The organism is Roseovarius sp. E0-M6 (assembly GCF_037083845.1).
Taxonomy (GTDB): Bacteria; Pseudomonadota; Alphaproteobacteria; order Rhodobacterales; family Rhodobacteraceae; genus Roseovarius.
Map to the genome: position 1 here is coordinate 113,129 of NZ_JBAPLA010000002.1, position 56,708 is coordinate 169,836.

At 60.9% G+C, this 56,708-nt stretch carries 55 protein-coding genes, 1 tRNA gene, 1 pseudogene and 1 riboswitch (2 of these 58 running past the window's edge); of the genes and pseudogenes, 25 read left to right on the forward strand and 32 right to left on the reverse strand.

Features of this window, described 5'->3' with window-relative positions:
• The 7 genes and pseudogenes from V8359_RS06935 to V8359_RS06960 all read left to right on the forward strand — a co-directional run.
• Window positions 1-1,178 carry the 3' portion of a nitric oxide reductase activation protein NorD gene (locus V8359_RS06935; RefSeq protein WP_336428042.1) on the forward strand. Its footprint begins 709 nt before the window's first position, so only the last 1,178 of its 1,887 coding nucleotides appear in the window; its start codon lies off the left edge, out of view; it ends in the stop codon at window positions 1,176-1,178.
• Window position 1,179: 1 nt separating this feature from the next.
• Window positions 1,180-1,359, forward strand: a complete 180-nt coding sequence (locus V8359_RS06940) for a protein NnrT (RefSeq protein ID WP_336428043.1) — start codon at window positions 1,180-1,182, stop codon at window positions 1,357-1,359.
• Window positions 1,356-1,604: an NnrT protein gene (locus V8359_RS06945; RefSeq protein ID WP_336428044.1), complete on the forward strand. Its 249-nt coding sequence runs from the start codon at window positions 1,356-1,358 to the stop codon at window positions 1,602-1,604. Before V8359_RS06940 ends, V8359_RS06945 begins: the two co-directional genes overlap by 4 nt.
• Window position 1,605: 1 nt before the next feature.
• Complete coding sequence (locus V8359_RS06950) at window positions 1,606-2,793, forward strand: NnrS family protein (RefSeq protein WP_336428045.1); 1,188 nt, start codon at window positions 1,606-1,608, stop codon at window positions 2,791-2,793.
• 4 nt (window positions 2,794-2,797) lie between these two features.
• Window positions 2,798-3,466, forward strand: coding sequence for an NnrU family protein (locus V8359_RS06955; protein WP_336428046.1), 669 nt, complete (start codon window positions 2,798-2,800; stop codon window positions 3,464-3,466).
• Window positions 3,467-3,508: 42 nt separating this feature from the next.
• Window positions 3,509-3,586, forward strand: a pseudogene (locus tag V8359_RS19320) (hypothetical protein); the annotation flags it as partial.
• 30 nt (window positions 3,587-3,616) lie between these two features.
• A complete protein-coding gene (locus tag V8359_RS06960; RefSeq protein ID WP_336428047.1) occupies window positions 3,617-3,850 on the forward strand; it encodes a hypothetical protein in 234 nt (77 codons plus the stop codon).
• Between the two features lie 49 nt (window positions 3,851-3,899).
• Here V8359_RS06960 and V8359_RS06965 read toward each other — a convergent pair whose 3' ends face one another.
• The 9 genes from V8359_RS06965 to V8359_RS07005 form a co-directional block, all read right to left on the reverse strand.
• Window positions 3,900-4,910 carry a calcium-binding protein gene (locus V8359_RS06965; RefSeq protein ID WP_336428048.1) on the reverse strand — a complete coding sequence of 337 codons (1,011 nt, stop codon included), beginning with the start codon at window positions 4,908-4,910 and terminating at the stop codon, window positions 3,900-3,902.
• Window positions 4,911-5,342: 432 nt separating this feature from the next.
• Window positions 5,343-5,744 (reverse strand): (R)-mandelonitrile lyase, encoded by a 402-nt coding sequence (locus tag V8359_RS06970; protein WP_336428049.1) that lies wholly within the window; start codon window positions 5,742-5,744, stop codon window positions 5,343-5,345.
• A gap of 202 nt (window positions 5,745-5,946) precedes the next feature.
• Complete coding sequence (locus V8359_RS06975) at window positions 5,947-7,389, reverse strand: aldehyde dehydrogenase (NADP(+)) (protein ID WP_336428597.1); 1,443 nt, start codon at window positions 7,387-7,389, stop codon at window positions 5,947-5,949.
• A gap of 129 nt (window positions 7,390-7,518) precedes the next feature.
• A complete protein-coding gene (locus V8359_RS06980; RefSeq protein ID WP_336428050.1) occupies window positions 7,519-8,544 on the reverse strand; it encodes a trans-3-hydroxy-L-proline dehydratase in 1,026 nt (341 codons plus the stop codon).
• Window positions 8,545-8,649: 105 nt separating this feature from the next.
• Window positions 8,650-9,594, reverse strand: a complete 945-nt coding sequence (locus V8359_RS06985) for a dihydrodipicolinate synthase family protein (RefSeq protein WP_336428051.1) — start codon at window positions 9,592-9,594, stop codon at window positions 8,650-8,652.
• 90 nt (window positions 9,595-9,684) lie between these two features.
• Complete coding sequence (locus tag V8359_RS06990; protein ID WP_336428052.1) at window positions 9,685-10,407, reverse strand: amino acid ABC transporter ATP-binding protein; 723 nt, start codon at window positions 10,405-10,407, stop codon at window positions 9,685-9,687.
• On the reverse strand, window positions 10,404-11,066 hold the full coding sequence (locus V8359_RS06995; protein ID WP_336428053.1) for an amino acid ABC transporter permease: 663 nt from the start codon (window positions 11,064-11,066) through the stop codon (window positions 10,404-10,406). The genes V8359_RS06990 and V8359_RS06995 overlap by 4 nt, the downstream gene beginning before the upstream one ends.
• 10 nt (window positions 11,067-11,076) lie before the next feature.
• Complete coding sequence (locus tag V8359_RS07000) at window positions 11,077-11,739, reverse strand: amino acid ABC transporter permease (protein WP_336428054.1); 663 nt, start codon at window positions 11,737-11,739, stop codon at window positions 11,077-11,079.
• 65 nt (window positions 11,740-11,804) lie between these two features.
• Window positions 11,805-12,605, reverse strand: coding sequence for a transporter substrate-binding domain-containing protein (locus tag V8359_RS07005; protein WP_336428055.1), 801 nt, complete (start codon window positions 12,603-12,605; stop codon window positions 11,805-11,807).
• 152 nt (window positions 12,606-12,757) lie between these two features.
• On the opposite strand from V8359_RS07005, the gene V8359_RS07010 reads away from it, so the two are divergent.
• The gene (locus tag V8359_RS07010) at window positions 12,758-13,426 is read left to right on the forward strand and encodes a GntR family transcriptional regulator (protein WP_336428056.1); all 669 of its coding nucleotides are present in this window, start codon (window positions 12,758-12,760) and stop codon (window positions 13,424-13,426) included.
• A gap of 62 nt (window positions 13,427-13,488) precedes the next feature.
• On the forward strand, window positions 13,489-15,198 hold the full coding sequence (gene lhpI, locus V8359_RS07015) for a cis-3-hydroxy-L-proline dehydratase (RefSeq protein ID WP_336428057.1): 1,710 nt from the start codon (window positions 13,489-13,491) through the stop codon (window positions 15,196-15,198).
• A gap of 177 nt (window positions 15,199-15,375) precedes the next feature.
• On the opposite strand, the gene V8359_RS07020 is transcribed toward lhpI, so the two are convergent.
• The 3 genes from V8359_RS07020 to V8359_RS07030 form a co-directional block, all read right to left on the reverse strand.
• Window positions 15,376-15,449: transfer RNA gene (locus V8359_RS07020), tRNA-Cys, on the reverse strand.
• A 63-nt stretch (window positions 15,450-15,512) separates the two neighbouring features.
• Window positions 15,513-17,003, reverse strand: a complete 1,491-nt coding sequence (dacB, locus tag V8359_RS07025) for a D-alanyl-D-alanine carboxypeptidase/D-alanyl-D-alanine endopeptidase (RefSeq protein ID WP_442970346.1) — start codon at window positions 17,001-17,003, stop codon at window positions 15,513-15,515.
• Window positions 17,004-17,089: 86 nt separating this feature from the next.
• A complete protein-coding gene (locus V8359_RS07030; protein ID WP_336428059.1) occupies window positions 17,090-17,710 on the reverse strand; it encodes a nicotinate-nucleotide adenylyltransferase in 621 nt (206 codons plus the stop codon).
• A 129-nt stretch (window positions 17,711-17,839) separates the two neighbouring features.
• Here V8359_RS07030 and V8359_RS07035 point away from each other — a divergent pair, with 129 nt between their 5' ends.
• A complete protein-coding gene (locus tag V8359_RS07035; protein ID WP_336428060.1) occupies window positions 17,840-19,666 on the forward strand; it encodes a putative bifunctional diguanylate cyclase/phosphodiesterase in 1,827 nt (608 codons plus the stop codon).
• An 80-nt stretch (window positions 19,667-19,746) separates the two neighbouring features.
• The gene (gene ettA / locus V8359_RS07040) at window positions 19,747-21,402 is read left to right on the forward strand and encodes an energy-dependent translational throttle protein EttA (RefSeq protein WP_336428061.1); all 1,656 of its coding nucleotides are present in this window, start codon (window positions 19,747-19,749) and stop codon (window positions 21,400-21,402) included.
• Between the two features lie 169 nt (window positions 21,403-21,571).
• On the opposite strand, the gene V8359_RS07045 is transcribed toward ettA, so the two are convergent.
• A complete protein-coding gene (locus V8359_RS07045; protein ID WP_336428062.1) occupies window positions 21,572-22,147 on the reverse strand; it encodes an REP-associated tyrosine transposase in 576 nt (191 codons plus the stop codon).
• Window positions 22,148-22,256: 109 nt separating this feature from the next.
• Window positions 22,257-22,604, reverse strand: a complete 348-nt coding sequence (locus tag V8359_RS07050; protein WP_336428063.1) for a BrnA antitoxin family protein — start codon at window positions 22,602-22,604, stop codon at window positions 22,257-22,259.
• 163 nt (window positions 22,605-22,767) lie between these two features.
• On the opposite strand from V8359_RS07050, the gene V8359_RS07055 reads away from it, so the two are divergent.
• Together V8359_RS07055 and V8359_RS07060 are read left to right on the forward strand one after the other, a co-directional pair.
• Window positions 22,768-24,003, forward strand: coding sequence for a geranylgeranyl reductase family protein (locus tag V8359_RS07055; RefSeq protein ID WP_336428064.1), 1,236 nt, complete (start codon window positions 22,768-22,770; stop codon window positions 24,001-24,003).
• Window positions 24,004-24,170: 167 nt separating this feature from the next.
• Window positions 24,171-24,377, forward strand: coding sequence for a cold-shock protein (locus V8359_RS07060; protein WP_336428065.1), 207 nt, complete (start codon window positions 24,171-24,173; stop codon window positions 24,375-24,377).
• A gap of 45 nt (window positions 24,378-24,422) precedes the next feature.
• On the opposite strand, the gene V8359_RS07065 is transcribed toward V8359_RS07060, so the two are convergent.
• Complete coding sequence (locus tag V8359_RS07065) at window positions 24,423-25,106, reverse strand: arylesterase (protein ID WP_442970336.1); 684 nt, start codon at window positions 25,104-25,106, stop codon at window positions 24,423-24,425.
• Here V8359_RS07065 and V8359_RS07070 point away from each other — a divergent pair.
• Both V8359_RS07070 and V8359_RS07075 read left to right on the forward strand, forming a co-directional pair.
• Window positions 25,105-25,788, forward strand: a complete 684-nt coding sequence (locus V8359_RS07070; RefSeq protein ID WP_336428066.1) for an ABC transporter ATP-binding protein — start codon at window positions 25,105-25,107, stop codon at window positions 25,786-25,788. The genes V8359_RS07065 and V8359_RS07070 overlap by 2 nt on opposite strands.
• A complete protein-coding gene (locus V8359_RS07075; RefSeq protein ID WP_336428067.1) occupies window positions 25,785-28,301 on the forward strand; it encodes an ABC transporter permease in 2,517 nt (838 codons plus the stop codon). Before V8359_RS07070 ends, V8359_RS07075 begins: the two co-directional genes overlap by 4 nt.
• A gap of 53 nt (window positions 28,302-28,354) precedes the next feature.
• Here V8359_RS07075 and gcvP read toward each other — a convergent pair whose 3' ends face one another.
• The 4 genes from gcvP to V8359_RS07095 form a co-directional block, all read right to left on the reverse strand.
• On the reverse strand, window positions 28,355-31,204 hold the full coding sequence (gene gcvP, locus V8359_RS07080; protein ID WP_336428068.1) for an aminomethyl-transferring glycine dehydrogenase: 2,850 nt from the start codon (window positions 31,202-31,204) through the stop codon (window positions 28,355-28,357).
• A 117-nt stretch (window positions 31,205-31,321) separates the two neighbouring features.
• Entirely contained in the window at window positions 31,322-31,681 is a 360-nt protein-coding gene (gene gcvH, locus V8359_RS07085) for a glycine cleavage system protein GcvH (RefSeq protein ID WP_336428069.1), read from the reverse strand.
• Between the two features lie 20 nt (window positions 31,682-31,701).
• The gene (gene gcvT, locus V8359_RS07090; protein ID WP_336428600.1) at window positions 31,702-32,826 is read right to left on the reverse strand and encodes a glycine cleavage system aminomethyltransferase GcvT; all 1,125 of its coding nucleotides are present in this window, start codon (window positions 32,824-32,826) and stop codon (window positions 31,702-31,704) included.
• A 160-nt stretch (window positions 32,827-32,986) separates the two neighbouring features.
• Window positions 32,987-33,074: riboswitch (glycine riboswitch) on the reverse strand.
• Window positions 33,075-33,173: 99 nt separating this feature from the next.
• Entirely contained in the window at window positions 33,174-33,656 is a 483-nt protein-coding gene (locus tag V8359_RS07095) for an RrF2 family transcriptional regulator (RefSeq protein ID WP_336428070.1), read from the reverse strand.
• 88 nt (window positions 33,657-33,744) lie between these two features.
• Here V8359_RS07095 and V8359_RS07100 point away from each other — a divergent pair, with 88 nt between their 5' ends.
• Window positions 33,745-34,320: a gamma-glutamylcyclotransferase family protein gene (locus tag V8359_RS07100; RefSeq protein ID WP_336428071.1), complete on the forward strand. Its 576-nt coding sequence runs from the start codon at window positions 33,745-33,747 to the stop codon at window positions 34,318-34,320.
• A gap of 54 nt (window positions 34,321-34,374) precedes the next feature.
• Here the strand turns inward: V8359_RS07100 and gltX are convergent, their stop codons facing one another.
• From gltX to mutM, 10 genes are all read right to left on the reverse strand, one after another.
• The gene (gene gltX, locus V8359_RS07105; protein WP_336428072.1) at window positions 34,375-35,700 is read right to left on the reverse strand and encodes a glutamate--tRNA ligase; all 1,326 of its coding nucleotides are present in this window, start codon (window positions 35,698-35,700) and stop codon (window positions 34,375-34,377) included.
• A 196-nt stretch (window positions 35,701-35,896) separates the two neighbouring features.
• Window positions 35,897-37,543 (reverse strand): chaperonin GroEL, encoded by a 1,647-nt coding sequence (groL, locus tag V8359_RS07110; RefSeq protein WP_336428073.1) that lies wholly within the window; start codon window positions 37,541-37,543, stop codon window positions 35,897-35,899.
• A 66-nt stretch (window positions 37,544-37,609) separates the two neighbouring features.
• Window positions 37,610-37,897 (reverse strand): co-chaperone GroES, encoded by a 288-nt coding sequence (gene groES / locus V8359_RS07115; protein ID WP_336428074.1) that lies wholly within the window; start codon window positions 37,895-37,897, stop codon window positions 37,610-37,612.
• A gap of 188 nt (window positions 37,898-38,085) precedes the next feature.
• Complete coding sequence (gyrB, locus tag V8359_RS07120; protein ID WP_336428075.1) at window positions 38,086-40,503, reverse strand: DNA topoisomerase (ATP-hydrolyzing) subunit B; 2,418 nt, start codon at window positions 40,501-40,503, stop codon at window positions 38,086-38,088.
• A 95-nt stretch (window positions 40,504-40,598) separates the two neighbouring features.
• The gene (gene recF, locus V8359_RS07125; RefSeq protein WP_336428076.1) at window positions 40,599-41,708 is read right to left on the reverse strand and encodes a DNA replication/repair protein RecF; all 1,110 of its coding nucleotides are present in this window, start codon (window positions 41,706-41,708) and stop codon (window positions 40,599-40,601) included.
• 44 nt (window positions 41,709-41,752) lie between these two features.
• Window positions 41,753-42,871, reverse strand: a complete 1,119-nt coding sequence (dnaN, locus tag V8359_RS07130; RefSeq protein WP_336428077.1) for a DNA polymerase III subunit beta — start codon at window positions 42,869-42,871, stop codon at window positions 41,753-41,755.
• 133 nt (window positions 42,872-43,004) lie between these two features.
• Entirely contained in the window at window positions 43,005-44,378 is a 1,374-nt protein-coding gene (gene dnaA, locus V8359_RS07135) for a chromosomal replication initiator protein DnaA (RefSeq protein WP_336428078.1), read from the reverse strand.
• Window positions 44,379-44,858: 480 nt separating this feature from the next.
• A complete protein-coding gene (gene rpsT / locus V8359_RS07140) occupies window positions 44,859-45,122 on the reverse strand; it encodes a 30S ribosomal protein S20 (protein ID WP_336428079.1) in 264 nt (87 codons plus the stop codon).
• A 314-nt stretch (window positions 45,123-45,436) separates the two neighbouring features.
• Window positions 45,437-46,213 carry an enoyl-CoA hydratase gene (locus tag V8359_RS07145; protein WP_336428080.1) on the reverse strand — a complete coding sequence of 259 codons (777 nt, stop codon included), beginning with the start codon at window positions 46,211-46,213 and terminating at the stop codon, window positions 45,437-45,439.
• A 65-nt stretch (window positions 46,214-46,278) separates the two neighbouring features.
• Window positions 46,279-47,130 (reverse strand): bifunctional DNA-formamidopyrimidine glycosylase/DNA-(apurinic or apyrimidinic site) lyase, encoded by an 852-nt coding sequence (mutM, locus tag V8359_RS07150; protein ID WP_336428081.1) that lies wholly within the window; start codon window positions 47,128-47,130, stop codon window positions 46,279-46,281.
• A gap of 142 nt (window positions 47,131-47,272) precedes the next feature.
• Between mutM and V8359_RS07155 the strand changes: the two genes are divergently transcribed.
• The 3 genes from V8359_RS07155 (at window position 47,273) to ubiB (ending at window position 50,478) form a co-directional block, all read left to right on the forward strand.
• Entirely contained in the window at window positions 47,273-48,127 is an 855-nt protein-coding gene (locus tag V8359_RS07155) for an alpha/beta hydrolase (RefSeq protein WP_336428082.1), read from the forward strand.
• Between the two features lie 68 nt (window positions 48,128-48,195).
• Entirely contained in the window at window positions 48,196-48,939 is a 744-nt protein-coding gene (gene ubiE, locus V8359_RS07160; RefSeq protein WP_336428083.1) for a bifunctional demethylmenaquinone methyltransferase/2-methoxy-6-polyprenyl-1,4-benzoquinol methylase UbiE, read from the forward strand.
• 3 nt (window positions 48,940-48,942) lie between these two features.
• Entirely contained in the window at window positions 48,943-50,478 is a 1,536-nt protein-coding gene (ubiB, locus tag V8359_RS07165; protein ID WP_336428084.1) for a 2-polyprenylphenol 6-hydroxylase, read from the forward strand.
• An 85-nt stretch (window positions 50,479-50,563) separates the two neighbouring features.
• Here the strand turns inward: ubiB and V8359_RS07170 are convergent, their stop codons facing one another.
• The 3 genes from V8359_RS07170 to V8359_RS07180 all read right to left on the reverse strand — a co-directional run bounded on the left by V8359_RS07170 (window position 50,564) and on the right by V8359_RS07180 (window position 53,467).
• Window positions 50,564-50,767: a hypothetical protein gene (locus V8359_RS07170; protein ID WP_336428085.1), complete on the reverse strand. Its 204-nt coding sequence runs from the start codon at window positions 50,765-50,767 to the stop codon at window positions 50,564-50,566.
• 168 nt (window positions 50,768-50,935) lie between these two features.
• Window positions 50,936-51,610 carry a flagellar hook capping FlgD N-terminal domain-containing protein gene (locus V8359_RS07175; RefSeq protein WP_336428086.1) on the reverse strand — a complete coding sequence of 225 codons (675 nt, stop codon included), beginning with the start codon at window positions 51,608-51,610 and terminating at the stop codon, window positions 50,936-50,938.
• A 48-nt stretch (window positions 51,611-51,658) separates the two neighbouring features.
• A complete protein-coding gene (locus V8359_RS07180; RefSeq protein ID WP_336428087.1) occupies window positions 51,659-53,467 on the reverse strand; it encodes a flagellar hook-length control protein FliK in 1,809 nt (602 codons plus the stop codon).
• Window positions 53,468-53,580: 113 nt separating this feature from the next.
• Here V8359_RS07180 and V8359_RS07185 point away from each other — a divergent pair, with 113 nt between their 5' ends.
• From V8359_RS07185 to V8359_RS07210, 6 genes are all read left to right on the forward strand, one after another.
• On the forward strand, window positions 53,581-53,868 hold the full coding sequence (locus V8359_RS07185; protein ID WP_336428088.1) for a rod-binding protein: 288 nt from the start codon (window positions 53,581-53,583) through the stop codon (window positions 53,866-53,868).
• The gene (locus tag V8359_RS07190) at window positions 53,858-54,214 is read left to right on the forward strand and encodes a flagellar protein FlgN (RefSeq protein ID WP_336428089.1); all 357 of its coding nucleotides are present in this window, start codon (window positions 53,858-53,860) and stop codon (window positions 54,212-54,214) included. The genes V8359_RS07185 and V8359_RS07190 overlap by 11 nt, the downstream gene beginning before the upstream one ends.
• Window positions 54,215-54,421: 207 nt before the next feature.
• Complete coding sequence (locus V8359_RS07195; protein ID WP_336428090.1) at window positions 54,422-55,249, forward strand: flagellin N-terminal helical domain-containing protein; 828 nt, start codon at window positions 54,422-54,424, stop codon at window positions 55,247-55,249.
• An 80-nt stretch (window positions 55,250-55,329) separates the two neighbouring features.
• Window positions 55,330-55,707: a flagellar biosynthesis regulator FlaF gene (flaF, locus tag V8359_RS07200; RefSeq protein WP_336428091.1), complete on the forward strand. Its 378-nt coding sequence runs from the start codon at window positions 55,330-55,332 to the stop codon at window positions 55,705-55,707.
• The gene (flbT, locus tag V8359_RS07205; protein ID WP_336428092.1) at window positions 55,704-56,108 is read left to right on the forward strand and encodes a flagellar biosynthesis repressor FlbT; all 405 of its coding nucleotides are present in this window, start codon (window positions 55,704-55,706) and stop codon (window positions 56,106-56,108) included. Before flaF ends, flbT begins: the two co-directional genes overlap by 4 nt.
• 59 nt (window positions 56,109-56,167) lie before the next feature.
• Window positions 56,168-56,708 carry the 5' portion of a DUF1217 domain-containing protein gene (locus tag V8359_RS07210; RefSeq protein ID WP_336428093.1) on the forward strand. It continues 200 nt past the right edge of the window, so the window shows 541 of its 741 coding nt (coding positions 1-541); its start codon is at window positions 56,168-56,170; its stop codon lies off the right edge, out of view.

Genomic DNA, 56,708 nt, shown 5'->3' on the forward strand with positions numbered 1-56,708 from the left:
ATCACACGGCCCCGCCGCCGACCGCCGCCCGCACCGACAGAAAGCTCGGCGAACGCAAGGATCAGGATCAGCAAACCCGCAAGGACAGCTTCATCATCCACCGCTTCGAGGCCATCCTCTCGTGGGTCGAGTCGATGAACATCAACCGCAGCGTCGACGACGACGATGACGAGAACGCCCAGAAGGCCGCGGACGATCAGGATCGCATCACCCTGTCCAAACATGATCGCAAGACCGCGACACGCCTGCGCCTGCACCTTGATCTCTCACCCGCCGACGCCGATCACGAGGCGCTGTCCGGGGTGCAGACTTATCCTGAATGGAACCACCGGGCCCGCTGTTACATGGACGATCATTGCCGGGTTTTGGAAGCGCCCGCCAGAACCGACTCCGGCACGGCTTACATCCCCGATCCACGTCGCGTGCGCGAAGTGCGCCGTCAGTTCGAAGCCCTGCGCCCGCGCCGCATCTTGCATCCGCGTCAGATCGACGGGGCCGAGCTTGACCTCGACGCGCTTCTGACCGCGCAGGCCGACATGCTGGCCACCGGGCGCGGCTCCGACCGAATCTGGCAATCCGCCCGTCAGGCCGAACGCGATCTTTCGGTGGCCTTCCTCATTGACACCTCACGCTCAACCGAGGCCGCGATCGGCGAAACATCGGTGATCGAGGTCGCCCGCGAGGCCATGGCGGCCCTTTCGGCTGGCATCGACGCGGCAGGCGATCGGCTGGGTATCTGGGGCTTTTCCTCGCTGCGTCGCGACCGGGTCTTTCTCACCCGCTGCAAGGGGTTCGACACCCCGATGAGCCCCGAGATCACAGCCAATATCGGCGCGCTGAAACCCGGGCATTACACGCGCCTCGGCGCCGCGATCCGCCATGTCAGCGCACAATTGGCGTCACAGCCCAGCGCGCGCAAGCTGCTGATCGTGCTGACCGACGGCAAACCCAATGACCTTGATCATTACGAGGGCCAGCATGGGATCGAGGACAGTCACATGGCCGTCCGCGAGGCCCGCATGGCCGGCCACAGCCTGCACGGCGTCATCATCGACGAGGACGGGCAAGATTGGTTCGCCCGCATCTTCGGGCGCGGCGGCTTTACCCTGCTGCCGCAACCGGCCCGGCTCACGCGCGCGCTGCCCGACATATACCGCACCCTGACACAGGAGACCTGATATGCGATGCCTTTTGCTTCTCTTCGTTTTCATGAGCGCGCCGACGCTCGCGCTTGCCAAGGGCTTTGATCGACCGATCCCGCAAGCGCAATCCGCCACAGCCGAGCTCTGGTTCGCGCTCAGCAGCCTCGCCCTGATCGCCGCGCTTTACGTGGTGCATCGCATGGTGTCGCGCAAATGACCGGCGGTGGCTGGTCAACCCGGCGCATCGCGCTGGCGCTCTACCCGTTCGGTGCGGGCGCAGCGGCGGTTAACGTCTTCTTTGCGTCCCTGATCTTTAGCTGGGTGGGCGGTCCGATTCTCTCAGCTGGTTGGTCGATCCTACTGGGCTGCCTGATCGGCGCCCCGGCGACATGGGCATTCGCCCGTCACATCCGCCGCCTGATGACGGTGGCGGAGACGCGGGCCACACAGCAGGAGGTATGACATGACCCAATCCTCGGCCGAACAGATGCGCGCTTGGACGGGACCGGCGGTCCTGAGTTTCGGCTTCAGGCCCTTCTTTCTTTTTGGTGCGCTCTGGGTCACGCTCGCCATGGTGCTCTGGATCGTGACGCTGTCGGGAGGCTTCGACCTCCCGTCGCGGCTTGATCCCGTATCATGGCACGCGCATGCCTTTCTTTTTGGCTATCTCGGCGCGGTGTTGGCGGGGTTTCTTCTGACCGCCGTTCCGAACTGGACCGGGCGGTTGCCGTTGGTGGGATGGCGCCTCGCGGCACTTTTCTCGCTCTGGTGCGCCGGGCGCGTCGCGGTGCTGATCTCTGCGGCCATTCCCGGCTGGCTCGCCCCTGCGATAGATCTGGCCTTTCCCCTCGTGCTCGGCGCGGTGATCCTGCGCGAGATCGTGGCAGGCCGGAACTGGCGCAACCTCATGGTGCTGGGATTGCTCGGGGTCTTTACCGTGGCGAACCTGATCTTTCATGTCGAGGCCGCACGCGGAGGGTACGCCGCTCAGGGCCTCGGACTGCGCCTTGGCGTGGCCAGCGCGGTGATGATGATCGCGGTGATCGGCGGGCGTATCGTGCCGTCCTTCACCCGGAACTGGCTGGCGCGGAGCGGCGATGACGCCCGCCCCGCGCCGCCGATGCAGCGGCTTGACAAGGCTGTTCTGCTGATCAGCATCGCCTGCCTGTCGCTTTGGATCGCCGCCCCCGAGCGGCCTCTGTCGGGGCTTAGCCTGATCATTCTCGGTCTGCTTCACCTTTTGCGCCTGACACGCTGGCAGGGGCACCGCACCGGGGCGGAGCCTTTGGTCTGGGTGCTGCATGTGTCCTATGGGTTCATCCCGCTCGGGGCGCTGGCACTCGGGGCGTCCATCCTCACCGGTGGTCTGGCCGCTCCCGCGGCCCAGCATTTGTGGATGACCGGCGCGATCGGGGCGATGACCCTCGCGGTGATGACACGGGCGACGCTGGGCCATACGGGGGCCCCACTGCACGCCGACCGGTCCACGCTGGCGATCTATCTTGCGATTTTCGGCGCGGCGGTCGCGCGGCTTGGCACAGAGGTCGCGCCGCTGCTGACACAAGTGTCGGGGCTGCTATGGCTTGCGGCCTTCGGCGGTTTCGTGATGGTCTACGGCCCGCGGCTCCTGCGCCCGTCAAGGAAAGGATAGGTCAATGTCATGGGCCGGTTTCGCCGCGATCTTCGCGGCATTTTTCCTCACCCATTCGGTTCCCGTGCGCCCGGCGGTCAAATCGCGCGTTACCGCGATCATCGGCACGCGCGGCTTTACCCTTGGGTATTCCGCACTCTCGGTGGGCATGCTTGCCTTGTTGATCTGGTCGGCGGGCCGGGCCCCGTATGTTCAGCTCTGGGTCCAGATGCCATGGCACCGTCATGCCGCGCATCTGGGCATGCTGGCCGTCTGCATGATCCTCGCGCTTGCCATCGCGCGGCCCAATCCGCTCTCGTTCGGTGGGGCGCGGAATGATCGCTTCGATCCCTCTCGGCCGGGTCTCGCCCGATGGTGCCGTCATCCGGTGCTTCTGGCGCTGGCGCTTTGGGCGGGCGTTCACCTGTTGCCGAACGGCGATCTCGCGCATGTGATCCTGTTTGGCGTTCTGGGCGCTTTCGCGCTCGCCGGGGGATGGCTCATCGACCGCCGCAAACAGCGCGAGATGGGGCACGCGAACTGGGCCGCCCTGAAAAACGCGGTGCATCAGGCCCCGCTTGCGCACGCGCCCGCATCATGGCCGGGCCTATTCCTGAGACTTGCCGCCGGCGGAGCCGCCTACGCGGCCCTCATCTGGGCGCACCCCATGATCATCGGCGTCCCCGCCACGTGACCCGCCGAAGCCGTCAGCCCGGGGGGACGGCGTCTGAGGCCCATCGAGCTCGTTGGGCGCGGTGATGATGGTACGTTGTTCGGGGGCGATGGACGAGACCGGCTATATGGCGGAGAGGGTGCTGACACCTTAATATTCAGGCAATCAGAGATGGTGGCCAACGAGCTGATCACAGATTTCGACCCCGGCACAGATTTGATAAAACTCGATGTCGATGGTGTTGCCAGCCGAAGCGACTTGAAAATTTACCGCGTATGCGGGGATGTCGATGGCTATAAAACCTCGTTCAGCAAGGTTGGGCAGAGCTTCTCAATCTTACCGGAAGATACCAGCGAATATTCATACAACGCGATCTCAAACAACGACAATTTTATCTTCGTGTGAGGGTGAAGCATCCCCGCCAAACAACGGGGATGCCAACACCATCACCAAGTTAAAGGGGGTCCAACTCATCAAGACGGAAGTTGGCAATCCACGCACTGTTACTCAAGAGCCTGCCAAGCGTGGTATCCTGCAGAAAGACCACGGGCTGATTGTTGACCAGAACCATGGTTCCGTCACTCTGCTCAGAGAAGTTAATGCCGTTGGACCCGCTCAACGCATCGGCCGATAGGAAATCGCCGTTCGCATCAGAAAAAATGACCCGCCCATTCTCAGGGAAAGTGGTTTCACCTTCCGGCCGCGTCCCGAAAAGATCGGTGATCACCACGGGCTCGCTTACCGCCGGATCAACGATCACCTCGAAAACATCAAAGCCCTCGTCGCCGCTGAGCGTGTCACCCGCGTCGCCGCGCAACCTGTCTTCGCCCAAACCGCCAAAGAGTGTATCAGGTGCATCCGTCACGCCATCAATGGCATCGAGCGTATCATTGCCATCCCCACCGGACAGCAAATCCGCGCCCTCATCGTCACGAATGAAATCATCGCCTTCCTGCCCGAACAAGATATCCGCGCCCAGCCCACCGGTCAGCGTATCATCATCATCGCCACCAAAGATTAGGTCGTCTCCGGCGCCGCCATCGAGATCGTCCGCACCGCGCCAACCCATAAGGCTGTCATCGCCCGGGCCGGCTTGCACTGTATCTTCACCGATGCCGGCGCGTAGCGTGTCATCGCCGTCATTTCCCTCGATCAAATCGTTTCCGCCAAGGGCGTCGATACTGTCATTCCCTTCACCGCCCCGGATGCCGTCGTCACCAGCAGCCGTCACGATCGTGTCGTCGCCACCCCGCCCCTCGATTGTATCATTGCCACCTTGGCCATCAATCGACTGATCGCTCGGCCCACCGAAAATGATCTCGTTCAAAGAGGTGCCGTCAATCTCGTTTCCGTCGTCAGGTCCAACTTGGTTTACTTGCGCATCTTCCGAGTCCCCGTCGTCATCGAAAATCTCATAGAGGCTAAGCCCAACCAACGCGGTCGCCATCAGCGAAATCATAAGCATCACACTTGTCCCATAACCCCACACGCAAAACGTCACGGTAATAGTATATGAATATCGCTCAGATTGAGCCAGTCCCGAAATCTTCGCTGACAAGCAGGATAGTCTAGGCACGCGCAAAAGACTGCGCTGGTCTCTTGAATTATGAGAGACGGCCAACGCGATAAGCATCATAACCGTGTACCCGTCGCTGCTCCGCAGCATTGGTGCTTGGGCCGTCCGCGACCTCTTCTATAGGGAGGGCGGCACGGTTGACCGAGAGCAGGAAATGTCGCGCGTCTGCCCGGCCTCGCTCCCACACGATATCCGCGAACGGCGACACGCTTTGATGGCCGATGTCCAGTGTCAGACTGTGAATGGAATATCCGACTTGGGCCGACTCTGCTGAAAACAGTTCTATGCCAACCGACCGGTCAGGGCTTGCCTTCGTCAGGGCTATTGCGATGCCGGGTACTGCTCATCTGAAACGTATTCGAGCCAAGTCACCGCCGAACCGTTCAAGGCTTCTTGAATTGCCAAATGCGTCATGGCGACATTTGGCGAGGCTCCGTGCCAGTGCTTCTCGTCAGGTTCAAACCAAACGGTATCGCCGGGGTGGATTTCCTGAACCGGGCCGTTCCAAGATTGCGCCAGCCCGACTCCTGACAGAACGATGAGTGTTTGACCAAGTGGATGCGTATGCCATGCGGTTCGCGCCGCAGGCTCAAAGGTTACTACGACAGACCGGACGCGGGACGGATCAGGTGCTTCGATTACAGGGTCCATGCGGACTGTTCCGGTAAAGTAATCTGCCGACGCCACGGACGACGGCCGTGAGCCATTTTTCTTGATGTCCATTAAATTTCCTCCCGTCGCTCCCATCCTATTCCTGAGAGTGAGCGACTTGCAAATGCGGGGTCGTTTTTCGCGATATTCCCCGAACCGGTGCAATGTAGCTGCCGCACTCGTGGCAATGCCCACTGCCTGTGGATGACCATCCTTGGCCCTTGGGGAAGCGACAGCAGCGGATGGCCGTTCAGGCGGGCAACCCACACGCCGATCACCTCAGATCGTCGGGAAGAAGCGCGTCGGGAATGCCTTGGTAACAGACCGGGCGAAGGAAACGGCGGATGGACAATGTGCCAACCGAGGTATGTCCGAAATTCGTGCTCGCTGGATACGGCCCCCCATGAACCATGCTATCGCACACCTCGACACCGGTTGGGAAACCGTTGGCCAACACGCGGCCCGCCTTGCGCTCGAGAATGGGCAAAAGGCCGCGCGCCATTTCGAGATCGGCATCGTCCATATGCAACGTTGTGGTGAGCTGCCCTTGCAGCGATTGCGCAACCTGCCGCATTTCGCTTGCATCTGTCACATGCACGATAAGGCCAAGAGGCCCGAACACTTCCTCACCCAGATATTCGTTCGCCAACCACGCCTTGCCTGTGGTTGTGAAAAGATAGGGCGTGGCATTCCGAGTATCACAGGTCGATGTCAAAACCTCCTGCACACCTTTGCTGGCGGCGACACGGTCACGACCGGCGCGATAAGCCTGCGCAATGCCATCCGTGAGCATCACCTGTGCCGCCTCCGGATCGAGGGCCGCCACCGCCGCTTTGGTGAAGGTATCGGCGTCTTCGCCCGCAAGTAAGATCGCGATGCCAGGGTTGGTGCAGAACTGTCCGGCCCCCATCGTCAGGGACGCGGCCCAACCGCTTGCGATATCGTTTCCGCGCGCTTTTACGGCCTCAGGCAAAAGGAACATCGGGTTGACCGAACCCAGTTCGCCGAAAAACGGGATGGGGTCCGGCCGGGCCGCGCAAAGATCATAAAGCGCACGCCCGCCGGCAAGGCTACCGGTGAAGCCCACCGCCCGAACAAGCGGATGCTGCACAAGCGTTCGCCCCACATCGCGGGTTCCGCCCTGAACCAGTGAGAAGACGCCCTGATGTATATCATGCGCCTTGATCGCGGCCAGAATGGCCTCTGCCACGATCTCGGCGGTGCCGGGATGCGCGCCGTGGCCCTTGACGACAACAGGGCAACCGGCGGCCAATGCGCTGGCCGTGTCGCCACCAGCCGTGGAAAAGGCCAGCGGAAAGTTCGATGCCCCGAACACCGCCACCGGACCGATGGGGCGCTGCATCATCCGCAGTTCGGGGCGCGGTGCCGGCTGACGGTCGGGCAGGGCCGGATCATGACGGCGGTCCAGATAGTCGCCCTTTTCGATGTGATCGGCAAAGAGCCGGAGTTGTCCGGTGGTGCGGCCACGTTCCCCTTCAAGACGGGCAGCGGGCAACCCTGTCTCTTTTGTCCCAATCGAAGTGATCCGCTCTCCCCGTGCGTCGATCTCCTCGGCGATGGTGCGAAGAAACGCCGCGCGAGCCGTGCGGGAAAGGCCCGCATAAGATGCGAAAGCAGCTTCCGCAGCGCGCGCGGCCTGATCGACATGCGCAGGGGTGCCAACGGCAAACCGGGCGGGGGCGCCCTCTACCGGCATGTTCGAAAACGTTTCGTCGCCTCCGGTCCAGTCGCCTGCGATAAGGTGTTTTCCAATCACGGTGATCTTCCTTCCTCTATGTCCTTTTTGACCCGATCCATGAACCGGGCTTTGGCATCAGCCCAACGGTCAGACGCCCCAGGTATCTTTCAGCCTGTAACCCTCCGGCCACGGGTCATCGGGATCGAGCAAGTGTTGGTGGATGCCAGTAATCCAGCCGCGTCCGGTGATTTCGGGGATGATCGCCGGCCGCCCGGCCATTTGCGTTTCGCTGAGGATCTTTCCGGTGAAAGTCGAGCCTATGATCGAGATCGCCTCGAACGTCTGGCCAAGCGTCAAGTGGTTTTTGGCGGCCATCAACGCCATGCGCGCGGATACCGCCGTTCCTGTTGGCGATCGGTCGATTTTTCCGGGGCGGATCGCCACCGCGGATCGTCCGCTGATACCCGTCTCCGTCGGCGTCAATGGCCCGCAGAATGCGCAGAAGGAAATGTGATCCCAATCGGGATTCTCCGGATGGCTGAATCCGAGTTGTGCATTCGCCGCCTGCGTTATCTTGACCCCCAATCTGGCCAGATCGGCGGCTTCATCCTCCACAAGGTCGAATCCGAGCGCGGCGGCGTCCACGACAACGAAGCTGTCACCGCCATAGGCTGTGTCGACGGTGAGCGCGCCAAGCCCTTCGATCTCAAGATGCGCATCGAGCTTGTCGGCGAAGCTCGGAACATTCTGGACGCTGATCTGTTCGGCCTTGCCGTTTCGGCAAGCTGCGCGCACGCGAACAAGGCCGCCGGGTGCTTCGAGTAGCATTTCGGTGACGGGCTCCGTCATCGGCACGATCCCGGAGTCGAGCAGCACCGTGGCCACACAGATCGAATTCGATCCGGACATTGGCGGGGTGTCTTCCGGCTCCATGATGATGAAGGCGGCATCTGCCTCGACACTTACCGGCGGAACAAGAAGGTTTACGTGCCGAAACACGCCGCCGCGGGGCTCGTTCAGAACGAAATTGCGCAGGGTCTGATCCTCGGCGATAAAGCTCCTCTGCTCCCAGAGCGTCTGCCCCGGAGGAGGGGCGACGCCCCCGACGATGACATCGCCCACCTCGCCTTCGGCGTGGCATGAAATGACGTGGATGGTTTTCGTGCTTCGCATGGCCGATCTCTTCCTTAACGTTCCAACTCTAGGTGTGGTGCCGCGCGCGTGGTGATCGGTCCGGGCCCAGGTCCGAACCGTTGTCGAATATCACGCGCATGATGGTCAGAGCCCTTCCCGGCTGATCCAATCATCGAACCATGTGCGAAACAGGCTATACTGCGCCTCGATGTAATGGCGCTGCGCGTCCGAAAGGGCATCCGTTTCGTTGAAATGCAGGCGGTATTCTTCTTCTCCGTTCAAAACCATGAGATGCTTGTAATACAGCACAAGGTCGGGCCCCTCGTCGAAACTCGACAGCACACCCAACGCCTCTTCTAGCTCCTGCGCGCGGCGACGCGCCAGCGCATCGCCCTTCGCGGCCATCTCGCTAAGCTCGGTGAGAAGCAGCACCTCCTTGGGAAGGGCATTTCCAATGCCCGTAATTGCACCGGTGGCCCCGCAATTCACGAACCCATGATAAACCGCCGTATCGACTCCGATCATCAGGGTGACGTTTTCGTCCCGCGACGTGATGTATTCGGCCGCGTAACGCAGATCGTCGATACCACCGAACTCCTTGAAGCCGACAAGGTTGGAGTGCTCGGCGCGAAGCGCGAAGAACAGGTCCGCCCGGGTGGCAAAGCCGTAATAGGGACTGTTGTAAATCACGGACGGAAGATCAGGGGCCGCCGCGAGGACTGCCTTGAAATGGTTGCGCTGCGCCTCGGCGGAGGAGCCGCGCGACAAAACCCGCGGGATCACCATCAACCCAAGCGCACCGACGCGCGCGGCATGGGCGGCATGGGCCACCGCCTGACGGGTGTTGACGGCCCCTGTGCCAACAACCACCGGAACACCCGCCTTCACCAGACGAGAGACACCTTCCATGCGCTCATCATCGGTTAGCAACGGCCAGTCGCCCATCGAGCCACAATAAATGACGGCTGACATGCCTTCGCCGATCAATTCTTGCGCCTTGCGAACAAGCGCGTCGTAATCGGGTTTCCGATCATCGGAACATGGGGTCATCAGGGCAGGCATGCAGCCCGTGAACACTTCGCACGACATGGTGATCTCCTCTCTCACTGTCGATGGCGTTCGGCCCCGACTTTTATCAGGCTGTTTCATTTGGCCAGAGCCGGGACGCTTGATCGGGGTTCAGCGCACCTTGGCCAGAAACTTGCGGGTTTTTTCAGAATGAGCGTCCCCGAAAATCTGTTCGGGAGGACCGATTTCTTCGATGACGCCGTCGTGGAAATAGGCGACCCGGTCGGAGACGTCCCTTGAGAACCCCATCTCGTGGGTGACACAGATCATCGTCATGCCCTCCTCGGCCAAGACCCGCATCGTGTCGAGGACTTCTCCAACAAGCTCCGGGTCCAGCGCAGAGGTCGCTTCATCAAAAAGCATATACTGTGGGTCCATTGCCAAAGCCCTGGCAATGGCAAGGCGCTGCTGCTGCCCTCCGGACAGGGCGCTGGGATAGGCGTCGATTTTATCCCCCAGACCGACATGCTCTAGTTGCTTCAACGCGATCTCGCGGGCTTCCGTCTTGGACTTCTTCTTCACCAAACGAGGCGCCAGAGACACGTTCTCCAACGCGGTCAAATGAGGGAAACTGTTCCATTGCTGAAACACCATGCCCATCCTCTGACGCAAGGTGTTGAGGTCGGTCTGCTTGGCATGAACATCCGTGTCATCAACAAGGACCTTTCCTTTCTGGATCGGTTCAAGCCCATTGATGCAGTAAAGCAATGTGGACTTGCCCGATCCTGATGCGCCAATCACCGACAGCACTTCACCCTTCTGCACCGTGAGGTCGATGCCCTTCAGAACGTGCAACGCACCGAAATACTTGTGCAAACCCGTGATTTCGATCATTGGGACCACCTCTTCTCAAGTTTGGCCGAGTAGCGCGAGATTGGATACGAAAGCGCAAAGTAGAACGCGCCCGCGATCGAGATTATCAGGAGCGGTTCTTGCGTGCGTGTCATCAGTATCTGGCTCGCACGAAGCAGTTCGACGTAGCCTAGAACCGAGACAAGCGCGCTATCCTTGAGCACACCAAGAGCCACCCCCACCCAAGATGGGAAAACCGCCCGGGCCCCTATGGGGAAGACGACATAAATCAAATCCTGCCAGTAACTCATGCCAAGCGACCGCGCGGCCCGCCGCATAGGCGTGCCAACCGCCTCGATTCCCCCGCGTGCCACATTCGCCACGAGCGAGGCCGTGTATAGCGTCAGAACCACCAGACCCGACTGAAATGCATCAAGGTTCAGACCTATGATTGGCACAAAATTATAGAAAAGAACCAATTGGATGATCAGAGGCACCGAGCGAAAAGCATCGAGGATCGGTGCAAGGAACAGTGTCGCCCAGATGCGCCCCTCGTATAGCATCCACCCAAAGAGCGTCCCCAAAAGCGTGCCTAGAGAGATCGAAATCAACGAAATGAGCAGGGTGCGCCAAGCGGCCTCGGCCATGAAAAGCACGTCCTGTAGTCCGAAACCGCTGAAGAAGCTGATGGGTGTGTCCATGATCCGCCCCTCAGTATCTAAAAAGACGCATGGCAAGCAGCCGCGACGCCAGGAGGATCAGCTTCACCAGCACATAATAGATCACGGCGGTCACTGCAAAATATTCAAATATCCGGTAAGTCCGACTGGCGAAGAACTGCGTTTCTCCCGACAGCTCACGGAACCCGACCAGCATACCCAGCGACGACATCAGCACCGCCCAGACCAGTTGGTTGGTCATCGGATAATAAACAATCCGCAGAACTTGCGGCACCAATATGCGTGTGTAGGTCTGCCAGAGGCTCATGCCCAGACTACGCGCCGCGCGCATCTGTGTCTCTGGGACGGCCTGAAAGCCGCCTCGAAAATTCTCGGCCAGATAGCCTGCGTTGTTGAAGGTAAGACCTGACAGAACGATCATGTAGGGCGTCATATGCCAGCCCAATGCTCCCAGCCCAAAACCAAAGAAGAATAGCTGAAAGAGCGCCGGAGTGTTGCGCGCCAATTCGATCCATGCGGTGGCAAACCAGTATAGCGGCCCCCGCATTCTCAACCGTATGACGGACAGTCCAAGCCCGATCACGATGCCGATCAGCATCGACAGGGTTGCAACCTGCAAGGTCAAGAGACTTGCCTCAAGCAAGTCCGGCAGACTGCGGATCACCGGACGCCAATGAAAGTTGTAGTCGAACATCGCGATGATCCCGGCAACGCCTCCGCCCAGTCATCCGGGCGGAGGTAAAATTGAAGGCTCTCAGGTCAGTACATAACGCCGGGGATTCGAAGTTCGGGCGCTTCTCCACCCACATACGCACCCCAAAGCTCTTGATAACGGCCAGAGCGCACCTGATGGGTCACAAAGAGGTTCAGATAGTTGAGCCAGCTCACGTCTTTCCGCTTGGCCACGACAGATGTGTAGTCGGTGGTCCAGGGCATGCGGGGCCCAGGATCGACATTGTCGTATTGCGCCGCGATAGGCTTCACTGCCGTATTGGTGGTGATACCGATATCGGCCTTGCCCTGCGCCACGGCGAGGAAGACCTCATTCTCGGACTGATACCCTTGATAGAGGTTCTCTTCACCCCATTCCTCTGCGATCTTCAGCCACTCTTGCTCGGGGACAGTTCCGACAGCGGCCGCGACACGTTTTCCGCGGATGTCCTCAAATGACTTGATCCCGCTCTCGGAATTTACCACGCCCTGCGCATAGTAGATGGCATAGGGAATCGAAAAGCCCACGGTACGGGCGCGTGCCAGGCTATCGGATGTGGCACCGAAGACAACATCGGCGCGCCCGGTCACGATCACCGGCAGGCGCTCGGACCATGTCAGCGGAAGAAGCTCCATATCCACTTCGAGAGCGGCGGCAAGATCGTTGCAATATTCAACGTCGAATCCAGCAGGTTCGTTGTTTTCGTCACGATAGCCGATGGGCGGGAAATCCAGAACGACGCCGCAACGCAATGTGCCACGATCAATGACTTCGTCCAGTGTGTCCGCGGTGGCTGGTGCAGCCATCAACAGGGACGCCGTGGCGATCCCCAAAAGCCTCTTAAGCATTGTCTTTCTCCATGTTGGTGTTGGTCGTTGCTTATTATATTTTATAAAAATAGAATATCCCATATTGTATCCAATGTCCACGTTGCATTCACAGCTCTCTCGTGGTCGAAGCAACACAGGCGATCATGATAAGCCTCCGAGGATGATCCAAGATGAAGCTGAAGGCTGTAGACATCTCGAGAACGGCATCGGCTTCGACGATCGTTTTTGATGTTTTGCGCAAAGCCATCATCGAAGGCGAGATTCCCGAAGGTGCGCCGCTTCGTCAGGATGAGATCGCCAATATGTTCAACACCAGCCGCATCCCTGTGCGGGAGGCTATTTCGCGGCTCGAAGAACATGGCCTCATAAAGACACAGCGATACAAGGGCGCCGTGGTGGCCGGGCTTTCAGCCGATGAAGCAGCGGAGGTATTCGATCTCCGCGCACTTCTTGAGCCTGCGATTCTCCGAGACGCGGTTCCTGAAATGTCCAAAGAATGCCTTGCTGAGGCCCGCAATCACTGCATGGCCTTTTCGACGTCTCCCAACCCAATGGAGTGGGGCAACCTCAACCGTGTGTTCCACAAGACCCTATATGGAGCGAGCAATCTCAGATACTTCATTGAAGTGACAGACAACGCCATGGATCGCGTCGACCGCTACATTCGCGCACAACTCGTCATGAGCAACGGAATGGAGCGGGCCGAAATCGAGCATCTTGCAATCCTTGAGGCCTGCGAGGCGGGTGATGCCGATCGCGCCAGCCTGTTGTTGCGGGATCACATCCAAGGCGCCAAGCTTTCGCTTCTCGAACACTTCCCAAATGCTCCGACAAGCTAGACCCGACACCGCTTGCCAATCCGAAGATCACCGCCAACACGTATTATAATTCTGGATATATCTTGAAGACTCCATCGCACGAGGCCGAAAAAACAGGCCGGATTCTTATCTCAGGACATGCAGACGGAAAGATCCTTACCTGTATCGAAGGGCTCAGCTTTTGGGGCGGGGTCGATCCTGAGAGCGGAACGATTATTGACGTTCACCATCCCAACCACGGAGCATCGGTGTCCGGCAAGATCCTGATGATGCCCACATCCCGTGGCTCTTGCAGCGGGAGTGGCGTTCTGCTCGAACTGTCAATGAACGGATTGGCCCCGGCAGCGCTTGTCTTTTGCGACGATGAAGAAATCCTTACCCTGGGCGCGCTGGTGTCTGATCGCATCTTTGGCAAGCCGCTTCCGACAATCTCGCTGCCTCGGGCCGTATATGAGCGCCTCGCTTTGTGCGAAACGGCATCAATTTCCGGAACCCTCCTCAAAGCTGATGGTATCGGGCTTGAACTCACGCCAGCGGTGACCGGCGATCTGAATCTGTCCGAGCGCGACACGTGGTATCTAAGCGGTGATGCGGGCCCCGCCGCCAAGATTGCGATGGAAATCATCTGCCTCATGGCGGCAAAAGAAGGCACAGAAGAGCTGATCGATGTCACCAAAGGCCACATAGATGGCTGCATCCTCGCGCATTCGGCCAACCTTATCTTTGCTGAAAAACTGGCCGAAATGGGTGCCAAAGTTTCGGTTCCTACAACGATCAACGCCATTTCGGTCGATCGGGAAAATTGGCAATCGCAGAACGTCCCGCCCGATTTTGGCAGTCGCGCAAGCCGTCTTGCGGATGCGTATGTGACGATGGGCGCGCGTCCGGTGTTCACCTGCGCGCCCTATCTTCTTGAGGATGCGCCCGAATGCGGCGAGGTTATCGGATGGTCAGAATCCAATGCCGTTATTTTCGCCAATAGCGTGCTCGGAGCGCGCAGCCCCAAACATCCCGACTACCTTGACCTGTTTATCGCCATGACAGGGCGCGCTCCGGCTTCGGGTGTTTACACGCAAAAAGGCCGCGCCCCTTGCACGATCATAGAACTGACCCCCCCTCCGTCAGGTCATGATGATTTGCTCTGGCCGCTGATCGGATGGCTGGCAGGGCGGGCCTCTCCCAAGGCAATTCCACTTTTGACCGGTTTGGAAGATGTGGACCCGTCGCAAGATGATCTAAAGGCGCTCTGCGCCGCTTTCGGCACGACCTCCGGTGCGCCGATGCTTCATATCGCGGGCCACACACCCGAAGCGCATCTTGACCCTGCGCCTGATGCCCGGCGGCACGACATTGGCCTGCCGGAATTCGTTGAGGCCTGGACTGAGCTGAATCGTGGAAAAGGAAAGATTGACCTTGTCGCCATCGGCAGCCCGCATGCTTCGTTGTCCGAAGCGCGCCGTGTGGCGGATCTTTTCGGGGACCGGAGCTGCAATTCATCCACGCAGATGATCATCACAATCGGCAGAGATGTCCTGCAAGCAGCGCGGAACGAGGGGCTTGTTGACCGGCTGCAAAATGCCGGGGTGCGATTGATACCCGACCTTTGCTGGTGTTCGATCATCGAACCGATATTTCCGCCGCATACCCAAGGGTTGATGACGAATTCCGGCAAGTATGCTCACTATGCTCACGGGCTGTCCGGTCGTCACGCGCGTCTTGGAAGTCTTGGGGACTGCGTTGAGGCGGCCGTCAAAGGCTTTGCTCCCGACACCCCGCCGCCATGGCTTCGCTAAGGCCCAAGGCATCATCGGGGATCCCGGCGATAATCCGTCGGCTGCACGACAGTCTCAAATAAAGCGCCCGTCCTGACACCAACCACTTCGGCGATACCCGTCCGGTTCGCCGCTCTGTCAGCGCGCTCGAGCCTCCCGCAGATACCCACAATCTATAAAACGTTTCGCGATAATAAATGGAGGCGAGTACCGGAATCGAACCGGTGTACACGGATTTGCAATCCGCTGCGTCACCACTCCGCCAACTCGCCTGACCATGCGGTGAACTTCCACTTAGAATAGACGCGGGCGCGGTGCAAGGGGATTGCGCGGGCTTATCCGCTATAGGTCAGTGTCCACCGTTCGATCAGCGCCTGTTGCAGGCGTTTGGCCCGCCGGTTCCAGCTGCGTGCGCCCGGAGCGGTGACTTGGCTGGCGCGGTCGATCGTGGCCCGTTGCCGGGCATCGGCGGCAAAGATCGCGAAGGCAAGCGTCGTGCCGTCGGGAGCCGTGGCATATCCCGCGAGCGAGCTGACAAAGATCAACGTGCCGGTCTTGGCCTGCACCTTGACCGGGTGGGCTCTGTCGACCTGCCCGTTCGCGTGCCGCATCGGGACGTCCTTGAGCAGCGGCCCGATCTCCCCGTCGCGATGCACCCGCGCCAGCGCCGCGGCAAGACTGCCGGCGCTGATCCGGCTCCTGTCGCCCAGCCCCGAATGATCGACGAACCGCGCATCCGTCAGGCCCAGCTCATCCGAGGCCCAGCGCGTCATCTCCCGGGCCGAAGCCGCGAGCGATTCCACCTTGCCCATTTGGTTCGCCGACGCGGTGAGCCCGACAAGCTCGGCGGTGATATTGGTGGAAAATTTCAGCATCCCGCGCAGGATATCCCTAAGGCTATCGCTCCGGTGGGTGACAAGCGCGGTTCCCTCGGGTCGCGCGGTGGCCGCCGCCCCGGCATCAAGCCGGAGGCCCTGTGCGCGGGCGAAGGTCATGAACACCTCCGCAGTGTAATTTGCCGGGTGCCGCACCGGCAACCACCGCGCGCCGCCATTGCCCAGCGCGCTGTGCGCCACGGTCCAGATATCGTGGTCGCCGCCGTCGCGATGGGTATAAACCGGCAAGCTTCGGTTCACGACGCTCATCCGCGCGACCTGCACCTCCGGGCGGTATTTGTCCGACCGCGCATCCATCGTGACAGAGTGACCACCCCCGGCGCGTTTCCACTGAAAATGCACCCGGTTGAAATTGAGGTTCAGGCCCGAAAGCGCCGGATTATACCCCACGTGATCGGGCTGCGTGTCGTCGATCTCGGGCGTATAGGGAAGCGCACCTGACCAGACCCGGAACTTGCCTGTCACCGCCCGGATGCCCGCGGCCTTGAGGTCCGCCGCCATCTGCGCCAGCGCATTGGTATCAAGCGTCGGATCGCCCCCGCCGGCCAGAACGAGATCACCCTCGATCACCCCGTCCACGATCGGCCCCACCGCAACAAGCCGGGTGCGGAACCTGTAATTCGGTCCCAGCGTATCAAGCGCATACATCGCCGTTACCGCCTTGGCGACACTGGCCGGAGGCAGCCCCTCCTCTGCGCCGCGCGACTCGAGCGTTTTGCCCGTGGCGATATCGACCACCGCGAAATCCACTTCGCCACCAAGCTTGGCCGCGCGGATCAGCGCCTCGGCCTCCGGCGCCGTCCGCTTGCCCAGACCATCGGGCCGAAGCTGCGGGCGCAGGGATTTGGCGGGCGCGCCCGCCTGCGCGGACACGGCAATTGCCGACATCGCGGAACCTAGGAAAAACCGGCGTGTGAATGACCTGTTCATGCGCGAATTAAAACGCAGCATTGCGGCTCAGACAAGGCGCGATTCAAGCGTTTCGCGGGAAATGCCATGGACATATCATGCACGGCTCATGCGCCTTCGGGGGATGACGGCCATGCGCCCCTGTGCCTCAGCCGAGTTGAGGATTGCGCATTCATCGGCACGTTGATGAAACACCATGCCGGCGCCTCACGATCAGCAAGCTCTTGGCTACGCCGCGCGGGCAGACGCGCCGCACGATAGACACGCGCCGCCTTGGCGCCGCGCGCTGATGTGCGCGTGCCGGGCCGGGCCAACACCCCCACCGGCACGTTCTCGATTATATCCTGCCAATCCTGCCAAAGGTGGAATTGCCCAAGGTTGTCCGCCCCCATCAGCCACACAAAGCGCACACCGGGCCGCGCGGCGCGCAATGCCTTCAGGGTTTCGGCGGTATACCGCGATCCGATCTGCGCCTCGAAATCGGTGATCGCGACGCGCGGATGATCCATGATCGCGCGCGCCGCGCACAGCCGCCGCTCGATCGGGGCGGGGCCGCGCGCCTTGAGCGGGTTACCCGGACTGACCAGCCACCACACCCGATCAAGGCCGAACCGCTTGAGCGCCTCCCGCGTGATATGCGCATGCCCCTCGTGCGGTGGATCGAACGATCCCCCAAGCAGTCCGACACTTTGGCCGGGGCGAATAAGAGGCAGGCGAATATCTTGCACCCGGTCGGTCTCCTTCTGGCGGCTGGGCTTCAGCGATGCGTCTTAACCCTCTGTAAGAGGTTTGGGCACCGAATGTTAAGCCGTCCTTTGCATAGTCCCACGCGGGAGACGTGTCAGGACGGATTCGGTTTGACGGAACAGGACGATACAGCGCAACACCGGCTGCGGTATCCCGACGGGCTTTCCTCGGGTCGTCCGCTGCCTGAACTCGTCCTCGAACATGTGGGCGACGGTGTCGGCGTGCTCGATATGAACGGGCGGGTCAAATGGATGAACAGCGCGCTGGCGCAGATGATCGGCTTCTCCTTGGACGAGGTGAAAGACCGCAATCCCGAGGAACTCGTGCTGCCCCCCGAACGGCGCCGCGCCCCGGACGCACTTGCGAAGTTCCGGTATGACACCCAAAGCTCGCTTTTCCGCCGGTTCCGGGTGGCCGAGCATGTGCGCGCCGATGGCACGCGCTTCTGGAATCAACAGACCCACGCCCTGATCGACCTTGGCCCCGGCCCCGATGACAAGCTTGTCGTCGTGGCCTGTCGCGACATCACCGATCAGGTCCGCACCGAGGCCGCACTCCATCAGGCCAAGGACGAGCTTGAACACGCGGCGTTTCACGACGATCTGACCGGCCTTGCCAACCGCAAGCGGCTCTCGGCTTACATGCGGTCGGATGCGGTGGTCGAGTTTGTTCGCGCCGGTCAGATCGGCGTGCTTCAGATCGACCTCGACAAATTCAAAGAGATAAACGACACGCTGGGCCATGCGGCGGGCGATGCCACCCTGTGCCACGTGGCCGACAGGCTTCGGCGCAACGCGGGCGCCGATGATCTTGTCTGCCGCACCGGCGGCGATGAGTTTCTTCTGATTTGTGCCCGCGTCGCCTCTCAGGAGGCGCTGATGGCCCGCGCCGAACTTGTGCTCCGGGATATTTCGACACCGCTCGACTGGCAGGATCAAAAGATATGCGTCGGCATCTCGATCGGGGCCAGCATGCCTGTCTCCGACACCGTCACGGGCGAGGCGCTGATTCAGCAGGCCGATCAGGCGCTCTATTCCGCCAAGGCGAGCGGACGAGGCCATGTCGCCTTCTACTCCGAACATCTGGGCCGCCGGTATCGCGCCCGACAACAGCTTGCCAATGACCTGCGCATCGCGGTCGAGCGAAATCAGTTCGAGGTTTATCTGCAACCGCAGCTCCGGCTGCGCGACGATACAGTCACCGGTTTTGAGGCGCTCATCCGCTGGCAGCATCCCGAGAAGGGCATCCTTCCCCCTGGCCAATTCCTCGAAGAGGCGCGTCGCTCGCAGCTGCTGGCCGATGTAGACTATATCTCGATGATCCGCGCGCTTGATGCACTCAAGGCGCTTGATGACGCGGGGCATCGCGATATGACCATGTCGATAAACGTCTCAAGCCCGATCCTCGCGGATGAGAATTACCCCGGACTGCTCGACTGGGCGTTACAGGCCCGCGGGCTTTCTCCGGGGCGCATATGTGTCGAAATCCTCGAAACCACGATTCTCGATGGCGGCGATCTTGATGTCGTGGCCGCGGTGGAACGGCTGCGCCGGTTGGGCGTGCGCGTGGCGCTCGATGATTTCGGCACCGGCTATGCCGGCCTCGCCCATATGTCCGCCTTCGAGATCGACGCGATCAAGCTCGATTTCTCGATGGTCCGCCGCCTCGAAGCCGATCCGCGCAACCGCGTGATCACCAGGTCGATCATCCGGCTTTGCGGGCTTCTCGGCATGGACGTGGTGGCCGAAGGCGTCGAAACCCAAGGTCAGCTCGACATCCTGCGCCGCGCCGGCTGTCCCTGCATTCAGGGTTTCGGCCTTGCCCGTCCGATGCCGGTTCCGGCCATGCTCGACTGGCTCGCCAGCAAGCTTCCGCTGCCCGCGCCACTGGCCTTTCCCGGTGCGCCGGACGGCACGCCCCGGCCGCTGGCACGCTAGGCGCGCAGGCCCATTGCTCCCGCCGCGCACCCCGGATACACACGGGTCCGAACGCGGTATTCACAAGGGAGCGGCAGATCATGGCGGCCTATCAATATGTCTATCACATGCAGGGTGTGTCCAAAGCCTATCCCGGCGGCAAGAAATGCTTCGAGAACATCCATCTCAGCTTCCTGCCCGGCGTCAAGATCGGCGTCGTCGGCCCCAACGGTGCCGGTAAGTCCACCCTGCTCAAGATCATGGCCGGCCTCGACACCGACTACACCGGTGAGGCATGGTCCGCCGAGGGCGCAAAGGTCGGCTACCTCCCGCAGGAGCCCAAGCTCGACCCCGATCTCACCGTCCGCGAGAATGTCATGCTCGGCGTCGCCGCCCAAAAGGCCAAGCTTGATCGTTTCAACGAACTGGCGATGAACTACTCGGATGAGACCGCCGATGAAATGGCCGCCCTTCAGGACGATATCGACAGCAACAACCTGTGGGATCTCGACAGCCAGATCGACGTGTCGATGGAGGCACTTCGCTGCCCACCCGATGACGCCGACGTCTCAAGCCTCTCGGGCGGCGAGGCCCGCCGCGTCGCGCTCTGCAAACTGCTGCTCGAGGCCCCGGAGATGCTCCTCCTCGACGAGCCCACCAACCACCTCGACGCCGAGACCATCGCCTGGCTGCAACAACACCTCATCGACTACAAGGGCACGATCCTGATCGTCACCCACGACCGCTATTTCCTCGATGACATTACCAGCTGGATTCTCGAACTCGACCGTGGCCGCGGCATTCCCTACGAAGGCAACTATTCCGCATGGCTCGAACAAAAGGCCAAGCGGCTTGAGCAGGAAGCGCGCGAAGACAAGTCCAAGCAAAAGACCCTTGAACGCGAGCTTGAATGGATGCGTCAGGGGCAGAAGGCCCGTCAGGCCAAATCCAAGGCCCGGATCAACGCCTATAACGAGCTTGCCAATCAGTCCGAGCGCGAAAAACTCGCGCGCGCCCAGATCGTCATCCCCAACGGCCCGCGCCTTGGCCAGAAGGTGATCGAGGTCGAGAACCTCAAGAAACACATGGGCGACAAGCTCCTGATCGAGGATCTGACCTTCTCGCTCCCGCCCGGCGGCATCGTCGGCGTGATCGGCCCCAACGGCGCGGGCAAATCGACGCTCTTCAAGATGCTCACCGGACAGGAAGAGCCCGATTCCGGCACCATCGAATACGGCGACACCGTTGACCTGAGCTATGTCGATCAGTCGCGCGACGATCTCAAACCCGACGAAACGGTGTGGGAGGCGATCGCCGACGGCAAGGACGTGATCAAACTGGGCGATGCCGAAGTAAACGCCCGCGCCTATTGCTCATCGTTCAACTTCAAGGGCGGCGATCAAAAGAAAAAGGTCTCTCTTCTTTCGGGCGGCGAACGCAACCGCGTCCACATGGCGCGCCTGCTGAAAGATGGTGGCAACGTCCTGCTGCTCGACGAACCGACCAACGATCTTGACGTCGAAACGCTCCGCGCCCTCGAAGACGCGCTGGTCGATTTCGCCGGCTGCGCCGTGGTCATCTCCCACGACCGCTTCTTCCTCGACCGCATCTGCACCCACATCCTCGCCTTCGAGGGCGAGGCCCATGTCGAATGGTTCGAAGGCAACTTCGAGGACTACGAGGAAGACAAGAAACGCCGCCTTGGCGCGGACGCACTCGAACCCAAGCGGATCAAGCACAAGAAGTTTGCGAGGTGACGTCGAACGCCCCGCGTTCTGGGAAACAAGCCGCGAGGCATTCAATTCCCGAAAATCAAAGCCCGTTAACTCTGTTAAGAAGACGCATCTATTACGTGTGCCTACAGCACGCCGTAGGCCGGGCTTCAGCCCGGCACATGGGGTCGATTATGCCGGGCTGAAGCCCGGCCTACTCCCCAAACTGCCCTTCCGGCACCTCCCCCGCCCATTCCGGCTCGATCAGCCCGGCCCGGATATCCCGATGGATCGAAGAATAGGGCCAATCGACGGCGCGCCGCACGAAGCCGTGCTTGACCGGGTTTCCCCAGCAATAGCGGATATGCGCCGCGTAGTCGGCTTCATTCCGGATATGGTGCTCCCAGAACCGGCGCTGCCAGATGCCAACCTCCCCTTTGGCGTGGCGTAGGCCGGGGGTCACCCCGGCATACCGGCCGTTTTGAACAATCGGCAACCGGTCCGGCGGGCTAAACCCCGCCCTACGCAAATCCCTTGAAAAACGCGCCTTGATTGCGCCCCATCGCACCGAATAGGCCGTGTCCCCCTCGGGCAATGTCCATACCGCGTGCATGTGATCTGGCAGAACCACCCATGCGTCCACGTGAAAGGGCCGCTCCGCCATCACCATGCGGACAGCAGCCCGCAACCGCACAATCTCGTCCACCAGAACCTCGCCTCCCCGCCGTGCGAGGTTGACGGTGAAGAAAATGCGCGAACCGGGCATGCGGGGGCGGACATAACGCGACATCCACCGACTCTGCCCATACCTTGGTTAAGGGTCGGTAAACGATCGTCGGTTGGCCTTGGGGGCAATGGGCCCGCTATCTCCAATCACGCCCGTGCCACACCCTTAGCCCTCACTCCTCCCCCGCCACCCGTTTCTCCAGAAATTCATCCACCCGCGCCTCGCCTGCAATCTTCATCTGCGCATAAGTGGCCAGAAGCCGGTTGATCCGCGCCTGATACCCCGGCCCCATGGCGCGATAGAATTTCGCGACCGAGGTTTCGAGGTAAAGCGTCACCTTCTGCTTTTTTTCCCACACGTCCAGATCACACTCGAGCGTATGCCACGCATCCGGCACCTCGTCGCGCAGGGCGGTCGTAACCCATGTGTCCCGTTGCAGGTGGATGAGGTTCTTTATCAACGCGTCTTGTGCGATGCGCTCGGTCTTGGTCAGGCGGCGGGCCGGGCTGGGGGCGGTCATGGCGGTTTCTCCCTCGATGCGATTTGCGTCACACTCGCAAGACATCGTTAAGGTTTCCCGATCAAGGCGTCCCGTTGCACCGACGTGATACATACGTGAATGCCGACGTGGATGCCGACATGGTATCTTGGCAACTGTGCCGACCCTGCGTAAAGCTTCGGGGATGGACCCTGAAAGACCGCTTTTCTTCGACCTCGTCGTCATCGGCGCCGGCCCGGCGGGTGCATCGGCGGCCTTCACCGCGGCCCGCGCGGGGCTCAGCGTCGCGCTGATCGACAAGGCCGGTTTTCCACGGGCCAAGCTGTGTGGCGGGCTCTTTTCCGGTCGCGCCCGCGCCGCGTTTCAGCAGGTGTTCGACCGGCCTCTCGACCCTGCGCTTTTCGATGAAAGACGGCGCTTCGCCTTCTATCTTCGCGGCGCACGGCTTGGCCCGGAAGAGACCGCCTCACCGATGCATGTGACGATGCGATGGGATATGGATTCCCATCTCAAAACAATGGCTTGTGATGCCGGGGCGCAGGATTTCACCGGCTGCCGTGTGACCACGCTCGACCCCAAGGCGCGCCACCTGAGCCTTGCCACGGGCGAGACGATTTCGTGGTCCGTCCTGATTGGTGCCGACGGTGTCCAGAGCATTGTTGCAAAGGCGCTGTTCGGTCGCGCTTTTGACCCCGCCCGCATCGGGTTCGCGCTTGAGATCGAGGCGCCGAACGACACAGACCCCGGCCCCGACGCCCCCATCCGCATTGATCTCGACGCGGCGGATTGGGGCTATGGCTGGTCCTTTCCGAAACGCCGGACAACCACCATCGGCATTGGCGGGATGCATGTGCTTAACCCCGACATGGCAAATAAAATGGCGCAATATCAGTCACTTCTGAAGGATGACAGCAGGGCGAAAGTCAAGGGGCATTTCCTCCCCGCCGGCGAAGACAAGGGCACACCGGGCCATGGCACGACGCTTCTTGTGGGCGACGCGGCGGGCTATGTCGACCCCATCACCGGTGAGGGGATCGCCTATGCGATGCAATCGGGCCACGCCGCCGCATTGGCCGCCAAAGCCGCGATATCCCAAGGTGATGCGGCCCGTGCATTGCCGATCTATCGCCGCTCCGTGCGACCTATCCGACGCTCCCTGCGTCTGGCCCGCTGGCTCAGGCCGCTGATCTTTTCGGCCCGGTTCCGGCCCATCTTCGAACGCAGCTTCGGCCGCTCCCGCGTGCTCAAGAAAGAGTTCATCCGCCTGCTCAACGGTGAGTGCGAATATCCCCGCATCCTGCGCCTCACGATACTGCGCCTACCGGGCATCGCCCTGCGCGCCTTGCGAAGCGCAGGCCCCGAATCCCCTGCGCCCAAACCTTCCAAGCCAAGCCGGGTGGCGACCAAGCGCCTGAAATAGCGGATTTAAAATTTCCCCTTGTTTTGCGGCGGCCATGCGCACATATGTGACCTGCGACGTTACCACTATCGACTACCTGCTTCCTGAGAAGGCTCAGCATTCGATTCTGCACTGACGAGCCAGGCTGCCACATACTGTGGGCAGTGATAATCTAAGGAGACAACGGTATGGCTAACGGCACCGTTAAATGGTTCAACACCACCAAAGGCTACGGCTTCATCGCGCCCGAAGACGGCGGCAAGGACGTTTTCGTCCACATTTCCGCAGTTGAGCGCGCCGGCCTGACAGGCCTCGCTGACAACCAGAAGGTCACCTACGACCTCGAAGCCGGCCGTGACGGCCGCGAATCGGCGAGCAACATCGAACTGGTCTGAACCACGTTCACAGTTTCAGGGAAGGGCCGCCGCGTGCGGCCCTTTTCATTTCGTGCGCCCGATCAGGCGCAGAATATCCGGGCCCAACTCCTCCACGATCAGCGTGACACCCTCCTTGTTGGGGTGAATGCCATCCGCCTGAAAATATTGACGAAGCTTTGAAGGATCCCGGTCCGGCAAGCCGCCGAAGAAGTCCTTGGCATAAAGCGTGTCATAGGCCTGTGACAGATCGGGGTAGATCGCATCAAACGCGCGCTTGTAATCCGGGCCGTAATTCGACGGCGCGTCCAACCCGACAAGCAATACCGGCACCTCCTGCGCCGCCGCTCTCTCGAGTATCGTTTCGAGATTTTCGCGGCTCACCTCGGGGTCTATGCCGCGCAAAAGATCATTGCCCCCAAGGGCCACGATCATCGCGTCCACATCGGGGGTCAGGCTCCAATCGACGCGCGCCGCACCCCCGGCAGTGGTGTCACCCGAAACGCCAGCGTTGATCACGTCCACAGCCACCCCTTCGCGTCTCAGCCATGCCTCGAGTTGCGGAACGAACCCGTGGTGTTCGGGAAGGCCGTAACCTTGGGTCAGGCTATCGCCCAAAGCCAGAACCGTGACATCAGATGCCGCACCCGCGCGAGGCCCGACCGCGACCATAAGGAGCAGGCAAAACACCTTGCCGAGGCGGGCCATCGTCCCATATGTCAGGAACCGTGTCACAAGGCCAGAATGCATGTCTTCACCCCTTCTTTCGCTCGATCACGCGTCGCTTTCACTTAGGTCGAACGCGGGCCGAGTCGATATCCTGCATGGCATCACCCTTGATGTCCATGAAGGTGAAACTGTCGGGCTGACGGGCCCTTCGGGTTCGGGCAAATCATCGCTGCTGATGCTGATGGGCGGACTCGAACGCGCGACCGGCGGCACTGTGCGGGCCTTGGGCCATGATCTTGGAAAAATGAATGAAGACGCGCTGGCCAAGCTGCGGCGCGACAATGTCGGTGTGGTTTTCCAATCCTTCCATCTGATCCCGACGCTGACCGCGCTCGAGAACGTGGCGACGCCGCTTGAACTTGCCGGACATGATGATGCCTTTGACCGCGCGGCAGATGAACTGCGCGCTGTGGGGGTCGGGCACCGCGCAGACCATTATCCATTCCAACTTTCGGGAGGCGAGCAACAGCGCGTCGCGCTTGCCCGCGCCGCCGCGCCCCGGCCGCGCATGGTGCTTGCGGATGAGCCCACCGGCAATCTTGACGGTCCGACCGGTGAGGTGATCGTCGATCTTCTGTTCGGTCTTCGCGAACGGTATGGATCGACGCTTGTTCTGGTCACGCATGATACGGAGCTGGCGGCGCGGTGCGATCGGGTGATCAGGCTCATCGACGGACGGCTCGACGTCGACCCAACAGGATGAGGCCGGGCTTTGCGATACGTTTCGCGCTGCGCGAAATGCGCGGTGGGCTGGCCGGGTTCCGCGTGTTTCTTGGCTGTCTCATTCTGGGCGCCGCGGCCATTGCCGCAGTCGGCACGGTGCGCGAAAGCATTCAGGCCGGGCTGAGTGCCGAGGGCGCGCGCTTACTGGGCGGCGACGCCGAGGTCGAGCTGACCTATCGCGCCCCCAACGCAGAAGAGCGCGCCTATCTTGAAGGTATTTCGGACCGGGTTTCGATGATCACCGATTTTCGCTCGATGGCCGTGGCGGGCGATGCGCGCGCGCTGACTCAGGTGAAGGCGGTCGATGATCACTATCCACTTGTCGGGAGTGTCAGACTCGATCCCCCCATGGACCTAACCACGGCACTTGATGGCGAAAATGGCCTGCCCGGCGCGGTGCTTGATCCGACATTGATGGCGCAGCTTGGCGTGACCACGGGAGATACGTTTCGCCTTGGAACGCAGGAATTTCGCGTGATGGCCGCGCTGACACATGAACCCGACAGTGTGACGAGCGGCTTTGCACTCGGGCCCCGGACACTGCTGCGCGAGGTCGATCTGAAGGAGGCCGGCCTGCTTGCGCCCGGAACGCTTTATACCACGCGCACCCGGCTCGATCTTCCGCCGGGCACCGATCTCGATGCCCGAAAACAGGCGCTTGCCGCGCAGTTCCCGGATCGTGGTCTCACATGGCGCGACGCGCGCAACGGCGCGCAGGACGTGGCCGAATTCGTTGATCGGTTGGGGGCGTTTCTCGTGCTTGTCGGCCTTAGCGGTCTGGCCGTGGGGGGTGTCGGCATCGCGACGGCGATCCGTGCCTATCTTGCGGGCAAGGTGCATGTGATCGCCACCTTGCGCACGTTGGGCGCCGGGCGCTGGACCATCTTTGCCACCTATTTCGTGCAGATCGGATTGCTTACCCTGTTGGGTTTGGCTCTCGGGGTGATCCTCGGAGCGGGGCTTCCCGTGCTTCTCGCGCCAGTGATCAGCGCGCGCCTGCCGGTTCCGGCAGAGTTCGGCCTCTATCCCGCCCCGATGATCGAGGCCGCGATCTATGGCGTGCTGGCGGCGCTGATCTTTACGCTTTGGCCATTGTCCAAGGCGGCAGACGTGCGGGCGGCCAGCCTTTTCCGAGGGGCCGATGACTCCGGGCGCGGCCTACCGGCTTGGCATTTTCTGGTGGCGATCGCGCTGTTGCTGGCCGCGCTTGTCGGTGTCGCGACATGGTTCTCCGGGAATACGTGGCTCACGCTATGGACGGCGGGGGGTATTTCCGGCGCTCTGCTTCTTCTGGGTCTTTCGGCGGCTGGCATCCGCTGGCTTGCCTCCCGCGGGCGACGTGTGGCGCGGGGGCGCCCTGCGCTGGGCTGGGCATTGGCCGCCATCGGGGGCCCCGGCACCTCGGCTGCCTCGGTTGTGCTTTCGCTTGGGCTGGGGCTGTCGGTTTTGGCTGCCGTGGGGCAGATCGACGGCAACCTGCGTGGCGCCATAGAACGCGACCTACCCGACCGGGCCCCGGCCTTCTTTTTTGTCGACATACAAAAAGATCAGATGCCCGATTTTCGAGACCGAATGAACTCGGACGATCGCGTCAGCCGGATCGACAGCGCACCGATGCTGCGCGGTATCATCACACGGATCAACGGAGAGCCCGCGCGCGAGGTGGCAGGCGATCACTGGGTTCTGAACGGCGATCGGGGGATCAGTTATGCCGGTTCTCTGCCCGAGCGTACCGACCTGCGCGCAGGCACGTGGTGGGGGGGCGATTACACCGGGCCACCGCAACTGAGCTTTGCCGCCGAGGAAGCCGCCGAGATGGGCCTGAGCCTTGGTGACGAGATCACGGTCAACATTCTGGGCCGGGATATGACGGCGACGATCACATCGTTCCGAGAGGTGGATTTCTCGACCGCTGGCATGGGGTTCATCATGATCATGGACGAAGCCACACTTGCCTCGGCACCGCATAGCTTCATCGCCACGGTCTATGCCGACGAACAGGCCGAGACCCAGATCCTGAGCGATATTTCCAAGGCCATGCCCAATGTCACGGCAATTCGGGTGCGCGATGCGATCGAGCGGGTCGCAGGTATCCTCGGCGGCTTGGCGGCGGCGACGGCGTGGGGCGCGTCGGCCACGTTGCTCACGGGGTTTCTAGTGTTGATCGGGGCTGCAGCGGCGGACCAGAGGGCCAGAATCTTCGAAGCCGCGGTTCTTCGGACTCTTGGCGCCAGCCGGGCCCGCATTCTGGCCAGTCTCGCCTTGCGCGCCACGCTTCTTGGTGCCGCAGCCGGGAGTGTGGCGCTTCTCGCCGGTATTCTGGGCGGCTGGGCTGTCAGCCGTTTTGTGATGGAAACCGGGTTCGAGGTGATGTGGCCCTCGGCCCTGACCGTGGTCGGCGCCGGCATTGTGGTGACACTTCTGGCGGGGTTGGCCTTTGTCTGGGCACCACTGGCCGTGCGGCCCGCGCGCGTGCTGCGGGGACGCGAATAAAAATCGCCCCGGCACTGTGACCGGGGCGATGTGATCATTGTATTCGATAGGGCCTATTCCGCCGCTTCGGCGTAATCCTCCATCGGCGGGCAGGTGCAGACAAGGTTGCGGTCGCCATAGACGTTGTCCACGCGATTGACCGGAGGCCAGTATTTGTCCACGCGGAACGCACCCGCCGGGAAACACGCCTGTTCGCGGCTATAGGGCCGGCCCCAGTCACCGACCAAGTCCTCGACGGTATGCGGCGCGTGTTTCAGCGGATTGTTATCGGGGTCGATGCGACCCTCTTCGATGTCGCGAATCTCCTCGCGGATCGAAAGCATTGCATCGCAGAAGCGGTCAAGCTCGGCCTTGTTCTCGGATTCGGTCGGCTCGATCATCAGGGTGCCGGGAACCGGGAAGCTCATGGTCGGGGCGTGAAATCCGTTATCCACGAGCCGCTTGGCGATATCATCAACCGTGACGCCCGCACTTTTCTCGAACGGGCGGGTGTCGATGATGCATTCATGCGCCACGCGGTCATTCCGCCCGCGATAGAGCACGTCATACGCGCCCTCCAGCCGCTTCGCGATATAGTTGGCATTTAGGATCGCAACCCGCGTCGCCTGTGTCAGACCCTCACCCCCCATCAGGAGCGTATAGGCCCAGCTGATCGGCAGGATCGACGGCGAGCCGAAGGGCGCGGCACTGACCGGGCCGTTGTCTCCGCCCGTCGCGGGATGGCCGGGCAGGTGCGGTGTCAGATGCGCCTTGACCCCGATGGGCCCCATGCCCGGGCCGCCACCGCCATGCGGGATGCAGAACGTCTTGTGCAGGTTGAGATGGCTGACATCGCCACCGATGTCGCCGGGACGCGCGAGACCGACCATCGCGTTCATGTTGGCCCCGTCGATATAAACCTGACCCCCGTGGTCATGGGTGATCTGTGTGATCTCCTGCACGCGCTCTTCGAACACGCCGTGGGTGGACGGGTAGGTGATCATCGTGCCAGCAAGGTTCTCGGAATGCGTCTCGGCCTTTTCGCGAAAGTCGTCGATGTCGATATCACCGTTTTCGGTCGACTTCACCGCCACCACCTTCCAACCGACCATCTGCGCGCTGGCCGGGTTGGTGCCGTGGGCGCTTGTCGGGATAAGGCAGACATTGCGATGCCCTTCGCCATTCGCACGATGATAGGCGGAAATCGTCAATAGCCCCGCATATTCCCCCTGCGCACCCGAGTTCGGCTGCATCGAAATCGCGTCATAGCCCGTAATCTCACACAGCTTTGCATTGAGATCGTCGATCATCACCGTGTAGCCTTCGGCCTGATCGGTGGGGCAGTAGGGATGCAGCCGCGAGAATTCGCGCCAGCTTACCGGCATCATCTCGGCGGCCGAGTTGAGCTTCATCGTGCAGGAGCCAAGCGGGATCATCGCGCGGTCGAGCGCAAGGTCACGATCCGCGAGACGACGCATGTAGCGCATCATCTCGGTTTCGGCCCGGTTCATGTGAAAGATCGGATGCGTCAGATACTCGGTCGTGCGGTGCAGGTCTTCCGGCACCCGGTATTCATCCGGGAAACTATCGTCCTTCCGGGTGATCCCAAAGGCGCGCCAGACGCTTTCGATGTTCTTCGGGCGCGTGGCTTCGTCAAGGGTGATGCCCACCCGGCTTTCGCCCACGCGGCGCAGATTGATCCCCTCGTCCACGGCAGACTTCAACACGGCGGATTGAAGCGGCCCGACATCAACGGTGATGGTGTCGAAAAACACCTTGGGGTCCACCTTGAAGCCTGCTTCCTCCAGCCCCTTAACAAGACGGACGGTCTTGCGGTGGATACGCTGGGCAATCGCCTTGAGGCCCTTTGGTCCGTGAAAGACCGCATACATCGATGCCATCACCGCCAGCAGCGCCTGTGCGGTGCACACGTTCGACATCGCCTTTTCGCGGCGGATGTGCTGTTCGCGTGTCTGAAGGCTAAGCCGGTAGGCCCGGTTGCCATGGTCGTCTATGCTGACACCTATGATCCGGCCGGGCATGGACCGTTTATAGGCATCCTTGCACGCCATGTAAGCCGCATGCGGCCCGCCATATCCCATGGGCACGCCGAAACGCTGAGTCGAGCCCACGGCGATATCTGCCCCCATCTGGCCCGGTTCCTTGAGCAGGGTCAACGCGAGCGGGTCTGCGGACATGATGCCGATGGCCTTCGCGTCATGCAGCTTGGCGATATGGTCGGTGAAATCGCGCACATGACCATAGGTTCCGGGATACTGGAAAATCGCGCCAAAAACGTCTTCGGCGTTCATCTTGTCAGGGTTGCCAACGATGATCTCGATGCCCAGTGGCTCGGCGCGGGTCTGCATCACAGCGATGTTCTGCGGGTGACAATCACGGTCGACGAAGAACGCCATGGCCTTGGATTTGGACACGCGCTGGGCCATGACCATCGCCTCGGCACAGGCCGTTGCCTCATCCAGAAGCGAGGCGTTCGCGATCTCGAGTCCCGTCAGGTCGGAAATCATGGTCTGAAAATTCAGAAGCGCCTCAAGCCGGCCTTGGCTGATCTCGGGTTGATAGGGCGTATAGGCGGTGTACCACGCCGGGTTTTCCAGAATGTTGCGCTGAATCGCGGGCGGGGTGACCGTGCCGTGATACCCCTGCCCGATCATGCTGACCAAGACTTTGTTCTTTGACGCGATCATGCGCATGAAATGCATCAGCTCACGCTCGGATTTCGGTTTGCCGAAGTTTAGAGGTTCGGCCTGACGGATAGATTTTGGCACGGTCTGGTCAATCAGGTCGTCGATATCCTTCGCCCCGACAACATCCAGCATGTCGACCATTTCTTCGGGCGAGGGCCCGATATGGCGGCGATTGGCAAAATCATAGGGAAGATAGTTCGTCGGCGTGAAGGCCATACCTGTCTCCGTTTTCATCGGGCAGAAGGGGGCAGTCCGCCGCCCTTCCGGCTTTCTTCTTGCTCAAAATATCCCCGCCGGAGGCCAAAAAACGGCCCACATCGGAGGGGCACGCACTCAGCCGACAAATTTCTTGTATCCGGCTTCGTCCATCATGTCGTCCATCTGGGAGGGGTCCGCGGCTTTCATCTTGAAAAACCACGCATCCCCCAGAGGGTCTTCGTTCACCTTGCCGGGATTATCGGCGAGCGCTTCGTTGACCTCGACAATCTTACCGTCGATCGGGGCGAGGATGTCAGAGGCCGCCTTGACGCTTTCGATCACCACAACCTCGTCATCCTTGCTGACCTCTTTGCCTTCATCGGGCAGTTCCACGAACACAACATCCCCCAGTTGCTCGGCCGCGTGCTCGGTGATGCCGACCACGATGAACCCGTCTTCTTCGCGCAGCCACTCGTGTTCCTCGGTGTATTTCATTGCTCTGTCTCCCTTGATGATCAGCGTTTGAAATTGGCAGGTGTGAACGGCAACTCTGTCACCTCGACCGGCTGCCGCTTGCCACGCACCTCGCCAAAAAGGCGGGTTCCGGGCTCACTCAGGTTGGTGGGCACATAGCCCATGGACATAGGTGCCTCGATCGTCGGACCAAACGCGCCTGACGTGACGCGACCGATGGGCGTGCCGCCCTCGGCCTCGGCAAAAAGCTCGGTGCCTTCGCGCATCGGCGCGCGTCCTTCGGGGCGCAGCCCGACTCGGGCACGGCTGGCACCGTCCTGCAATTCCGTCAGAATGCGTCCGGCACCCGGAAAACCGCCCTCGCGATCTCCGCCGTTACGGCGCACTTTCTGAATGGCCCATGTGAGGCGTGCCTCGACCGGGCTTGTTGTCGTATCAATGTCATGCCCGTAGAGGCAAAGCCCCGCCTCGAGCCGCAAACTGTCGCGCGCGCCCAGCCCGATAGGCGCGACCGCGTCATGCGCCAACAGCACTTCGGCCAGTGCGCGGGCACGCTCGGCGGGCACCGAAATCTCATAGCCGTCCTCACCGGTATAGCCCGAGCGCGAGATCCAGAGTTCGCCCCAATCGGACGGCGTGATGTCGACATCCATGAACCGCATCGCGACCACACCCGGCACCAGCGTCTCAAGCACGTCCTCGGCCTTGGGCCCCTGCAACGCAAGAAGCGCGCGGTTGGTGATCTCTTCGACATCACAGCCCGCGAGGTTTGCGCGCATGTGGGCGATGTCCTGTTCCTTGCAGGCCGCGTTGACCACGACGAACAGGTGATCACCGCGATTGGCGATCATCAAATCGTCCATGATCCCGCCGTTGTCATTGGTGAAAAAGGCGTAGCGTTGCCGCATCTCTCCCAGCCCCAGCACGTTGACCGGCACCAGCGCCTCCATCGCGCGCGCAGCCGCAGCAACGCCCCCCTCATGCCGCACGATTACCTGGCCCATATGGCTGACATCGAAAAGCCCAGCCTCGGCCCGACAATGCAGATGTTCCTTCATCACGCCGGGCTTGAATTGGACAGGCATGTCATATCCCGCAAAGGGCACCATCTTGGCGCCCAATTCGCGGTGCAGCGCATTGAGGGGTGTCGTGTGCAGATCGCTCATTGCGGCCTCCCAGCATGTGGCCGTGGCGATCCGGGATCGATACGGCACCGTTTCCGCGCTTTCCTCATCGGAAACCGCCACGATGCCCCCTCTGTCCTTTTGCCTGAGATCGCTATCCCTTCGGCCCCTCGCCTTTGGTGAGGTTTCTCCAGAGTCCTGTCGTATCGGAGCGGTCCTTTGGGCCTGAGAGTTTCCGGGGCGGTTGCTCCTTCGGCACCGGCGACTGCCGGTTCTCCCGATCCGATAGTGTATGCTTTAGTATACGTGTCGAGTCGCGACAAGAAAATTGTGTGAGCAACATCTTCAGGGAGCGATCCCCGAAGCAGTCCGAGCAAGGCCGAAATGCTTTAGGCGGGCACCGCGCTACGGCTTTCCGCCCGAGCGGTACATCGCGGCAATCCAAAGAGTCCCGCCAATGCATCATTGTCGCAAACCAACCGATCAAGCGTGATCTGATCCAGATGCCCATAAAAGGCATCTGCGGCGGCGCGCAAGGCCGGACGCAGGCGACAGGCGTCATGCAAGGGACACGTGTCGTCGGAATCCGCAAAGCATCCAGTATCGGGAAACATCGGCTCAAGCGCCCGAAACACGTCGCCAATCACGATGTCGCGCGGCGCCATTCCCAGACAAATCCCGCCGCCCCGGCCCCGTTGGGTTTCCAGATACCCAAGTTGTGCCAAACGGTTGATGATCTGGGCAAGATGGCTTGGCGAGACCTCGCAACGCGACGCCACCTCGGCGCGGGTAACGAGCCTGTCATGGTCGTCCCGCACGGCGCAAAACATCAAGATGCGCATCGCGATATTGCTCCGCTTCGTAATACGCATGCGCCATCGGCCTCTCGGTTGCACTTGGCGCATCATGCCGCCATTACTCAAAGGCAACATTGACGCAGATCAAGGGAAACCGCCGACCATGCAGACCCATCACGCCTATTTCTTTGGGTATGGCAGCCTCGTGAACCGAAAGACACACCATTTCAGCGATGCCCATCGCGCTCAGCTTCGTGGCTGGCGTCGGGTCTGGCGGCATACGTCGTTGCGCGACGTGGCCTACCTTACGGTTGTCGCCGATGAAACAAGCGTGATCGACGGATTGATCGCCGCAGTGCCCGCCGATGACTGGGCCGCGCTGGATGAACGCGAAGGCGCCTATGACCGCGTGCCGGCATCACATCAGGTCGCGCACGCTCTGGATCATGCACCCGACATCGCGGTTTACTCTGTGCCCGAAAGCCTGCGGCAGACATCTGAGGCCAAGGGGCCGGTTCTGCTAAGCTATATCGACGTGGTCGTGCAGGGCTATTTCAACGAATACGGTGAGGCCGGTGTCACACGCTTTTTCGAAACGACCGATGGCTGGGATGCACCGATCATCGATGACCGCCCCGCGCCCCGCTATCCACGGCATCAGACAGTCAGCCGTGATGAGGTGGCACTGGTCGATCAGCATCTCCGCGATCTCGGCGTGACCCTGTCCAGATTGCCCTGAGCAGGTCGCGAAATGCTCTTGTGAGGCGCTCCGGCGCATAGCGCGCCGAGCGGTTCAGCCTTTTGCGCGGATATTTTGCAGAAGCGGCAGAAGCTTGTTCATATCCGGTCCGTGTGCCTGCCCGGTAAGTGCCTTGCGCAAAGGCATGAAAAGCGCGCGGCCCTTGCGGCCTGTGGCGTCTTTTACCGCCGTGGTCCAACTGCCCCAGCTGTCCCTGTCATACGGCCCCTCGGGAAGCAGTGCCATCGCTTCTGCCACGAACTCGCGATCCTCGTCCTCGATCACGGGTTGCGCGCCATCGCGGCACATAAGCCACCATGCCTCAAGGTCGCGCAGTGTCGTGATATTCTCGCGCGTGACCTCCCAGAAAAGCGGACCAAGATCGGCGGGCACACCAGTTGCGCGAACATGCTCCTCGACCGCTTCGAACGGCAGCGATTGCAGGTGCCTCGCCGTCAGGGGATAGAGATCGTTGCTGTCGAACTTCGTTGGCGCCGCGCCGAAGCGCTCAATGTCGAACCCTTCGATGAGTTGCTCCATCTCGCTGCGCAGTTCGATGGGATCGGCCGACCCCAGTCGTGCCATCAGGCTCAGAAGGGCCATCGGCTCAACCCCGGCGGCGCGCAGGTCACGCAAGCTGAGCGTGCCCAGCCGTTTCGAGAGCGACTCGCCCTGTGGCCCGGTCAAAAGGGAATGATGCGCAAAGCGGGGGACATTGCCGCCAAGCGCCTCGATGATCTGAATCTGCGTTGCCGTGTTAGTCACGTGGTCCGAGCCGCGCACGACATGGGTCACGCCCATCTCGGTATCGTCAACAACTGAGGCGAGTGTATAAAGCACCTGCCCGTCGCCACGTATAAGAACCGGGTCACTGACGCTCGCGGCATCTATGGAGACATCACCCAGAATCCCGTCCGTCCACTCGATCCGTTCCTGATTGAGTTTGAACCGCCAGACGCCTGCGCCCCGCTCGGCCCGTAGGGCCTCCTGCTCGGCTTCGCTCAGGCTCAGGGCCGCACGATCATAGACCGGCGGCTTGCCCATGTTGAGCTGTTTCTTGCGCTTGAGATCCAGTTCGGTTGGCGTTTCGAACGCCTCGTAGAAGCGGCCCATATCACGAAGCTTGTCCGCCGCCGCCGCATAGCGGTCAAGCCGCGCCGATTGCCGCTCAACCCTGTCCCAAGTCAGGCCAAGCCATTCCAGATCCTGCTTGATGGCATCGACATACTCCTCTTTCGACCGCTCGGGATCGGTATCGTCGATCCGCAGAATGAAGGTTCCGCTCTCTTTCCGGGCGATGAGAAAATTCATCAAGGCGGTGCGCAAGTTGCCCACATGGATATAGCCAGTGGGCGACGGGGCGAAACGGGTTACGGTCATGACAGATGCTCCAGTGTTGCGGCGGCTTTGTCACAGGCGCGCGGCTTTGTCCAGAAAGGCGATGTCGGGTGGCGTCGGTCAGGTCACGAATACCCAACCCAAATGGCGGACAACCCGCGCGACGCGCAAAGCAAAAGGGCCGCCCAAAGGCGACCCTTGATTTTTTCAGTTCGGTTTCGCCAAGGCGAAATCGAGCTTACATCATGCCGCCCATGCCGCCCATGTCGGGCATGCCGCCGCCGCCGCCACCGGCGCCTTCTTTCTGCGGCTTGTCAGCGACCATCGCTTCGGTCGTGATCAGCAGAGCAGCAACAGACGAGGCATCTTGCAGCGCGTGACGCACGACTTTCGCCGGGTCGATCACACCGAATTTGAACATGTCGCCATATTCTTCGGTCTGAGCGTTGAAGCCGAACTTGAGGTCTTCGCTTTCGCGGATCTTGCCCGCGACAACCGATCCGTCAACGCCCGCGTTCTCCGCGATCTGACGCAGCGGCGCTTCGAGCGCCTTGCGAACGATCGAGATGCCGACGTTCTGGTCGTTGTTCTGACCTGTGAGACCATCAAGGCTTTTCGCGGCCTGCACGAGGGCAACACCGCCACCGACGACGATCCCTTCCTGCACGGCTGCGCGAGTGGCGTTCAGCGCGTCATCGACACGGTCCTTACGCTCTTTCACTTCGACCTCGGACATGCCGCCGACGCGGATGACAGCAACACCACCGGCCAGCTTGGCCACGCGCTCTTGCAGCTTCTCACGGTCGTAATCGCTAGTGGTTTCCTCGATCTGGTTACGGATCTGTGTCACGCGCGCTTCGATTTCGGCTTTCTCACCGGCACCTTCGACGATGGTGGTCTCATCCTTGGTGATCGAAACCTTCTTGGCCGAACCGAGCATGTCCATGGTGACCGACTCGAGCTTCATGCCAAGGTCTTCGGAGATGACCTGACCGCCCGTGAGAATCGCGATGTCCTGCAGCATGGACTTGCGGCGATCACCGAAGCCGGGTGCCTTGACAGCCGCGATTTTCAGGCCGCCGCGCAGCTTGTTGACCACGAGAGTGGCCAGTGCTTCGCCTTCGACGTCCTCGGCAATGATCAGCAGCGGTTTTTGCGACTGGATCACTTGCTCAAGCAGCGGAACCATCGGCTGCAGCGACGAGAGTTTCTTCTCGTGAAGCAGGATCAGGCAGTCTTCCAGATCAGCGATCATTTTGTCGGAGTTGGTGACAAAGTAGGGCGAGAGGTAGCCGCGATCGAACTGCATGCCTTCGACGACATCGGTTTCGGTCTCGGTGCCCTTGTTTTCTTCGACGGTGATGACACCCTCGTTGCCGACCTTCTGCATCGCGTCCGCGATCATCGTGCCGATGCTTTCTTCGCCGTTGGCCGAAACCGTGCCGACCTGTGCCACTTCGGCGCTGTCGCTCACGTCGCGCGCCGCGGCCTTGATCGCTTCGACGACTTTGGTGGTGGCCATGTCGATGCCGCGCTTGAGGTCCATCGGGTTCATGCCGGCGGCAACCGATTTCATGCCTTCCTTGACGATGGCCTGAGCCAGAACCGTCGCGGTGGTGGTGCCGTCGCCTGCTTCGTCATTGGTGCGGCTGGCGACTTCTTTCACCATTTGCGCGCCCATGTTCTCGAACTTGTCTTCCAGTTCGATTTCCTTGGCAACCGACACACCGTCTTTGGTGATGCGCGGAGAACCGAAGGATTTGTCCAGAACGACATTACGGCCTTTCGGGCCAAGCGTCACCTTGACCGCGTCGGCCAGGATGTTCACGCCCTTCAACATCTTGTTGCGGGCATCGGTATCGAATTTGACGTCTTTTGCAGCCATATCTCGATTTCCTTTGAATTAACGTTTCATCTGATGCGCTGTTGCAGCGCACCCATCAGAGAGTCATCAGGCTTGAACGCCCAGGATGTCGCTCTCTTTCATGATCAGAAGCTCTTCGCCGTCGATCGTGATCTCGGTGCCCGACCATTTGCCGAACAGAACACGATCACCGGCCTTCACAGCCATCTCGATCCGTTCGCCGTTATCTTTGCGGGCGCCGTCGCCACAGGCGACAACTTCGCCTTCGCTCGGTTTTTCCTTGGCGCTGTCAGGTATGATCAGTCCGCCAGAAGTTTTCTCTTCGCTTTCAACGCGGCGTACGAGTACGCGGTCATGTAGCGGTTTAAATGCCATCTCCGAGGCTCCTTAGGCTCAAAGTTACTCCCTATGGCCCGTCAAGCGGGCCGTTATCACTCAGGTAACCCGAGTGCTAACGGCGTATAGCTAGGGAGTTCTCGGTCCCAAGTCAACCACTCTGAGCGACTTTCAGAACGCAACTTTGCAAACGGTCTGGAAAGGAGGGTAGGTTCGCACCGGATCCTTTAAAAATCGAGATTTTCAACGTTCAGCGCGTTTTGCTGGATAAAGTCACGGCGTGGCTCGACCACATCGCCCATCAACTTGGTAAAGAGGTCATCGGCCTCGGCCACGTCATCCACGCGTACCTGCAAAAGGGTGCGTGCATCGGGATCAAGCGTGGTTTCCCAAAGCTGATTCGGGTTCATTTCGCCCAGCCCCTTGTAGCGTTGCAGCGCGAGTCCCTTTTCACCCTCTTTCAGGATCGCATCCAGAAGGTCGAGCGGTCCATAAATCGCCTGCCCGCGATCCTTGCGCATCAATGTGGCAGGAAGCGCATAGACATCCCGAAGCGCCTCGGTCAGTTGTCCGATGCGCCGCGCCTCGCCGCCCCGCAGGATGGGGCCGTCAAGGGTTCGCACCTCCTCGACCCCGCGCAGCATACGCGTCAAACGGATGCCGTGATCCTGCGTGATCCGCCCAGACCAGCCGCGTTCGTATTCAAAGGCGATCAGGTCCAGACGTTTGGCCACCGCATCGGCCACGCCCTGAAGATCGCTATCCGCGCGGCCCGTCATGAAGGCACCCGCGATTGCGGCCTGTTCAACGATGTTGCGGGGATAATGCGTCGGGAACGCCTCGATGATCCGCTTGGCCTGCCGGGCCTCTTCGACAACGCGAACCAGATCGCGCCCGATGATCTCTTCGCCCGACCCAAGCCGCAGGACCGCATCCTCGGTCCCTTGCGCGATGAGATAGTCCTCAAGCGAGGGCTGATCCTTGAGATAGACCTCCGACTTGCCCCGGCTCACTTTGAAGAGCGGCGGCTGTGCGATATAGAGATAGCCCCCTTCGATCAGTTCGGGCATCTGCCGATAGAAGAACGTCAAAAGCAATGTTCGAATATGCGCCCCGTCCACGTCGGCATCGGTCATCAGAACGATCTTGTGATAGCGCAGCTTGGAGATGTCGAATTCGTCCCGACCGATCCCCGTGCCAAGCGCCATCACCAGATTGCCGATTTCCTGACTGCCGAGCATTCTGTCGAATCTTGCGCGTTCCACGTTCAGGATTTTGCCCTTGAGCGGCAAAATGGCCTGCGTGCCCCGGTCACGTCCGGTTTGCGCACTGCCGCCGGCGCTGTCGCCCTCAACGATGAAAAGCTCGGTCTTGGTCGGGTCTTTGGACGAACAGTCCTTGAGCTTGCCAGCAAGGAAATTGACATCCATCGCAGACTTGCGACGGGTCAGCTCGCGTGCTTTGCGGGCCGCTTCGCGGGCCAGTGCCGCCTCGATGATCTTGCCCACGATCTGCTTGGCTTCGTTGGGGTTTTCCTCAAACCACTCGGCAAGCTTCTCGTTCATCAGGCCCTCGACCGCGGGGCGCACCTCGGAGCTTACAAGCTTGTCCTTGGTCTGAGAGCTGAACTTGGGATCGGGCACCTTGACCGATAGAACACAAGTCAGCCCTTCGCGCGCGTCGTCCCCGGTAAAGTTGATCTTTTCGCGCTTCGCGATGCCGCTCGACTGGGCATAGGCGTTGATCGTCCGGGTGAGCGCACCACGGAAGCCGGCCATATGGGCCCCTCCGTCGCGCTGCGGGATGTTGTTGGTAAAGGGCAGCACCGTCTCGTGGTAGCTGTCGTTCCACCACATCGCGACCTCGACGCCGATGTCGTCGCGCTCTCCGGTGATGAAGATCGGCTCATCGATCATCGCGCTCTTGTGGCGATCAAGATACTTGACGAACTCCTTGACCCCGCCCTCATAGTGCAACTCGGTCTCAAGCGGCTCTTCGGGGCGCTCGTCACGCAGAAGGATACGCACGCCGGAATTGAGAAAAGCCAGCTCTCTCAGTCGCCGCTCAAGCGTTTCGTAGTTGAAGTCAAGGTTCGAAAATGTCTCGGTCGACGCAAGAAAGCGCACCTCAGTGCCCTTCTTGCCGTTGGCGTCGCCCACCACCTCGAGGTGCTTGACGGTCTCCCCTTTTTCGAACCGGGCGACATGCTCCTTGCCGTTGCGCCAGATCCGCAGTTCGAGCCATTCACTCAGCGCGTTGACCACGGAAACGCCCACACCGTGCAGACCGCCCGAAACCTTGTAGGAGTTGCTGTCGAATTTCCCGCCGGCGTGTAGCTGGGTCATGATGACCTCGGCGGCGCTAACGCCTTCCTCCTCGTGGATCTCGACCGGAACACCCCGGCCATTGTCGCTGACTGAAACGCTGGAATCCTTGTGGATCACAACCCTCACGCGGTCCGCATGACCGGCCAGCGCCTCGTCGATACCGTTATCCACCACCTCATAGACCATGTGGTGGAGGCCCGAGCCATCATCGGTGTCACCGATATACATGCCGGGCCGTTTGCGAACGGCCTCCAAGCCCTTGAGAACCTTGATGGAATCTGCGCCATATTCATCGCGCGCGGCTGCTGCCTCGGACATCTTTGAAATCCTTGTTCGTTTCGCTCGTTTTTAAGGGTTTCACAGGGGAATGTCACGCGCCGGCGGCGACTATTTTCCGCCGATCAAATGGCAATTCAAGCCTGTTTTTCATCAAGTTTCGTGATCCCGTCCACATCGCTCAGCGAGACCCGCTGAGCGCGGTCTTCCAGTTCGGCAAAAAGCTCGGGTCCGGTGCCTGTCATCCATGCCTGCGCTCCGAGGGCGCAGACCTCGTCATAGAGCGCCGCGCGCCGTGACGCATCCAGATGGGCCGCCACCTCATCCAGAAGAAGAATGGGGGGTGCGCCGAAATCATCGCGAAGCGCGCGCGCATTGGCGAGGATGAGAGACACAAGGAGCGCCTTCTGCTCGCCCGTGGAACAATCTTCGGCAGGGACGCCTTTGGCGGCATAGACACCGCGCATATCCGCCCGGTGGGGGCCCACCAATGTGCGCCCGGCGGCCAGATCGCGAAAGCGGCTTTCGGAAAGGGCATCACGGAAATCGCTTGACGTCGCGGGCATCGCGCCCTCGGTCGTGGTCAGTTCGAGTTCGGCCACCGGAAAGGCCGTTGCCGCCCCCGCCTGTGCCGTCGCGATCCGGTCAAGCACGCGAAAACGGTTATCGTGAAGCGCCACGCCCGTCTCGGCCATCTGCCTTTCGAGTGCGACATACCAATGCCCGTCACGCACCTGATCCTTGAGCAAGCGGTTGCGCTCGCGCATGGCCTTCTCATAGGCGATCGCAAGATCGGCATGCTCGGGGATGAAGCTCATCGTCATCCGGTCGAGAAAGCGCCGCCGCCCCTCGGCCCCCTCAATCCAGAGGCGGTCCATCGACGGCACTAGCCACAACAGGCGCGCAATCCGCCCCAGAGCCACCTGCGCCGCTGGCTTGCCATCAATCTTGGTGCGCCGTGCCGCGCCTTCCTCCGAGGTGATTTCAATCTCGTGCACTTGATGCAGTGAATGCAGGACCGCCGTCACCTTCCAGCCCAGAGCTTCGGGCCGACGGGTCATGTCTTGTGCCGCCGCCCGCCTCAGGCCCCGACCGGGGGACAACATCGAAACGGCCTCTATCAAGTTGGTCTTGCCCGCCCCGTTGGGCCCGAAGATCGCGACCGGGCGCTCATCAAAGCGAAGTGCCGACCCCTTGTGAGACCGGAAATGCGACAGGGTCAGGGAAGACAGCCAGAGACCGGCCATTCATGACTCTTCATTTTGCAGGCAACATACGGCGACCGGCGTTTTCAAACGCGCATCGGCATGACGACATAGACCGCCGTCGTGTCGTTCCCTTCGCGCATCAGGGTCGGATCGCCTGAGGAGTTGAACAGGAAGACAGCGTTCTCACGATCCACCTGACTAGCGATTTCAAGAAGGTATTTCGCGTTGAAGCCGATCTCGAGCCGTTCATCGCCATAGGCCACGGCCAGTTCTTCTTCGGCGGCACCACTGTCGGGCGCATTCACGGACAGGATCAGCCGGTCTTCGTCCAGCGCCAGCTTGACCGCCCGCGAACGTTCGGAACTGACGGTCGCGACGCGGTCCACGGCCTTGGCGAATTCGGCGGCATCCACCTCGAGACGCCGGGTATTGCCCTGCGGAATGACGCGGGTGTAATCGGGGAACGTTCCGTCGATCACCTTGGACGTGAGCGTGATCTCGGGCGTGGCGAAACGTATTTTCGTCTCGCTGACCGACACCGCGATGCTGGCGTCGTCATCCTCAAGCAGCTTACGAAGCTCACCCACCGTTTTGCGCGGCACGATCACGCCCGGCATCTCGGCGGCTCCATCAGGCAGGTCCGCATCGATCCGGGCAAGGCGATGGCCGTCCGTCGCCACACAGCGCAGAACCTTGCCGCCATCCGCCTCGGAGACGTGCATGTAAACACCGTTGAGGTAATAGCGTGTCTCTTCGGTCGAAATCGCGAATTTGGACTTGTCGAACAGGCGGCGAAGCTCGGGTGCCTTGGCCGAGAAGTTCGATGCGTATTCCGAACTCGCCATGACCGGGAAATCTTCCTTGGGAAGCGTGGCGAGGTTGAAGCTCGACCGGCCCGCCTCGACCGCAAGACGCCCTGCCGCGCTATCGTCGGTAAGCGTGACCAGCGCGCCATCGGGAAGCTTGCGCACGATCTCGTGCAGCGTGACCGCCGAAACGGTCGTGGCGCCCGCGCGCTCGACCGTGGCGTTCGCCTTGTCGACCACCTCGATATCAAGGTCGGTGGCACGGAACTGCACCGTGTCGCCTTCGGCCTCGATCAGCACATTGGCAAGGATCGGAATCGTGTTCCGCCGCTCGACCACGGATTGCGCCTGGGATACCGCCTTGAGCAGCGTGCCGCGTTCGATGCTGAACTTCATGTTCTTGCTCCCTCAGAAGGCGTCCTGTGACGCCGGGAGGGGCAAGGTATCACCTTTGCCCCTCCGCTCAACTCATTTATCATGTTTTGAGACGTATCGCGAAAACCGTCAAGTGCCGCTCGGCAGACGCGTGTTATTCTTCCAGTGTGCGGCGCAGAAGCTCGACATCTTCGGCAATCTGGACATCGTTCCGGCACAGTTCCTCGATCCGGCGCACGCCATGCATCACCGTGGTATGGTCGCGCCCGCCAAAGCGGCGACCGATTTCCGGAAGAGAGCGGCTCGTCATCTGCTTGCACAGGAACATGGCCACCTGACGCGGACGCGCATAGACGCGGAGGCGCTTGGGCCCGACAAGGTCGCTCAGGCGAATATTGTAGTGATCCGATACCTGGCGTTGAATCTCTTCGATCGTGACCTGACGCTCGGAGGCGCGCAGCACGTCGGCAAGGCAATCCTGAGTCAGTTCGAGCGAAATTTCCTGTCCCACCAGCGAGGCGAAGGCAAAAAGCCGTGTCAGCGCGCCTTCGAGCACCCGAACATTCTTGGTGATGCGATGCGCGAGGAATTCAAGCACGCCGTCCTGTAGCACCAGATCAGGATACTGGTCGCGGTAATACTCGACCTTGGACTGAAGAATCCCAAGGCGAAGTTCATAGTTGGTGGGGTGCAAATCCACCACGAGACCGCACTGAAGACGTGAGCGAATACGCTCTTCGAGGTTCTCGATCTCACCCGGGGCACTGTCCGCCGATATGATGATCTGCTTGCGCTGATCCACCAAAGCATTGAACGTATGGAAAAACTCCTCTTGCGTGCTGTCCTTGCCGGCGATGAACTGGACGTCATCGACCATGAGAACATCGACCGAGCGGAACATCTCCTTGAAGTCCATCATCTTGCGTTCACGCAGGGCCTGAACAAAGCGGTACATGAACTGTTCCGCCGAAAGGTAAACGACATTCAGACTGGGCTTCTGGTCCTTCAACTCCCAAGCGATGGCGTGCATGAGGTGGGTCTTACCAAGGCCGACGCCGCCATAAAGAAACAGCGGATTGAACGTCACAGGGCCGCCTTCGGCCACCCGCTTGGCCGCTGCATGGGCAAGCTCGTTGGGCTTTCCGACGACAAATGTATCGAACTTGAACCGCGGATCGAGCGGCGCTGTCGGAATTCGGCTCTCGGACGACCCCTGATATCCGGGCGTCGCTTCACGCTTCGGGGTCGGGCCGGACGTGGTCGCACCGCCATTGGCGGTAAGCGGCTTTTGCGGAACGGTAAAGTTCACGCGGCGGACCGAAGGATCGATGGTCTTGATTTGATAGAGAAGCTGATCTCCGAATGTCTGCGAGACATAAGACCCGAAAAAGCTTGTGGGCACGGCGAAGGACATAACGCCATCTTCCACGCCAACCGGCTCAAGCGGAGCAATCCAAGTGGTGAAGTTGTTACTACCGATAGTCTGTTTGAGTTCCTGCTTTAGCTGACCCCAGTCGTCATTTTTCATTATCTTTCGGTCCACGGTTTCGTCATGTTTCATTAAACCCGACGCACCTCGCGCCGGGACTCCCGACGCGATCCAGACGCTATTGCAAACCGTGCGATGACCAGACATCCGGCAACAGGAAACATGCCCCGATAAAAGGGAAGCCACATTCCTTACATACCCAATTTCAAGGCGATGGCTGTCCCCTAGCCATGTGCCTCTGGAACACAGATTTGCGCCTTTTCGGACATGCCGCAAATCCCCCAAGATTTGCGTTCCAATCAAGACCTGTCAGAAGCCGTGCTTCGCGGTCAGATTTGGAATCAGCCTGTCCCCCCAAGCGTGAATCGCAGGTCCAAGTTAGCAATCTCTCGGGCAAGGCGGCAACTTAACTTCACGCTTGACTCGGAGAATGCGTGAAAAGAATCCTTCGGCCTTTGCGGCCACGAAAAAGGCGCCCCGAAAGGCGCCTTTTACGATCAATGCTTTAGCCGAATAAACTCAGCCCAGCGCCTTCACGCGGGACGACAGGCGCGAGATTTTCCGCGATGCTGTGTTCTTGTGGAAAACGCCTTTGGTGACGCCGCGCATGAGTTCGGGCTGGGCGGCGCGGAGAGCGGCGGCTGCGGCGTCCTTGTCGCCCGAGGCGATGGCCTCTTCGACCTTGCGAAGATAGGTGCGGATGCGCGAGCGGCGCGCCTTGTTGACGGCGAAACGCTTCTCGTTTTGGCGGGCGCGCTTCTTGGACTGGGGCGTATTTGCCATGATTTTCAGACCTTTATATCGGGTTCTATTGCATATGTCTTAGCACGAGGGTCAACCCGATCCGGCAGTCCGAATGCCGGTGTGATTCTGGCCGGAGCGGGCCGCACGCGCATGTATGGTCGCGGCATATAGCGACTTTCGCCCCGAAAGCAAAGCCCCAATCGGCACGTCGGCATACACGTCGGCATTCACGTCAGTATCACGTCGGTGCGTCGGGACGTTGCGTTAACCCTATGCGGGGCGCTGCGCCAACGAAAATGCCCGCCGCGTCGGGGACGGGCGGGCATCAAATTCAGCTGGATCACGCGGATGCTTCACTTGTCGCGGAACTGCGCCTCGCGCTTTTCGGCAAAAGCGGCCATGCCTTCCTTCTGATCCTCGGTCGCGAAGAGCGACTGGAACACACGCCGCTCAAAGAGCAGGCCCTCACGCAGCGGCACCTCGTAGGAGCGGTTCACGGACTCCTTGACCGCCATGACGGAAATCATCGACTTCTCGGCGATCTTGTTCGCCGCCGACATGGTTTCCTCCATCAGCTTCTTGGCGGGCACCACGCGGCTCACGAGTCCTGCGCGCTCGGCCTCGTCGGCATCCATGAAACGACCCGTGAGGTTCATGTCCATCGACTTGGCCTTGCCGATGAAACGGGTCAGACGCTGTGATCCGCCCATGCCCGCCATGACACCGAGATTGATCTCGGGTTGGCCGAACTTCGCAGTGTCCGAGCAAATGATGAAATCGCACATCATAGCCAGTTCGCACCCGCCGCCCAGCGCATAGCCCGATACGGCGGCTATGATAGGTTTGCGGATACGGGTGATTCCTTCGGCCTCGGGACCAAAGATATCGCTTCCGAACGCCTCGACAAAGCCCATCTGGCTCATCATCTTGATATCGGCCCCGGCGGCGAATGCCTTTTCCGAGCCGGTGATCACGATGCAGCGCACCTTGTCATTTTTCTGCGCCTCATCAAGCGCCTTCACCACCTCGCCCAGCAACTGATCATTCAGCGCATTCAGGGCATCGGGGCGGTTCAGGGTGATAAGGGCGACGTGGTCTTCTACTTCGACGATGATCGTCTCATAGGCCATGGATTTTCGCTTTCGCTTGTTCCTGTCTGGACCGCGTTCATAGCACTGATCGGGCGCTGTTCAACCTATCTTTGACACTGCGGACAGAAGAACGATGATCGCCCCGATTGCACAATCCGTGCCACTTTCGCCGTGCATCCGGGCGCGCGACAGGCAAGCCCCTCGCGGTCATAGACATCGAAGCGGTGCTGAAAATATCCTAATTCTCCATCAGCTTGCCGGAAATCGCGCAAGGATGAGCCGCCTGCGGCGATGGCATCGCGAAGCACGTCGCGAACAATCGGAACGAGCAAGGCAATCCGCCGCGCGGCGATCCGGTTTACCCGGCGCCGGGGCGAAATACCTGCGCGAAAAAGAGCCTCGCAGACATATATGTTGCCCAGCCCAGCCACGATTCGCTGATCAAGGAGAGCCGATTTGACCGGCATGGTCCGGCCCTTGAGTGCTGTGACGAGATACTCTTCATTGAATTGGTTGCCCAGCGGCTCGGGTCCGAGACGGGCCAGAAGCGGGTGCGTCGCGGCCTCGGACGTGGGCATGAGATCCATCGCGCCAAATCGACGCGGATCGTTGAACGTGATACGGGCCCCGTTATCCATGTGCAGCACAACGTGGTCATGCTTCTCGGGGGCGGGGTGATCATGGGCGAACACACCGAGTGGATCGCCGGACACGAGCATTCGCCCGGACATGCCCAAATGGATGAGCAATGTCTCGTCCGAGGCGAGATCAGCGAGGATATACTTGGATCGCCGCCGCAGCCCCAAGACCGTTTGGCGGGCGAGCCGCGCACCCATGTCACGCGGAAACGGCCAGCGCAGATCCGGGCGATTCACTTCGGCGCGGGCGATGATCGCCCCCTCCATAACGGGGGCCAATCCACGGCGGACGGTTTCGACCTCGGGCAATTCGGGCATGGTGGATCCTCGTGTGGCGGATACTGGCGTATATAACGCGCGCAGTCGTTGCTAAATGCCCAATTTTCGTCGGCCTACTGCCTCAGTGAGGCCGCTTCTGTCACGGACCGCTGAGGCCGTCTAATTGAACAGGGGGTTTGCGATGACACTGGTAAGATTGGGACTGATGACGGTCGGGATCACTTTGGTCGCTTTGGCCGTGATCGGCGCGGCATACGAATGGCAGGCCCAGCAGCCAGACGGCGGTGGCGCGACTGCGATGGCAAGCGCGAAGACGACACCGGAGCCGGGGCAATTTCTCGAGCGTAGCCGCCATGATTTCCGCATCCGCCAGCTCTCGACCTACGAATTTGCCCCCTCGCAGGCCACGCGTGATCTGGCCAGTCGGCACACAGGGTGGAACGGGTTGCACAAACGTGTTTGGTACGAAGTTGTCCCCGAAGGTCGGTCTGACATGCCTTTGGTGATCTTGCTGCACGGATCCGGGCGCGACGGTCTATCCCTTGTCGAGATGTGGAAAGATGTCGCCGCGCGGGAAGGTGTGGCGCTTCTGGCACCGGACGGCATCGGGAACGAATGGTCATTCAGCGAGGCCGACGCCCCTTTTCTCGCCATGGTCGTCGACAGGATGGCGGAGGCACACGGGATTGATCGCAACCGGGTCTATCTTTTCGGACATTCGGCGGGGGCCGTTTACGGGCAATATCTTCTCAATCGGGTCGAGGGGCCGTGGTCCGCTGCTGTTCTGCACGCCGGATACGCGCCGACCAAGATCATGCGACCACCAATGACGGCCAAGCCATTCAGGCTCTATCTCGGGACAAAGGACCATATCTTTGCGGTCGAGAATGCACGAACGACGGCAAAGACACTCGCCACGATGGGTCATGACACCGAGTTGATGCTGATTCCCGGTCACACGCATTGGCTTTATCAGGTCGGCCCACAGATTGCGGCCGACGCGTGGATGTGGCTCGACGGGCTGCCGCGCCCGTAATAACGTCGCATTGTCACCGCCCCCCGGCACCATATAAGGAAGGGGCGAAACATCACAGGGCAAGACCCATGAGCGAGAAAACCACGCATTTCGGGTTCGAAACTGTTCCCGAAGACGAGAAGGCCGGCCGCGTCAAAGGCGTGTTCGGGTCGGTCGCGTCGAAATACGACGTCATGAACGACGCGATGAGCATGGGCATTCACCGGGTCTGGAAAGATGCGATGATGGACTGGCTCTCGCCGCGTGCGGGCCAGCGTCTTCTGGATGTGGCGGGCGGCACTGGCGATATTTCGTTCCGGTTTCTCAGGCGGGCGGGCCGGGGCCATGCCACCGTTTTGGACCTGACCGAACCGATGCTGATGGAGGGCCGCAAGCGCGCCGAAGCCGCACAGATGGCCGAGAGCCTTGACTGGGTGGTGGGCGATGCGATGGCCCTTCCGTTCGACGATGCCACCTTTGACGTCTATACGATCAGCTTCGGGATTCGGAATGTTACCCGCCCCGACGCGGCGCTTCGCGAAGCCTTTCGCGTTCTGAAACCCGGCGGGCGGCTTATGGTGCTGGAGTTCAGCCAGATTCCCAACGACCTGATGCAGAAGGCCTATGACCTTTATTCTTTCAACATCATACCGCGCATGGGGCAGGCCATCGCCGGAGATCGCGACAGTTATCAATACCTTGTCGAATCGATCCGGCAGTTCCCGGATCAGGCTACGTTTCTCGGGATGATCCGCGATGCCGGGTTCGAAAACGCGAAATACCGCAACCTGACCATGGGTATCGCCTGTCTTTATTCCGGCTGGAAAATCTGAAGCATGCGGGGACCGCACAATATTCTGCGTCTCGTGCGCACGGGTGCCACGATGGAGCGCACCGGCGCGATGGGCCTGATCATGGAGGCGATGGATGCGCCGCCATTGGTGCGCGGCACGCTCAGGTTTCTGGCCTGGCCGTTTCAATGGCTGGGCTATCGCGGCGATCCGGGCGCGCCACCGGCGGTGCGGGCGCTCTCGGCGCTGGGTCCGGCCTATATCAAGTTCGGCCAGATCCTTAGCACGCGGCCCGACCTTGTGGGCGACGACCTCGCCACCGAGTTGCGGGTGTTACAGGACAAACTGCCGCCCTTTGATGTGGAGACCGCCAAAGACAGTATCGAAAGTGAGCTCAGCGCGCCGGTGGACGCGATGTTCGATGATTTCAGCGCGCCCGTCGCGGCAGCGTCGATCGCGCAGGTGCACAAGGCGCGGCTTCGCGACACGGGCGACGACGTGGCCGTCAAGGTGCTTCGTCCCGGTATCGAGCGGGCGTTCCGCAAGGATATCGACGCCTTCTATTTCGCGGCCAAGATGGTCGAATTCCTGTCGCCCGCGTCCCGCAGGCTCAGACCCACGGACGTGATCGCGCATTTCGAGGGCGTGGTGATGGGCGAGCTTGACTTGAGGCTTGAGGCGGCGTCGGCATCGGAATTCGCCGCGAATACCGAAGGGGATGAGGGGTTCGGCCTACCGGATGTAAAGTGGCATTTGTCGAGCCGCCGGGTGATGACGATGGGTTGGGTGGATGGCACGCCGCTGGGTGATAATGCGGCGCTCGATGCGGCAGGGCATGATCGTGCCGCGCTGGGCGAGCGGGTCTTGCAGCTTTTCCTCAGCCATGCGCTGCGCGACGGGTATTTCCATGCCGACATGCATCAGGGCAACCTCAAGGTCGCGCCGAACGGGGACATCGTGGCCTATGATTTCGGGATCATGGGGCATATCGACGAATACACGCGCCAAGTCTATGCCGAGATCCTTTATGGGTTCATCAAGCGTGATTACCGCCGGGTGGCCGAGGTGCATTTCGAAGCCGGGTATGTGCCGGCAGACCGTGATGTCGACGAATTCGCTCGTGCGCTGCGCGCCGTGGGCGAGCCGATCTTCGGCATGGACGCAAGCCGGATTTCGATGGGCAGCCTGCTCAGCTATCTTTTCGAAGTAACGGAGCGGTTCGGGATGGAGACGCGCACCGAGCTGATCCTGTTACAGCGCACGATGGTCGTGGTCGAGGGCGTGGCCCGGTCGCTCAACCCGCAGATCAACATCTGGCAGGTGGCAAAGCCGGTGGTCGAGGATTACATCCGGGCGTCGATCGGGCCGAAGGCGGTGGCCAAGCACCTTGGCCGCACGGCGCAGGTGATCGCACGGTTCGGTCCACGCCTGCCGCAGATGGTGGAGGCCGCGTTGGTTCGCCAGAGCGCCGAGCCCGCGCCAACCCCGCCACGCCGCAAGCGCCGGGATATAGTCCTGGCCGGGGGCGTGGGCGCAGGGGCCGGTGCAGCGATTGCCTTGCTTGTATCATGGCTCGTCTGAGGGTGAGATCGCGGCGCATTGGGGCACCAAATGAAAAAGGCGGCCCTGAGGCCGCCTTTCTCTAAATCACTCGTGATCCTGAAGATCAGGTGTCGTCGCTCGAGTCGATGGATGCGATCGCGATAACACCGATCGCGATACCTGCTGCGATCAGGCCGGGCGACGGGTTGAACCCACCTTGCGTCGAAACGAAGGGGTCCGCGCTCGTGTTGGCATCCTGAGCTGCGACGGGCGCAGCGGCGGCCGCGGCAATCGCGGTAGCAGCTGCAAGAGTTGCAAATTTTTTCATAACTTTTCTCCAAACCAGTTTCTGGCGCGTGGTCACCCACGCTCGCTTATGAATATTACATAGCCTGCTTGCGAAAAAAACCATTTTTATTTCTATCTTGGCTTTCAAGCGAGCCGCAGCTGGTAAAATCTGTTCGACGGGCAAAACTGTCGCATTCTTGCAGCGGTTTCATACAGAGTTACGCAAAGAAATCACTTCATCAGCCTTGATTTCCTGACCATTGTCCAAAACGAGTCGGGTGCCGCCGGATGTATTCCGGGCCTCGAGGATTTCAGCCGACTGAATGACCGGGGTCGAGGCAAGCAATGACTCACCCGAATATGATTCGGTCGCGAGGGTGTAAGTGCCGTTTGGCAGGGGGGCGCCGTTGTCGCCCACGCCTGCCCAATCGAACTCACCTCCCTCAAGCGGAACCTGAAGCGTCTGAACCGTGGCTCCGTTCTGGTCACGCACGACAAGCCGGGCCTCGGTCGCGCCCGGCTCGGTGCTCAGGTTGACGGGGACCGGGGCGCCATCGAAGACAACCGGCATTTCCGCCCGCGCGGTCATTCCCACCCAGCCAAGAAGCTGCCCCATGCCCAGAGCCCCCAGCCTGTCACCCAAAGAGCTTAGGATATCATTGGTGCGGACTTGCTGCTCAACGGAGGAGAATTGCGCCAACTGAACCGCGAAATCCGAGGATTCGACCGGGTTCAGAGGGTCTTGATTCTGCATCTGAACGGTCAGCATCCTGAGAAAGGTCTCAAAATCCGAGCTAAGCGCCGGCGCACCCGAGCCCGAGGTCGCGGTGGCTGCGCCGCCTGAGGCGGCTGCGGCGGGTGTCTGTGTCTGTGTTACGTCCATGTTCTTTCCTTTGCGGAGCGGCCATCGCCGGTGTGGATAGGATAAGGCTCAGATACGGATATCGAGCCCGTCAAGCGCCACCCGAAGCGCCCGGCCTTGTGCAGGATCGGAAGTATCTTCCAACGCAGCGGTCAAAGCATCGACAGGCGCCTCTGCCCGCTCTCCGCTATCGGGGCTGCGGTGCTGTCCTTGGAAAAAGCTGAACTCGGACCGTTCATAGCCCATATCGCGGAAATCCTGACCGAGGATGTCGATATGCCGCCGAATGAGGTCAAGCGTTTCGGGGCGCTCGGCGGTGATAGACACCGTCATCGCCGCATCTCCGGGCGTCATGGTGAGCCGCACACGGCCAAGTTCGGCCGGGTTGAGCGTGATTTCGATCTTTTGTTCACCGTTTGAACTTGCGGGGGGTGCGACATGGGCCACGATCTGCCGCGTGATATCCGCGGCACGGGGCTGTGACAGGACCGGGTCGACAAGGGTGCGGGCGACCTCGGGGCTGGCACGCGTATCGACGGAGGCAACCATTTCGGGGAAGGCGGTTGAGTCAGCCTGTGTCATCCGCGCGCCGCCGACAGCAGGCTCGGACCAAAGCGCGCCCTGCGCTGCCTGAGCTTTGGCGAGATCGACCGCCGCCCGATCAGGTACGGGCGGTTTGGACCACGTTTCCGATAGGCCCGATTGCGTGGCGCGGGCCACCCGGTGCAAGTTATCTGCCTTGGCGTGCGGCAGATCATCGTGCGCGCTTTGTGCCAATTGGCGCTGTGGGCCTGAAGCGCCCGCTTGATCGGGTATTGAAGCCGAGCCGTTGTGCATGGCTGTGGCCACCTTGGGCGCGGCACCGGCAATGTCCGATGCCTCATGGCCAGCTTGCGGTGCATTGCGCGGGGGGTGCATGAACATGGCCTCCCGAGGCGAAGCATCCTGTGCGCGGCCAGCATGGCCCGCACGCGGTTCTCCGGGCAGAAGATGAGCGGTATCATCTTGCCCTCCTGTCACCTGGCCCGGCGCCTTGTCAGTCTGTTCATGGCCGCGCGCGATGCCCATGTCAGCAGGGCTCTGCGCGGTCTGCGATGCGGCAACGGATGCGCGGCTATCCGCAGGCTGATCTGCGACGATATTGGACGTCGCCACGGCGCCCCTTTCAGTTTCCGAACGCATAGGCGCTGACATCGAGCCGGAAACGGCACTGGCCCGGGACACTGGCACAGCAGGCGTGGACGCAGCCAAAGGCAAGTCACCAGCCTTTCGCAACAGGGCAGGCGGCACATCGTTGACCGCGTCAGCAGGGTGCGCGATGCGCGCCTCCTCTGTCGTGAGAGCATTGCGCGAACCAGGGGGGCCGCCCTTGGATAGCTTTTCCACGGTTTTGAAAACCGGGTCGGAATGTGTGCGCGGCGCGCCGGGCCATTGTCCCTGCTCTTCGGTTGGTGGGGCGGGCCAATCTGACGGCAAGCCGGGGTGCGGTCGGGCGGGCGCGCGCTTCGTCATCTCGGGCCCAAGAGACAGATCGGGCCCCACTTGAGGCAAGGGGGTGTCCTGCTCCGAAGGCTCATCAATTGTTGGTGCGGTATCGGGTGATGCTTCGGCGTCCGGCGCGTTCTGCAAAGGCGCGTCAGTGACCCGCGCAGCGGTCTTTGCCGGGTCACCATCCTTGGTATCATTCGCAATCGCCGCCTCCTTTGGCGGAGGCAATGTTTCGGCTGGCACCTGTCCCTCGGCCAGAAGAATATCATCACCTCCACGGAAAACCGCAGCGAAGGCAGCAGACCCGGCAGGGGCCACATCAATCTTTGCCTGCGACGGCGCGGCGCGCGTCACCTCGGGAGAGCGGGCAGAAAGCAGGGTTTCGAACATGATGCAGGCTCCGGGATTTCTTCCACGAGGACATGCTTCTCAGATTTCGGTTACCGCTTCTTTACCGCTTTGCTGTTTATTGGCCCCAACTCATTTCAATTCGAGGCAAATCCGTGACCGAGTTCTTAGCCATTACCCAACAGTTCGCACAGGGCCCCACGCCGCAATCCCCCGCTCGGGCGCAGGACGCCGCAAAGAAGCTTGAGTCGGTTTTCCTGTCGGAAATGCTTAAATCCGCGGGTCTTGGGGAGCAGGAGAACAGCTTTAGCGGAGGGCCCGGCGAAGCGCAGTTCGCCAGTTTTCAGCGCGATCTTCTGGCCGATGCCATCGTCGAGAAGGGCGGGATCGGACTCGCCGAAATGTTTTTCAGGGCCATGATGGAGCAAAGCGATGACACATGATCAAGCGCAAATACTGATGGATAAACTTGACGATCTTCTGGAGGCCGAGCGCGATGCGCTACTTGCCGGTAAGATCGACCGGATCGCCCCTCTGATCGAGGACAAGGACAGGGTGGTCGGCGCGCTCAACGCGCTTGAAACACCGCCCAACGGTCTTGATCTTCTGCATGGCAAGCTTGACCGGAACCAGACACTTCTGAACGGCGCGCTCATCGGGATCAAACGGGTGGCGACCCGAATCGCCACCCTCAGGCGGATCCGTGAAACGCTGGAAACCTATGACAGCGACGGCAAACGCCGGACCATTCAGGGCGAGGTTGTGCGCAAGGTCGAAAAACGGGCCTGATCCGAAGTTGACTAAAATGCCGCCAACATGGGCGGCGGGGTTTAGCATTCCATTAGCACCTCGGCGGGCATGGTGCGTCTGCATCCCTCAGGATGGCACAAGTCGCACCACGCGATCTGTAGAAGTCAGAACGACTGCCGAGACCGCCCAGTTCAGGGACGGGACGTGTAACCGGTGCAAAAGCATCGAAAACCAAAGGATCATGCTATGTCGAGCATTCTGACGAACAACAGCGCAATGGTTGCGCTTCAAACCCTCAAATCGGTCAACACCAATCTGGCCAAGACCCAGGACATGATTTCAACGGGCAAGAATATTGCTACCGCCAAGGACAATTCGGCCATCTTTGCCATTTCCAAGGTGATGGAATCCGATGTGAGCGGCTTCAAGGCCGTCTCAGATTCGTTGTCACTGGGTGAATCGACAGTGGCCGTGGCCTCGGCCGGGGCCGAACAGATCACCAACCTGCTGAACGAGATCAAGGAAAAGGTCGTTGCCGCGACGGGTGAAAACGTCGACCATACCAAGATCTCAGCGGATGTGACCGAGTTGACCAACCAGGTGAACTCGGTCGTTTCGGCATCACAGTTCAATGGTGCGAATCTGCTGAACACCGCAGGGGGCAACATCACCGTTCTGTCCTCGCTTGACCGTGACGCGGGCGGCACGGTGACCGCATCAAACATCACCGTGGCATCGGTGGATTTCGAGACCAATCTGGACCTGAGCGATATCGACGTCTCAAGTGCGACCGCGGCGGATGGGTCTTTGGCCAACATCGAGACGCATATCCAGACGGCGGTTGACGGTGCCGCTGCGCTCGGGGCCTCGGCCAAGCGGATTTCCGACCAGAACGAGTTTGTCGGCAAGGTGACTGACGCCATCAAGTCGGGCATCGGTTCACTGGTGGATGCCGACATGGAGGCGGCCTCGGCCCAGCTTCAGGCGCTTCAGGTGCAGCAGCAGTTGGCGACCCAGTCGCTCTCGATCGCCAACCAGGCACCGCAGGCGATCCTGTCGCTCTTCCGCGGCTAAGGTTGAGCGCCGGGGGCGCCTGACTGGTGCCCCCGGCCCACCCCATGCCACGCAATTGACCAGCCCCGAAAGGATCAGATGTGAACGCGATTCGACAGGCTAAGACCGCCTATGGACCTGGCGCCAACTCGATCAAGACACCGCGCGGAGCCGAATACGAAACCCTCGCACGGGTCACGATGCACCTCAAGAATGCCCAAGACCGCGGGCCGGAAGGTTTTGCCGAGCTTGTGGCGGCGCTGCACGACAACCGCCGCCTATGGACCATCCTCGCCAGCGATGTGGCGGACCATAACAACCCGCTTCCGCCACAGCTTCGCGCGCGTATCGTCTATCTGGCCGAATTCACGCAGCTTCACAGTCAGGCGGTTTTGAACCGCACGGCAAACGCCGACCCACTGATCGAGATCAACAGCACCGTGATGAGCGGCCTACGAAACCGGGGGGCGGCATTGTGAGCGGCCTTGTCCTGAAGCTCGGCCCGAGCGAACGGGTTCTGATCAACGGCGCAGTAATCGAGAATGGCGATCGACGGTCGCGGGTCTCGATCCTGACACCCGGGGCAAATATCCTGCGCCTGCGAGATGCGATTCATCCCGAGGATGCCAACACCCCGGTCCGCCGGGTCTGTTATGCCGTGCAACTGATCCTGTCCGGTGATGCCGATCCCGCCGATGCCCACCTCTCGCTGCTGCGGCACATTGAGGAGTTGAGCAGGGTGCTGACCGATCAGGACAGCCGCGCCCATCTGACCCAAGCGACAGAGGCGGTCTTTGATGAGCAGTATTACCGCTGCCTGAAGGCCCTGCGCGCCCTTTTGCCACGCGAGGCCAGACTTCTGGCACATGCCGCGTCGTGACCTTTCAACCTGTCATACCGACCGGCGGTTTTGCCGGATGGCGCATCTTGAAGGCGACCATGCCAGCCCAGCGTGAAAGCTTTGATCAGGCACCGCGACTTCAGCGTGACACCGCCTATTTCGAAGCCAACATCGGCACCGTGACCAAAGCCGAAGACCTCGTGGCAGACCGCAGATTGCTTCGGGTGGCTCTTGGTGCATTCGGGCTTGGCGATGACCTCAACAACAGGGCGTTTCTGCGCAAGATACTCGAGGATGGATCGGTCGAAAGCGACGCCTTGGCAAACCGCCTCACCGATTCGAGATACCTCGCCTTCGCCAAGGAATTCGGCTTTGGTGATCCGTCCGGCGTGCGCACCGGCGATCCGGGCTTTGCCGAACGGATCACCGGGCAGTTCCATGCCCGCGAGTTCGAGATTGCCGTGGGAAATCAGGATCAGGCGCTACGCCTCGCACTCAACGCCGAGAGAGCCCTGCCCGAGACCGTCGGAACAGGCAGCGAGAGGACAAAATGGCTTCGCATCATGGGCGATCCGCCGCTCCGGGAGGTGTTCGAGACGGCTCTGGGCGTGCCAAGAGGGTTCGGGCAAGCCCCCCTTG

Bases quoted from the DNA above. Each gene is read 5' to 3' on its own strand.
- V8359_RS06940 (WP_336428043.1), top strand. From the start codon at position 1,180: ATGCGATGCCTTTTGCTTCTCTTCGTTTTCATGAGCGCGCCGACGCTC.
- V8359_RS06945 (WP_336428044.1), top strand. From the start codon at position 1,356: ATGACCGGCGGTGGCTGGTCAACCCGGCGCATCGCGCTGGCGCTCTAC.
- V8359_RS06950 (WP_336428045.1), top strand. From the start codon at position 1,606: ATGACCCAATCCTCGGCCGAACAGATGCGCGCTTGGACGGGACCGGCG.
- V8359_RS06955 (WP_336428046.1), top strand. From the start codon at position 2,798: ATGTCATGGGCCGGTTTCGCCGCGATCTTCGCGGCATTTTTCCTCACC.
- V8359_RS06960 (WP_336428047.1), top strand. From the start codon at position 3,617: ATGGTGGCCAACGAGCTGATCACAGATTTCGACCCCGGCACAGATTTG.
- V8359_RS06965 (WP_336428048.1), bottom strand. From the start codon at position 4,910: ATGCTTATGATTTCGCTGATGGCGACCGCGTTGGTTGGGCTTAGCCTC.
- V8359_RS06970 (WP_336428049.1), bottom strand. From the start codon at position 5,744: ATGGACATCAAGAAAAATGGCTCACGGCCGTCGTCCGTGGCGTCGGCA.
- V8359_RS06975 (WP_336428597.1), bottom strand. From the start codon at position 7,389: ATGCCGGTAGAGGGCGCCCCCGCCCGGTTTGCCGTTGGCACCCCTGCG.
- V8359_RS06980 (WP_336428050.1), bottom strand. From the start codon at position 8,544: ATGCGAAGCACGAAAACCATCCACGTCATTTCATGCCACGCCGAAGGC.
- V8359_RS06985 (WP_336428051.1), bottom strand. From the start codon at position 9,594: ATGTCGTGCGAAGTGTTCACGGGCTGCATGCCTGCCCTGATGACCCCA.
- V8359_RS06990 (WP_336428052.1), bottom strand. From the start codon at position 10,407: ATGATCGAAATCACGGGTTTGCACAAGTATTTCGGTGCGTTGCACGTT.
- V8359_RS06995 (WP_336428053.1), bottom strand. From the start codon at position 11,066: ATGGACACACCCATCAGCTTCTTCAGCGGTTTCGGACTACAGGACGTG.
- V8359_RS07000 (WP_336428054.1), bottom strand. From the start codon at position 11,739: ATGTTCGACTACAACTTTCATTGGCGTCCGGTGATCCGCAGTCTGCCG.
- V8359_RS07005 (WP_336428055.1), bottom strand. From the start codon at position 12,605: ATGCTTAAGAGGCTTTTGGGGATCGCCACGGCGTCCCTGTTGATGGCT.
- V8359_RS07010 (WP_336428056.1), top strand. From the start codon at position 12,758: ATGAAGCTGAAGGCTGTAGACATCTCGAGAACGGCATCGGCTTCGACG.
- dacB (WP_442970346.1), bottom strand. From the start codon at position 17,003: ATGAACAGGTCATTCACACGCCGGTTTTTCCTAGGTTCCGCGATGTCG.
- ettA (WP_336428061.1), top strand. From the start codon at position 19,747: ATGGCGGCCTATCAATATGTCTATCACATGCAGGGTGTGTCCAAAGCC.
- V8359_RS07045 (WP_336428062.1), bottom strand. From the start codon at position 22,147: ATGTCGCGTTATGTCCGCCCCCGCATGCCCGGTTCGCGCATTTTCTTC.
- V8359_RS07050 (WP_336428063.1), bottom strand. From the start codon at position 22,604: ATGACCGCCCCCAGCCCGGCCCGCCGCCTGACCAAGACCGAGCGCATC.
- V8359_RS07055 (WP_336428064.1), top strand. From the start codon at position 22,768: ATGGACCCTGAAAGACCGCTTTTCTTCGACCTCGTCGTCATCGGCGCC.
- V8359_RS07060 (WP_336428065.1), top strand. From the start codon at position 24,171: ATGGCTAACGGCACCGTTAAATGGTTCAACACCACCAAAGGCTACGGC.
- V8359_RS07070 (WP_336428066.1), top strand. From the start codon at position 25,105: ATGTCTTCACCCCTTCTTTCGCTCGATCACGCGTCGCTTTCACTTAGG.
- V8359_RS07065 (WP_442970336.1), bottom strand. From the start codon at position 25,106: ATGCATTCTGGCCTTGTGACACGGTTCCTGACATATGGGACGATGGCC.
- V8359_RS07075 (WP_336428067.1), top strand. From the start codon at position 25,785: ATGAGGCCGGGCTTTGCGATACGTTTCGCGCTGCGCGAAATGCGCGGT.
- gcvP (WP_336428068.1), bottom strand. From the start codon at position 31,204: ATGGCCTTCACGCCGACGAACTATCTTCCCTATGATTTTGCCAATCGC.
- gcvH (WP_336428069.1), bottom strand. From the start codon at position 31,681: ATGAAATACACCGAGGAACACGAGTGGCTGCGCGAAGAAGACGGGTTC.
- gcvT (WP_336428600.1), bottom strand. From the start codon at position 32,826: ATGAGCGATCTGCACACGACACCCCTCAATGCGCTGCACCGCGAATTG.
- V8359_RS07095 (WP_336428070.1), bottom strand. From the start codon at position 33,656: ATGCGTATTACGAAGCGGAGCAATATCGCGATGCGCATCTTGATGTTT.
- V8359_RS07100 (WP_336428071.1), top strand. From the start codon at position 33,745: ATGCAGACCCATCACGCCTATTTCTTTGGGTATGGCAGCCTCGTGAAC.
- gltX (WP_336428072.1), bottom strand. From the start codon at position 35,700: ATGACCGTAACCCGTTTCGCCCCGTCGCCCACTGGCTATATCCATGTG.
- groL (WP_336428073.1), bottom strand. From the start codon at position 37,543: ATGGCTGCAAAAGACGTCAAATTCGATACCGATGCCCGCAACAAGATG.
- groES (WP_336428074.1), bottom strand. From the start codon at position 37,897: ATGGCATTTAAACCGCTACATGACCGCGTACTCGTACGCCGCGTTGAA.
- gyrB (WP_336428075.1), bottom strand. From the start codon at position 40,503: ATGTCCGAGGCAGCAGCCGCGCGCGATGAATATGGCGCAGATTCCATC.
- recF (WP_336428076.1), bottom strand. From the start codon at position 41,708: ATGGCCGGTCTCTGGCTGTCTTCCCTGACCCTGTCGCATTTCCGGTCT.
- dnaN (WP_336428077.1), bottom strand. From the start codon at position 42,871: ATGAAGTTCAGCATCGAACGCGGCACGCTGCTCAAGGCGGTATCCCAG.
- dnaA (WP_336428078.1), bottom strand. From the start codon at position 44,378: ATGAAAAATGACGACTGGGGTCAGCTAAAGCAGGAACTCAAACAGACT.
- rpsT (WP_336428079.1), bottom strand. From the start codon at position 45,122: ATGGCAAATACGCCCCAGTCCAAGAAGCGCGCCCGCCAAAACGAGAAG.
- V8359_RS07145 (WP_336428080.1), bottom strand. From the start codon at position 46,213: ATGGCCTATGAGACGATCATCGTCGAAGTAGAAGACCACGTCGCCCTT.
- mutM (WP_336428081.1), bottom strand. From the start codon at position 47,130: ATGCCCGAATTGCCCGAGGTCGAAACCGTCCGCCGTGGATTGGCCCCC.
- V8359_RS07155 (WP_336428082.1), top strand. From the start codon at position 47,273: ATGACACTGGTAAGATTGGGACTGATGACGGTCGGGATCACTTTGGTC.
- ubiE (WP_336428083.1), top strand. From the start codon at position 48,196: ATGAGCGAGAAAACCACGCATTTCGGGTTCGAAACTGTTCCCGAAGAC.
- ubiB (WP_336428084.1), top strand. From the start codon at position 48,943: ATGCGGGGACCGCACAATATTCTGCGTCTCGTGCGCACGGGTGCCACG.
- V8359_RS07170 (WP_336428085.1), bottom strand. From the start codon at position 50,767: ATGAAAAAATTTGCAACTCTTGCAGCTGCTACCGCGATTGCCGCGGCC.
- V8359_RS07175 (WP_336428086.1), bottom strand. From the start codon at position 51,610: ATGGACGTAACACAGACACAGACACCCGCCGCAGCCGCCTCAGGCGGC.
- V8359_RS07180 (WP_336428087.1), bottom strand. From the start codon at position 53,467: ATGTTCGAAACCCTGCTTTCTGCCCGCTCTCCCGAGGTGACGCGCGCC.
- V8359_RS07190 (WP_336428089.1), top strand. From the start codon at position 53,858: ATGACACATGATCAAGCGCAAATACTGATGGATAAACTTGACGATCTT.
- V8359_RS07195 (WP_336428090.1), top strand. From the start codon at position 54,422: ATGTCGAGCATTCTGACGAACAACAGCGCAATGGTTGCGCTTCAAACC.